This window comes from Acidobacteriota bacterium, from assembly GCA_019347945.1.
GTDB lineage: Bacteria > Acidobacteriota > Thermoanaerobaculia > Gp7-AA8 > JAHWKK01 > JAHWKK01.
This window is the reverse complement of sequence record JAHWKK010000009.1, coordinates 57,226-114,896: the sequence shown is the minus strand read 5'-3', so window position 1 is coordinate 114,896 and position 57,671 is coordinate 57,226. Positions and strand designations below refer to the sequence as shown.

52 protein-coding genes (2 of these 52 only partly in view) are annotated in these 57,671 nt (G+C 61.3%); 31 read left to right on the top strand and 21 right to left on the bottom strand.

Features of this window, described 5'->3' with window-relative positions; all coding sequences use genetic code 11:
• From asd to KY459_08025, 4 genes are all read left to right on the top strand, one after another.
• Positions 1-179, top strand: partial view of an aspartate-semialdehyde dehydrogenase gene (gene asd, locus KY459_08040; protein ID MBW3564661.1) — the end only. 958 nt of this gene lie to the left of the window's left edge; 179 of the gene's 1,137 nt are visible here — the last part of the coding sequence; the start codon falls outside the window, past its left edge; it ends in the stop codon at positions 177-179.
• The gene (locus KY459_08035; GenBank protein ID MBW3564660.1) at positions 176-1,534 is read left to right on the top strand and encodes an aspartate kinase; all 1,359 of its coding nucleotides are present in this window, start codon (positions 176-178) and stop codon (positions 1,532-1,534) included. Before asd ends, KY459_08035 begins: the two co-directional genes overlap by 4 nt.
• A gap of 171 nt (positions 1,535-1,705) precedes the next feature.
• Entirely contained in the window at positions 1,706-2,377 is a 672-nt protein-coding gene (locus tag KY459_08030; protein MBW3564659.1) for a 4-hydroxy-tetrahydrodipicolinate reductase, read from the top strand.
• 54 nt (positions 2,378-2,431) lie between these two features.
• Positions 2,432-3,238, top strand: coding sequence for a methyltransferase domain-containing protein (locus tag KY459_08025; GenBank protein ID MBW3564658.1), 807 nt, complete (start codon positions 2,432-2,434; stop codon positions 3,236-3,238).
• Between the two features lie 31 nt (positions 3,239-3,269).
• Here the strand turns inward: KY459_08025 and KY459_08020 are convergent, their stop codons facing one another.
• On the bottom strand, positions 3,270-3,872 hold the full coding sequence (locus KY459_08020; protein MBW3564657.1) for a GNAT family N-acetyltransferase: 603 nt from the start codon (positions 3,870-3,872) through the stop codon (positions 3,270-3,272).
• A gap of 279 nt (positions 3,873-4,151) precedes the next feature.
• On the opposite strand from KY459_08020, the gene dapA reads away from it, so the two are divergent.
• From dapA to KY459_07985, 7 genes are all read left to right on the top strand, one after another.
• The gene (gene dapA / locus KY459_08015; protein ID MBW3564656.1) at positions 4,152-5,075 is read left to right on the top strand and encodes a 4-hydroxy-tetrahydrodipicolinate synthase; all 924 of its coding nucleotides are present in this window, start codon (positions 4,152-4,154) and stop codon (positions 5,073-5,075) included.
• A complete protein-coding gene (locus KY459_08010) occupies positions 5,072-5,923 on the top strand; it encodes a 2,3,4,5-tetrahydropyridine-2,6-dicarboxylate N-succinyltransferase (GenBank protein ID MBW3564655.1) in 852 nt (283 codons plus the stop codon). The genes dapA and KY459_08010 overlap by 4 nt, the downstream gene beginning before the upstream one ends.
• Complete coding sequence (locus tag KY459_08005; protein ID MBW3564654.1) at positions 5,920-7,092, top strand: pyridoxal phosphate-dependent aminotransferase; 1,173 nt, start codon at positions 5,920-5,922, stop codon at positions 7,090-7,092. Before KY459_08010 ends, KY459_08005 begins: the two co-directional genes overlap by 4 nt.
• Before the next feature lie 24 nt (positions 7,093-7,116).
• Positions 7,117-7,383, top strand: a complete 267-nt coding sequence (locus KY459_08000; protein ID MBW3564653.1) for a hypothetical protein — start codon at positions 7,117-7,119, stop codon at positions 7,381-7,383.
• Positions 7,384-7,401: 18 nt separating this feature from the next.
• On the top strand, positions 7,402-8,328 hold the full coding sequence (locus KY459_07995) for a tRNA U-34 5-methylaminomethyl-2-thiouridine biosynthesis protein (GenBank protein ID MBW3564652.1): 927 nt from the start codon (positions 7,402-7,404) through the stop codon (positions 8,326-8,328).
• Positions 8,329-9,029: 701 nt separating this feature from the next.
• Positions 9,030-9,731 carry a hypothetical protein gene (locus tag KY459_07990; protein ID MBW3564651.1) on the top strand — a complete coding sequence of 234 codons (702 nt, stop codon included), beginning with the start codon at positions 9,030-9,032 and terminating at the stop codon, positions 9,729-9,731.
• Complete coding sequence (locus KY459_07985) at positions 9,728-10,357, top strand: cyclase family protein (GenBank protein ID MBW3564650.1); 630 nt, start codon at positions 9,728-9,730, stop codon at positions 10,355-10,357. Before KY459_07990 ends, KY459_07985 begins: the two co-directional genes overlap by 4 nt.
• A gap of 145 nt (positions 10,358-10,502) precedes the next feature.
• Here the strand turns inward: KY459_07985 and KY459_07980 are convergent, their stop codons facing one another.
• Positions 10,503-11,879 (bottom strand): ankyrin repeat domain-containing protein, encoded by a 1,377-nt coding sequence (locus KY459_07980; GenBank protein ID MBW3564649.1) that lies wholly within the window; start codon positions 11,877-11,879, stop codon positions 10,503-10,505.
• Between the two features lie 539 nt (positions 11,880-12,418).
• Here KY459_07980 and KY459_07975 point away from each other — a divergent pair.
• A complete protein-coding gene (locus KY459_07975) occupies positions 12,419-13,495 on the top strand; it encodes a ketoacyl-ACP synthase III (protein MBW3564648.1) in 1,077 nt (358 codons plus the stop codon).
• A 440-nt stretch (positions 13,496-13,935) separates the two neighbouring features.
• Here KY459_07975 and glmS read toward each other — a convergent pair whose 3' ends face one another.
• The gene (glmS, locus tag KY459_07970; protein ID MBW3564647.1) at positions 13,936-15,774 is read right to left on the bottom strand and encodes a glutamine--fructose-6-phosphate transaminase (isomerizing); all 1,839 of its coding nucleotides are present in this window, start codon (positions 15,772-15,774) and stop codon (positions 13,936-13,938) included.
• Positions 15,775-15,831: 57 nt separating this feature from the next.
• On the opposite strand from glmS, the gene KY459_07965 reads away from it, so the two are divergent.
• The 4 genes from KY459_07965 (at position 15,832) to msrA (ending at position 18,992) form a co-directional block, all read left to right on the top strand.
• Positions 15,832-16,971 (top strand): hypothetical protein, encoded by a 1,140-nt coding sequence (locus KY459_07965; protein MBW3564646.1) that lies wholly within the window; start codon positions 15,832-15,834, stop codon positions 16,969-16,971.
• 60 nt (positions 16,972-17,031) lie between these two features.
• On the top strand, positions 17,032-17,667 hold the full coding sequence (locus KY459_07960; GenBank protein ID MBW3564645.1) for a hypothetical protein: 636 nt from the start codon (positions 17,032-17,034) through the stop codon (positions 17,665-17,667).
• Between the two features lie 42 nt (positions 17,668-17,709).
• Complete coding sequence (gene msrB / locus KY459_07955; GenBank protein ID MBW3564644.1) at positions 17,710-18,282, top strand: peptide-methionine (R)-S-oxide reductase MsrB; 573 nt, start codon at positions 17,710-17,712, stop codon at positions 18,280-18,282.
• 221 nt (positions 18,283-18,503) lie between these two features.
• Entirely contained in the window at positions 18,504-18,992 is a 489-nt protein-coding gene (msrA, locus tag KY459_07950) for a peptide-methionine (S)-S-oxide reductase MsrA (protein MBW3564643.1), read from the top strand.
• 227 nt (positions 18,993-19,219) lie between these two features.
• On the opposite strand, the gene KY459_07945 is transcribed toward msrA, so the two are convergent.
• From KY459_07945 to KY459_07915, 7 genes are all read right to left on the bottom strand, one after another.
• Complete coding sequence (locus KY459_07945; protein ID MBW3564642.1) at positions 19,220-20,518, bottom strand: GGDEF domain-containing protein; 1,299 nt, start codon at positions 20,516-20,518, stop codon at positions 19,220-19,222.
• A 61-nt stretch (positions 20,519-20,579) separates the two neighbouring features.
• Positions 20,580-21,002: a DUF420 domain-containing protein gene (locus KY459_07940; GenBank protein MBW3564641.1), complete on the bottom strand. Its 423-nt coding sequence runs from the start codon at positions 21,000-21,002 to the stop codon at positions 20,580-20,582.
• A gap of 71 nt (positions 21,003-21,073) precedes the next feature.
• Positions 21,074-21,826 carry a DUF4097 family beta strand repeat protein gene (locus KY459_07935; GenBank protein MBW3564640.1) on the bottom strand — a complete coding sequence of 251 codons (753 nt, stop codon included), beginning with the start codon at positions 21,824-21,826 and terminating at the stop codon, positions 21,074-21,076.
• An 841-nt stretch (positions 21,827-22,667) separates the two neighbouring features.
• Positions 22,668-23,828, bottom strand: coding sequence for a serine hydrolase (locus KY459_07930; protein MBW3564639.1), 1,161 nt, complete (start codon positions 23,826-23,828; stop codon positions 22,668-22,670).
• A gap of 82 nt (positions 23,829-23,910) precedes the next feature.
• Positions 23,911-24,510 (bottom strand): D-alanyl-D-alanine dipeptidase, encoded by a 600-nt coding sequence (gene ddpX, locus KY459_07925; GenBank protein MBW3564638.1) that lies wholly within the window; start codon positions 24,508-24,510, stop codon positions 23,911-23,913.
• 116 nt (positions 24,511-24,626) lie between these two features.
• On the bottom strand, positions 24,627-25,172 hold the full coding sequence (locus KY459_07920) for a hypothetical protein (GenBank protein ID MBW3564637.1): 546 nt from the start codon (positions 25,170-25,172) through the stop codon (positions 24,627-24,629).
• Entirely contained in the window at positions 25,169-27,703 is a 2,535-nt protein-coding gene (locus tag KY459_07915) for a protein kinase (GenBank protein ID MBW3564636.1), read from the bottom strand. The genes KY459_07920 and KY459_07915 overlap by 4 nt, the downstream gene beginning before the upstream one ends.
• A 129-nt stretch (positions 27,704-27,832) precedes the next feature.
• On the opposite strand from KY459_07915, the gene KY459_07910 reads away from it, so the two are divergent.
• Positions 27,833-28,111 (top strand): hypothetical protein, encoded by a 279-nt coding sequence (locus KY459_07910; protein ID MBW3564635.1) that lies wholly within the window; start codon positions 27,833-27,835, stop codon positions 28,109-28,111.
• Here KY459_07910 and KY459_07905 read toward each other — a convergent pair.
• Entirely contained in the window at positions 28,102-28,470 is a 369-nt protein-coding gene (locus KY459_07905; GenBank protein MBW3564634.1) for a response regulator, read from the bottom strand. The genes KY459_07910 and KY459_07905 overlap by 10 nt on opposite strands.
• Before the next feature lie 110 nt (positions 28,471-28,580).
• On the opposite strand from KY459_07905, the gene KY459_07900 reads away from it, so the two are divergent.
• The 5 genes from KY459_07900 (at position 28,581) to rho (ending at position 34,982) form a co-directional block, all read left to right on the top strand.
• Positions 28,581-29,012 (top strand): dCMP deaminase family protein, encoded by a 432-nt coding sequence (locus KY459_07900; GenBank protein ID MBW3564633.1) that lies wholly within the window; start codon positions 28,581-28,583, stop codon positions 29,010-29,012.
• 99 nt (positions 29,013-29,111) lie between these two features.
• Positions 29,112-30,359, top strand: coding sequence for an ATP-dependent Clp protease ATP-binding subunit ClpX (gene clpX / locus KY459_07895; GenBank protein ID MBW3564632.1), 1,248 nt, complete (start codon positions 29,112-29,114; stop codon positions 30,357-30,359).
• Between the two features lie 50 nt (positions 30,360-30,409).
• A complete protein-coding gene (gene lon, locus KY459_07890) occupies positions 30,410-32,812 on the top strand; it encodes an endopeptidase La (protein ID MBW3564631.1) in 2,403 nt (800 codons plus the stop codon).
• Positions 32,813-32,849: 37 nt separating this feature from the next.
• A complete protein-coding gene (gene yihA, locus KY459_07885; protein MBW3564630.1) occupies positions 32,850-33,536 on the top strand; it encodes a ribosome biogenesis GTP-binding protein YihA/YsxC in 687 nt (228 codons plus the stop codon).
• 216 nt (positions 33,537-33,752) lie between these two features.
• On the top strand, positions 33,753-34,982 hold the full coding sequence (gene rho / locus KY459_07880) for a transcription termination factor Rho (protein ID MBW3564629.1): 1,230 nt from the start codon (positions 33,753-33,755) through the stop codon (positions 34,980-34,982).
• Positions 34,983-35,546: 564 nt separating this feature from the next.
• Here rho and KY459_07875 read toward each other — a convergent pair.
• From KY459_07875 to surE, 4 genes are all read right to left on the bottom strand, one after another.
• Positions 35,547-35,990, bottom strand: coding sequence for a CBS domain-containing protein (locus tag KY459_07875; protein ID MBW3564628.1), 444 nt, complete (start codon positions 35,988-35,990; stop codon positions 35,547-35,549).
• 27 nt (positions 35,991-36,017) lie between these two features.
• Positions 36,018-36,677, bottom strand: coding sequence for an adenine phosphoribosyltransferase (locus tag KY459_07870; GenBank protein ID MBW3564627.1), 660 nt, complete (start codon positions 36,675-36,677; stop codon positions 36,018-36,020).
• A 172-nt stretch (positions 36,678-36,849) separates the two neighbouring features.
• Positions 36,850-37,464 (bottom strand): protein-L-isoaspartate(D-aspartate) O-methyltransferase, encoded by a 615-nt coding sequence (locus KY459_07865; protein ID MBW3564626.1) that lies wholly within the window; start codon positions 37,462-37,464, stop codon positions 36,850-36,852.
• 40 nt (positions 37,465-37,504) lie between these two features.
• Positions 37,505-38,272, bottom strand: a complete 768-nt coding sequence (surE, locus tag KY459_07860; protein MBW3564625.1) for a 5'/3'-nucleotidase SurE — start codon at positions 38,270-38,272, stop codon at positions 37,505-37,507.
• Positions 38,273-38,405: 133 nt separating this feature from the next.
• Between surE and KY459_07855 the strand changes: the two genes are divergently transcribed.
• Entirely contained in the window at positions 38,406-39,368 is a 963-nt protein-coding gene (locus KY459_07855) for a hypothetical protein (GenBank protein MBW3564624.1), read from the top strand.
• A gap of 47 nt (positions 39,369-39,415) precedes the next feature.
• Positions 39,416-41,392 (top strand): CocE/NonD family hydrolase, encoded by a 1,977-nt coding sequence (locus tag KY459_07850; GenBank protein ID MBW3564623.1) that lies wholly within the window; start codon positions 39,416-39,418, stop codon positions 41,390-41,392.
• Positions 41,393-41,468: 76 nt separating this feature from the next.
• Here KY459_07850 and KY459_07845 read toward each other — a convergent pair whose 3' ends face one another.
• Both KY459_07845 and KY459_07840 read right to left on the bottom strand, forming a co-directional pair.
• Positions 41,469-41,657 (bottom strand): hypothetical protein, encoded by a 189-nt coding sequence (locus KY459_07845; GenBank protein ID MBW3564622.1) that lies wholly within the window; start codon positions 41,655-41,657, stop codon positions 41,469-41,471.
• Between the two features lie 9 nt (positions 41,658-41,666).
• Positions 41,667-42,668, bottom strand: coding sequence for a D-alanine--D-alanine ligase (locus KY459_07840; GenBank protein MBW3564621.1), 1,002 nt, complete (start codon positions 42,666-42,668; stop codon positions 41,667-41,669).
• Positions 42,669-42,847: 179 nt separating this feature from the next.
• On the opposite strand from KY459_07840, the gene KY459_07835 reads away from it, so the two are divergent.
• On the top strand, positions 42,848-44,455 hold the full coding sequence (locus KY459_07835; GenBank protein MBW3564620.1) for an amidase: 1,608 nt from the start codon (positions 42,848-42,850) through the stop codon (positions 44,453-44,455).
• 249 nt (positions 44,456-44,704) lie between these two features.
• On the top strand, positions 44,705-47,119 hold the full coding sequence (locus tag KY459_07830; GenBank protein ID MBW3564619.1) for a DUF3536 domain-containing protein: 2,415 nt from the start codon (positions 44,705-44,707) through the stop codon (positions 47,117-47,119).
• A gap of 414 nt (positions 47,120-47,533) precedes the next feature.
• On the opposite strand, the gene KY459_07825 is transcribed toward KY459_07830, so the two are convergent.
• A complete protein-coding gene (locus tag KY459_07825) occupies positions 47,534-48,106 on the bottom strand; it encodes a dihydrofolate reductase (GenBank protein ID MBW3564618.1) in 573 nt (190 codons plus the stop codon).
• Positions 48,106-48,900 carry a thymidylate synthase gene (locus KY459_07820; GenBank protein MBW3564617.1) on the bottom strand — a complete coding sequence of 265 codons (795 nt, stop codon included), beginning with the start codon at positions 48,898-48,900 and terminating at the stop codon, positions 48,106-48,108. Before KY459_07820 ends, KY459_07825 begins: the two co-directional genes overlap by 1 nt.
• 78 nt (positions 48,901-48,978) lie before the next feature.
• On the opposite strand from KY459_07820, the gene KY459_07815 reads away from it, so the two are divergent.
• Positions 48,979-49,404, top strand: a complete 426-nt coding sequence (locus tag KY459_07815; protein MBW3564616.1) for a zf-TFIIB domain-containing protein — start codon at positions 48,979-48,981, stop codon at positions 49,402-49,404.
• 16 nt (positions 49,405-49,420) lie between these two features.
• Here the strand turns inward: KY459_07815 and KY459_07810 are convergent, their stop codons facing one another.
• Positions 49,421-50,416 (bottom strand): hypothetical protein, encoded by a 996-nt coding sequence (locus KY459_07810; GenBank protein MBW3564615.1) that lies wholly within the window; start codon positions 50,414-50,416, stop codon positions 49,421-49,423.
• Between the two features lie 110 nt (positions 50,417-50,526).
• On the opposite strand from KY459_07810, the gene KY459_07805 reads away from it, so the two are divergent.
• The 4 genes from KY459_07805 to KY459_07790 all read left to right on the top strand — a co-directional run bounded on the left by KY459_07805 (position 50,527) and on the right by KY459_07790 (position 56,854).
• The gene (locus KY459_07805; protein ID MBW3564614.1) at positions 50,527-51,681 is read left to right on the top strand and encodes a hypothetical protein; all 1,155 of its coding nucleotides are present in this window, start codon (positions 50,527-50,529) and stop codon (positions 51,679-51,681) included.
• A gap of 9 nt (positions 51,682-51,690) precedes the next feature.
• Positions 51,691-53,436: a dynamin family protein gene (locus KY459_07800; GenBank protein ID MBW3564613.1), complete on the top strand. Its 1,746-nt coding sequence runs from the start codon at positions 51,691-51,693 to the stop codon at positions 53,434-53,436.
• 48 nt (positions 53,437-53,484) lie between these two features.
• Positions 53,485-55,629, top strand: coding sequence for a hypothetical protein (locus tag KY459_07795; protein MBW3564612.1), 2,145 nt, complete (start codon positions 53,485-53,487; stop codon positions 55,627-55,629).
• A gap of 73 nt (positions 55,630-55,702) precedes the next feature.
• A complete protein-coding gene (locus tag KY459_07790; GenBank protein MBW3564611.1) occupies positions 55,703-56,854 on the top strand; it encodes an aminotransferase class I/II-fold pyridoxal phosphate-dependent enzyme in 1,152 nt (383 codons plus the stop codon).
• Between the two features lie 336 nt (positions 56,855-57,190).
• Here the strand turns inward: KY459_07790 and corA are convergent, their stop codons facing one another.
• Positions 57,191-57,671, bottom strand: partial view of a magnesium/cobalt transporter CorA gene (gene corA / locus KY459_07785; protein ID MBW3564610.1) — the 3' portion only. 623 nt of this gene lie beyond the right edge of the window; 481 of the gene's 1,104 nt are visible here — the last part of the coding sequence; its start codon lies beyond the right edge, outside the window; the stop codon is at positions 57,191-57,193.

The window sequence follows — 57,671 nt, the reverse complement described above, 5'->3', positions numbered from 1 at the left end:
CGCGCCTGGATCGCGACAGTGGAAGAGGGATGGTCGTCACGGTCGGACGTCTTCGCTCCTGTCCGGTTCTCGACGTCCGGATGGTTGCGCTCGTTCACAACACGATCCGTGGAGCCGCCGGGGCGGCGCTCCTGAACGCCGAATTGATTCACGCGAAGGGGCTCGTACCAGCAGGATGATCGTTCTCAAGTTCGGAGGAACCTCCGTCGGAAGCGTCGAGGCCCTTTCCCGAGCGATCGGAATCGTCTCGGAGGTCGCCGACCGGGGGGCGGTCGTCGTCGTATCCGCGCTCTCGGGCGTCACAAACGATCTCGTCCAGGCCGCAGCCGATGCAGCCGCCGGTGACTGGGAAGCGGCGCAGAGAACCGTCGCGAAGGTGAGGACGCGCCATGAGGAAGTCGCCAACGAGCTCGTCATCCAGAAATCCGATTTTTTCGAATCGTTCAACTCGCAGCTCGGAAGGCAGCTCGACGAGATCCTCGCCGTGCTCCGCGGCCTCAGCCTGGTCGGTGAGGTCAGTCCGCGCGCCCGCGACAAGATCGTCTCGCTCGGCGAGACCCTGTCGTCGGTGCTCTTCGCGTATACGGTCCGCACCCGAAGACTTCGCGCCGTTCACGTCGACTCCGGTGAGGTGATCCGGACCAACGAAGCGTTCGGCAACGCCGAGCCCATCATGGAGGCGACAGCGCGCGCCGCGGCCGAGAAGATCATCCCCGAGGTCGAGAAGGGGCGGATCCCTGTGATGGGGGGGTACTACGGCCGGGCGATGTCCGGGGCGATCACGACCCTCGGTCGAGGCGGATCGGATTACAGCGCCGCGATCGTCGGGGCGGCGATCGGCGCCGAGGAGATCCAGATCTGGACCGACGTCGACGGGATGATGACCTCCGATCCGCGAATGATCCCGGGAGCGAGGCTCATCGAGCAGCTCACGTATGCCGAAGCGGCCGAGCTCGCTTATTTCGGGGCGAAGGTGCTCCATCCGCGAACGATCGAACCGGCCGTCGAGCGCGACATCCCGGTGCGCATCAGGAACACAGGCAACCCATCGAGCCCGGGAACGCTGATCTCTCGGGACGGAGACGGGACGCGATGCCGCCCGCGGGCGGTCGCAATCAGTTCGGGGATGGCGATCGTGACGGTGAGCTCGCCCAGGATGCTCGGGACGCACGGCATTCTCGCCAGCGTCCTGGACGTTTTCGCACGGGTGGAAGCTTCAGTGGACGTCATCGCGACCTCGGAGGTCTCGATCTCGCTGACCGTCGACGCTCACGCACGGCTCGACGAGATCGAGAAGGGGCTGGCGGAGTTCGGGCGAGTCGATGTCGAGTCCGGCTACGCGGCGATCGCGATCGTCGGTCGCGAGATCCTCGGAGATCCGCCGACCGCCTCGAGGATCTTCGCATCGCTGAAGGACGTTCCGATCGCGATGATGTCGCTCGCGAGGTCCGGGCTCAACCTCACCGTCGTCGTGAGCGAAGAGGACGCGGAGGACGCGGTGCGCAAGATTCACCACGCCGCCTTCGAAAGCTAGGCGCGTTCCAAAGGCCAATGTAGCGCCGCTTTTCAAGCGGCCGTATCGCCGGTTTCCAACCGGCGCGTATCATTCCACGAGCGTCTGCCCTGGCCGCGGGTATGATTCATCCATGAACGAGCTCTTCGTCGAGATCAAATACGAGCCGGCGTACTCGGAAAGCCGGATTCCATGAAACTCGCCATTCACGGAACCGGACGGATGGGCCGGGCGGTCGAGCGCGTCTGCGAATCGCGCGGCCACGAGATCGCCGGTCGATTCGATTCCTCCAATCCGATCTCCCCGGCCGCGATCGGCGATGCAAATGTCATCATCGACTTTTCGCACGCCGACGCGATCGACCGGGTCGTCCAAGCGGCCTGCGAGGCCGGAAAAGCGCTCGTCACGGGAACGACGGGCTGGAACGACCGCGAGGATGAAATCCGGAAACGAGTTGAGAAGGCCGAAATCGGGATGGTCCATGCGGCCAACTTCTCGCCCGGCGCGAACATCCTCTTCCGGCTCGGGGTAGTCGCGGGTGAGCTCGCGAGTAAGTTCGGCGGATTCGAGGCGGGGATCGAGGAGCGGCACCATTCGCAGAAGAAGGATGCGCCGAGCGGCACGGCGATCCGGTTGGGAAAGGTCTTCGCCGAAGGCTTCGGAGAGCAGCCGCCGATCGTCTCCTCGCGCGTCGGCGCGGAGTTCGGCCTTCACACGCTCTTTCTCGATTCGCCCGAGGATCTGGTCGAGCTCTCCCACCGTGCGCGAAGCCGCGACGGGTTCGCCACCGGGGCGGTCCTGGCGGCGGAGCGGATCGGAGGCAGTACGGGATTCATGAGCTTTGCGGAACTGATGGAGTTATAGAGGATCCTGTTCTGAACTTGCATCATCGGCGGTGATCCTCTACGGTTTTGAGCCATGGCACCAGCGGATTTCGAAAAATCTCACGGGATCATCGCGGCGGAGAATTACGAGCGTTTCTTCGTCCCGGCGATCGGCAGACCGGTTGCCGAGCATCTGACCGAGGCCGCGCGTCTGGAGCCGGGTGAACGGGCGCTCGACGTCGGATGCGGCACGGGAATCGTCGCGCGGATGGCCATCGAGAAGGTAGGCCCCGAAGGTTCGGTCGTGGGCATCGACGTGAACCCGGCAATGCTCGCGGTCGCATCCACGGTCGTGCCGGAGGAGGCCCCGGTGGAATGGCATCAGGCGCCGGCCGAGTCGATTCCTCTCGGCGACGACGCGTTCGACGTCGTTCTCTGCCAGATGTCCCTGCAGTTCTTCCAGGACCGCGTTCAGGCAATCCGCGAGATGCGGCGGGTACTGACGCCGGAAGGCCGAGTGCTGCTGAGCCTGCCGGGCCCGATGACACCGTTGTTCGGCGTGCTCGAGCAGGCCCTGGGTCGGCACCTCGAGCCTCCCGCGGCGGGTTTCGTGCGCCAGGTTTTCTCGCTCCACGAGAGGAACGAGATCGAGAAGCTGCTTCGCGACGGAGGGTTCGACACGATGGACATCCGGGAGGAGAAAATCCCCCTGACCATGCCTCCACCCGCTGAGTTCCTCGACCAGTACCTGGCGAGCACCCCGCTCTCGGCAGTGTGGGCGAGCGCTGAAGAGCCGGCTCGCGCCGCGGTCCGCCGGGAGGTGGTCGAGGGCTGGCAGCCCTTCGGAGGGGAAAACGGCATGGGCGGACAGCAGCCGATGACCCTCGCCGTCGCGAGTTGAGGCTGGAGGTTTCGAGCCTCGAAAACTCTCGTCACCCTGACGCAGCATTCCGGTCGAGACGGAGCTGGAGATGGCGCTTCACATCGGGCCATTCAGAGGCGAGGATGCTGTACATGTAGCTGTCTCGAGCCGTACCGTCACGTCGCTCCTGGTGATGGCGCAGAATCCCGTCCCGTTTGGCACCGAGAGCTTCGATCGCGCGTTGCGAAGCGCGATTGAAGTTGTCCGTACGAAAGCCGACGACCGCGCACCCCAGCCGCTCGAATGCGTGCCCGAGCAGCAGGAGCTTGCAGTTCGTGTTCACGTGTCTTCTCTGCCATTGCTTCGAGTACCAGGTGTACCCGATCTCGACCCGATCGATCGCGGCGACGATGTCGTGATACCGCGACGACCCGATGATCGCGCCGGAGTTCTTCTCGCGAACAGCCCATGGAAGCATGGAACCTTCGTTCTGGCCAGCGAGCGCGCGTTCGATGTATCCGTACACATCGGATGGCTCGGGCACGGCCGTGTACCAGAGCTTCCACAACTCGTCATCCTGAACCGCCCGGACGAGATCCGGCGCATGCTCCGGGATCAGCGGTTCGAGACGGATCGCATCGTTTTCGAGGACGATGGGACTGGGATGGATCATCGGTCGCCGGAAATCTATCGCTAACCGGGCGGGGGTTGGAAGTTGGAGGTTCGGGGTTCGATCCACTTTCGCCATATCCAAAGCCACGTCATTCTGAGCCGCCGAAGGACGGCGAAGAATCTGGGCGGGGGCTCGTGAGTCGCCTCTGCAGGCGCTGGTCACATCGAGTCACGACCGTCCGCCAGATCCTTCGCACGCGCTTCGCCGGGCTCAGGATGACGTGGGTTCCGAACTTCCAACCTTCAACCATGGCCTCCCTTTTGCCACCGGTCATCGGACATGAATTCCGAACGTTTCAGAGGAACCGGAGTCGCGCTCGTCACTCCCTTCACGAAAAGCGGAGCGCTCGACGAGCCGACTTTCCGAAAACTGGTGGAGCGCCAGATCGACGGGGGCGTCGACTACCTCGTCCCGTGTGGCACGACCGGCGAGAATCCGACGCTCAGCTTCGAAGAGCACCTCCGCGTCATCGAACTGACGATCGAGGTCAGCAACGGACGGGTGCCGGTGCTTGCGGGCGCGGGCTCGAACGCGACCGGCAAGGCGATCGAGTTCTCGCTCGAGGCGATCGACCTCGGCGCCGACGGATTGCTGACGATCACTCCCTACTACAACAAGCCCTCGCAGGACGGGTTGCGCCGCCACTTCGGCGCCCAAGCCGAGGCCGTCGAGAAGAAGAAGAGCGGCGTCCCGCTGATCGTCTACAACGTTCCGGGAAGGACAGGTTGCAACCTCGCTGCTGCGACGGTGCTCGGGCTGAGCCGCGATCTCCCCAATGTCATCGGTGTGAAGGAAGCGTCGGCGAACCTCGATCAGATCCAGGAGATTCTACGGTTGCGGGACGATGGATTTCTCGTCATCAGCGGCGACGACGCGTGGACGCTCCCCATCATCGCGCTCGGAGCCGATGGCGTGATCTCCGTGGCCGCCAATGAGATTCCTCGGCTGATGTCATCCATGGTACGTTCCGCACTCGAGGGCGACTGGAAAAGAGCCCGAGAAATTCACTTCAGAATCCTTCCTCTGATGACCGGCAATTTCATTGAATCGAATCCCGCTCCCGCCAAGGCCGTCCTTTCGATGCTGGGAGAGCTGCCGAGCGAAGCGGTCCGCAGTCCGCTCGCGCCGATCTCCGACGAGTCTCGCCGGCGCCTTCGCGAGATCATCGAGGAATGCGGACTTCCCGGGGAGGAGAAGCCATGACCTATGGAGGACTCGATGTCGAAGCCATCCGAAGCCGGATCGAGGAGCTGAAGGACAACCCGAAGACGCCCCGAGCCGAAGCGCTTCGTGTGATCGGACTCTTTCTTACGGCGCTCGAAAAGGGGGAGATTCGCTCGGCAGAACGAGACGACATGGGAACGTGGACCGCGAATACCTGGGTCAAGGAGGGAATCCTTCTCGCGTTCAGACACGGAGTTCTGGCCGACTTTGCTTCCGGAGCGCTGTCGTTCGTCGACAAGGACACCATTCCCTCGCGCAAATTCACGAAAAACGACGAGGTTCGAATCGTTCCGGGCGGGTCTTCGATCAGAAGAGGGGCGTACGTCGCGAAAGGCGTCGTGATGATGCCGCCTGCCTACGTGAACATCGGCGCCTGGGTCGGCGAGAACACGATGATCGACTCTCATGCACTCGTCGGCTCGTGCGCGCAGATCGGCCAGCGGTGTCATCTCAGCGCCGCTGCACAGATCGGAGGCGTGCTCGAGCCGATCGGCAACGTTCCCGTCGTGGTCGAGGACGACGTCATCGTCGGGGGAAATGCCGGTCTCTACGAAGGAACGATCGTCCGGTCGAAGGCCGTCATCGGTGCCGGGGTCGTGATCACGGCGTCGACGCCGGTTTACGACGCCGTGCGGGATCAGATCTATCGAAAGACGAAAGAGCGCGCTCTCGAGATTCCGTTTGGCGCGGTCGTCATCCCCGGTGCCCGTCCGATGAGAGGGGAGTTCGCGAAGGAGCATGGCCTGTCGGTGACGACACCGGTGATCGTGAAGTACCGGGATGAGAAGACCGACGCTGCGACGGCGCTCGAGGAAGCGCTCCGTTGAGCTCGATTCGACCGGCAGCCCGATTCGATTCGATCGGTCTGTCGCTGATCCGGCAGATCAACGATCTCGGTACACCGGATTGTGTGAATCTGGGGCTCGGCGAGCCGAATCTCGAACCGGACGCCATGTTGCGCTCGCTGATGGAGCGTGCGGCGCGGGAGTGCGAGACCGGCTACTCCGCAGTTCCGGGCTCCGTCGAGCTTCGGGAGCTCATCGGCAGGAGTTACGGGCTGACTCCGGACGAGATCTGCGTGACCACCGGCTCGGAAGAGGCGCTGTACGCGTTCATGCAGGCGTTTGTCGGACCGGGTGACGAAGTGCTGACTCCTGATCCTGGCTTCGCGGTCTATGCATCGATGATCAGTCTCGCGGGCGGAGAGCCCGTTCCGTATCAACTCGTTCCCGGAAAATGGGGAATCGATGTCGAGCAGCTCGAGGCGCTGGTGACCCCGGCGACCAAAGCAATATTGATCAACTCTCCCTCGAATCCGACGGGCGGCGTGCTCCCGGAAGACCAGGTCGACGCGGTCGTCCGGCTGGCGGAAAAACACGGCTTCATCGTCGTCAGCGACGAGGTCTACCGGGAGATCTTCCATACCGGCTCGCGGCCGGCGACTGCAGCGGAGCGGAGCTCGCATGTCGTCGTCATGTCGAGTCTGTCGAAAAGCCACGGGTTGACGGGGCTGAGGCTCGGGTGGATGGGCGCCTCTCTGGATCTGATGGCGACGCTTCGAAAGGCCCACCACTACATGACGATCTGCGCATCGACGTATTCACAGAAACTGGCCGAGCTGGTCCTGCGCGAAAAGGCGTGGAACGAGGACTGGCTGCGGCGGGCGCGAGAGCAGTTCGCCATGCAGCGAAGCGTCGCGATCGAAGGACTCGAAGAGCACGTCGGCCCGGTGGAGAGTGCGAGCGAGGGAGCCTTCTACATCTTTCAGCCGGTACCGACGTGCCGGACGCTCGAATTCGCGAGGAGTCTCGCCACCGAGGCGAAGGTGCTGATGATTCCGGGCGTCGCATTCGGCGATTCCGGAGAAGGCTTTCTTCGGATCTCCTACGCGAGCTCGCCGGAGAAGATCAGGGAAGGCGTTCGCCGTCTCGGAAAGGCGCTGGAGAAGAGTGAAAAGGTGAAGAGTGAAGAGAGAAGAGAGAAGAGAGAAGAGTGAAGAGTGAAGAGTGAAGAGAGAAGAGTGAAAGAATACGCGGAGTCGCCACGTCTCAGCAGAGCGGGAAAGCTCAGCAGAGCGGCGAGGGCGAGGCTCCTGCCGAGCCGCACCTTAACGAGATGCCAGAAAGTTCCCGGTGATACGCCTTTTTTCACTCTTCACTCTTCACTCTTCACTCTTCACTCTTCACTCTTCACTCTTCACTCTTCACTCCTCACTCTTCACTCTTCACTCTTCACTCTTCACTCCTCACTCTTCTCTCTTTCCTACTCCGCAACCGTTATAGAGTAGTAGCCGGAAGAGGAACTGATGGCTGACCGGACCGGAACGATCATCGCGGGCATGCTGGCCCCACACCCCCCTCACATCGTTTACGGAGAAAACCATCCGCGCAACGAGCCGAAGTCGGAGTGTGGATGGGAAGTGCTCCGGTGGGGCTATGAACGAGCGCGAAAGGACTTTCTCCCTCGCAAACCGGACGTCTTCATCGTTCACAGCCCGCACTGGCAAACCATCGTCGGGCATCATTTCCTTGGAATCGAGGAGTTTCACGGCCTCTCGGTCGATCCGATCTTTCCGAACCTCTTCCGCTTCAACTACGACATCAGAGTCGACGTCGAGCTCGCCGAGATGATCGCCGAGGAGGGACGGGAGATGGGGATGACGACGAAGATGATGCGGAATCCGAGCTTCCGCGTCGATTACGGAACGATCGTCTCCTGCCACATGATGAATCCCGATTGGGACATCCCGATCGTCGGGATCTCGTCGAACAACTCCCCCTACTATTTTTCGAACGAGATCGGTCAGCAGGAGATGATCCGGCTCGGTGAGGCGACCAGGAAAGCGGTCGAGAAGAGCGGCCGGCGAGCGATTCTTCTCGCGTCGAATACGCTTTCCCACCGGCATTTCACGACCGAGCCGGAAATCCCGGAAGACATGTCGCGCGAGCACATCTATCAGCATGCGGGCTATCTGTGGGACATGGAGGTTCTCGACATGATGAAAACCGGGAGGACCCGCGAGCTGGTGGCGGTGCTTCCCGAGTTCATCGATCATGCGGTGAGCGAGGTCAAGGCGGGCTCGCTCGCCTGGATGCTCTCGGCCCTCGGGTTCCCGGACTACCCGGCTGAAGTCTACGGCTACTGGACTGTGATCGGCACAGGCAACGCGGTCGTCGGATGGGATCACGAGACGCGGGGTGGGGAGCTCACGGGCGAGTCGAAGGCCGGCTGAACGGCATGGATCTGATCACGAACGTCTACATTGCGGCAGGACAGCCGCATTTCTATCTCGCTCCCGAAAAGAATCCTCGATGGGCCGAGCTGCGCGAAGCGTATGTCCGGGCGGGAGAAGAGATCGCGAAGTCCGATGCCGAGCTCATCCTGGTCTACTCGACGCAGTGGTTTTCAGTGATCGGCCATCTTTTCCAGGTCGATCCGAAGCCGGCGTGGACGCTGGTCGATCAGAACTGGTACGAGTACGGCGAGATCCCTTACGAGCTGAGGGTCGATCCGGCGTTCGGCGAGCTTTACTGTGAGCTGGCCAGGGAGAAGGGGATGCAGGCCTCCACGGTCAACTATCGGGGATTTCCGGTGGATACCGGTACGGTCGTCGCGATGAAGCTTCTCAACCCGGGCAACGCGAAGCCGATCTCGATCGTTTCGTGCAACATCTACGCGGAGCGTGAGGAGACGCGTCGCCTCGGTGCGCTCGGGCGGGAAGCGATCCGGAAGCATGGCCGGAAGATCGCGGTCGTTCTCGTTTCGAACCTTTCGAACCGCTATCACGTCACCGAGATCGATCCCGCCGAAGACCGGATCTCGTCCCAGAAGGATCATGAATGGAACGAGAAGATGCTCGAGATCCTCGGAGACGGGCGATTACAGGAAGCGACCGAAGTCGTCCGGCAATTCGCGGACGAAGCGAATGCGGACATGGGGTTCAAGGGGCTGTGGTGGCTCGGCGCGGTGGCGGGCGAGACGAATCGATTCCGGGGGAAGGTGCATGGATATGCCCCGGTGTGGGGGACGGGAGCGGCGCTGATCGAGCTGACGCCGACCGACGAGCCGCGGGAGTTCGAGAAGGAGTACGACGAGCTGAGCCTCGATGAGCTCGCTGCTGCTGAGACGGAAGCTCCCCAGTCGACGGGACTTTCGACTCACAACGTCACGGCATTCCGCCCCGGGCCGGCCGCGGTGCCGGATCCCCCCGCGGCGCGGCAATCGTCGAACAGAGTGCTCTCGACCCGGGCACCGAAGCCGGTTGGCGCTTATCCTCATGCCCGGCGGATCGGGTCGATGCTTTTTCTGTCCGGCATCGGTCCACGCGATCCAGTCACGAACGAAGTACCGGGCAACGTCCTGGACGACAACGGAAAGCTCGTCTCGTACGATCTCGAGCAGCAGGCGCGCGCGGTCATCGCGAATCTCGAGCGCGTTCTCGAGGAAGCCGGAAGCTCGGTGGAAAAGCTGGTTGATGTCACTGTCTTTCTGACCGACATGGAGAGGGACTTTCAAACGTTCAACGATGTGTGGGCGGAGAGATTCGGTTCGGACCCGCCGGCACGGACGACCGTCGGTGTCGATTCGCTCCCGACGCCGATCGCGATCGAATTCAAGGCGATTGCCGAAGCGTGAGCGAAAGACTCGTCGACATTTCGCCTCTCGTCTCGTCGCGATACGCGGTTTTTCCGGGAGACATTCCGTTCAGCCGCAGCGTCAGCCTGGATCTCGATTCGGGCGATCACCTCACGCTCTCCTCGATCCATGCGACGTGTCACATCGGGGCTCACGCGGATGCTCCCAACCACTATCTGCGCGGTGGAGAGGACATCGCATCCCGGCCGCTCGAGCTCTACATCGGACCGTGCGAGGTCGTTGCGATCGAAGGAGTCGGCCCGCGCCCGGCGATCGTATCCGATCTTCCCTCGCGGACGGGGCCATGGCCGGAGCGGGTCCTTTTCCGGACGGGATCGTTTCCGGACCCGGAGCAGTGGACTGACGATTTTACGAGCCTCTCTCCTGAACTGATCGCCTGGCTGGGAGGTCGCGGGGTCCGGCTGGTGGGGATCGACACGCCATCGATCGATCCTGCCACGTCGAAAACGCTCGCCGCGCATGCGATGGTTGCGCGCAACGACATGGCGATTCTCGAAGGCCTCGTGCTCGCGGGGGTGGAGCCCGGGGCGTGGGAGCTGATCGCACCCCCTCTCAAAATCGAAGGCGCCGACGCCGGCCCCGTCAGGGCGGTGTTGCGTCGGTAGCTCCATAGCGCAACCCGGGTACTCGGACTCCGGAAATGGCGCGACGGGTGCCCGGCGCTGACCTGGCGAGCACGCGCGATGGCAATTTGCAACCGGGTGACGGCCGCGCGCCTGACGCTGAACCTCCCGCCGCCGAACCTCGGGGTCAGTACGATGGTGCGAGCTCGATGGTGAGCAGCTCGGGCTCGTCACCGCGCGTCGCCACGAGCATGATCGACATATCGCAGTCACCAAGACTGGCGACGGCCACGAGAACGCTCTTGCCCACATGATTCCTCAGCGCCGGAAACCCGAGCGTCGCATCCGAGTCGACCAGGAGCGGTTCCACCTCGATCTCCTCGGCGAGACACTCCTCGAGGCTCCCACAGAACGTGATGCAACGCACTTCCGGATCGAACGGAAACTCGAGAAGGCTTCGCAGGCCCCCTCCCGCCTCGCCCGAGATGTTCCGCGCGGTCGTCGAGAAGAAATCCTTCGATAATCGAGAATCGACGTGGTCGAACTGACGCCTCACCAGCCATGCCTCCATCAGGGAATCGAGCCATACCGCTTCGCTCTCTCTCACTCCGACCGGCACGATCTCGGCTGGGTCGAGCGCCTCGCTCAAACGGGTTTTGTCTCCCGTGAGAAGCGAAACGATATTGGAGAACTGCCGTTCCCTGGCGAGTTCAATCGCGGTGCTGCCGGAAAGATCCTCGAGCGCCGGATCGGCACCTGCATCCAGAAGGAGCGCGACGCACCGGTCACAGCCCATTTCCGCGGCGTGCATCAGAGGGGTCCTCCCTTCGCCGTCCCGAATGTCGATCTCGATGCCGTCGACCGCGAGAAGGCGGCCGACCATCCCGGGCCCCCCGAACCGCGCTGCGAGCCCGAGAGGCGTATCTCCTTCACTGCTGATGGCGTTGAGGTCCGCTTCCGCTTCGAGGAGGACATCCAGAACCTCCGGGAAGCCTTCGAGGAGCGCAATCATGATCGCGTTCCCGCCGGCCACGCCCTCTTTCGAAATGTCGGCTCCATGCTCAATCAGTAGCCTCGCGGCATCCGCCTGTCCCGATCGCGCAGCGGCGATGAGCGGAGACTCGAATCCAGCGTCCACGGGGACTCCTCGCTCCAGCAGCGCTCGGATCGCGAGCAGGTTCCCATCGGCCGCCTCACCCGCCAGAATCGCCGAAGCAGCTTCCTGTTCGGTCTCCCGACTCGAGATCTCGTCGAGCCGTTCCCAGAAGATCCCAACGATCTCGCTCTCCGGATCATGATTCTCGAGCAGATACTGAAGGAGCCCATCGGCAAAGATCGTCGAATCGGACCGTTTCATCAGGAGCTTTCCGACCTCTTCGTGTCCTCGTTCCAAGACTTCGAGCACCGTGTGGCCCCCACTGCTGAATCGAAGGTCGACTCCCTCATCGAGGAGGCGGGAGACTGTTGCGAGGTCGCCGCGCAGGGCGGCCTCGTGCAACGCGTCCGAGTTGTTCGCGAATAGTGGAATCGTAACGAGCATACTCAGGGCCATGCGCATGATCATCGTCAGATCTCCTTGAGTCAGTTTTTTCGAATTGAGGGAGTCAATATAGCAGGAAGCGATGCCTCCCGACTCGGGCCGGGGAGGAACTGAGTGAGGGTCCCTCGCTCCCCGCCCGACCGCACGCTCGGGATGACCGGGACGGGCTGCTGGCCATCAAGCAGGAGATCGTGGCCGCAGTCTGGACCGCCCCCGCGTCCGCGATCTTCGCGACTCCCTGCTGCGCGAGCGTGCGTCCCAGCCGACGGTTAGTACCATAAAAAGTACATTGTATTCCATCTAACGACACTTTGACACCCAAACGGTACGGACGGTAGGTGTGGCGGAGGCGGGCGAGAGAGAGCCAGGCTGTCCTGGGCGTTCGGATGGGTTGAGTGGCCGGTTGAAAACCGGCGAAACGGCCGCTTACAAAGCGGCGCTACCTGGGGCGGCGGTTTCGATGACTGAGTGTCCCGTTTTTTTGCTTGCATCCTCGAACGGCCAACCTCGAACCTCCAACCTCGAGCCTCAAACCTCGAACCCTGTTGTAGCATGTCCATGTGATGAGCCGAGCTCGATCGGTGATCACCGCGACCGGAAGCTTCGTTCCGCCGATTCGGGTCAGGAACGAACAGTTCGTCGAGAACGACTTCCGACTGGGTGACGGTACGCGGTTCGACAAGACGAACCAGCAGATCCTCGAACAGTTCGAGTCGATCACGGGGATTCGTGAGCGCCGGTACGCCTCGGATGATCTGGTGACCTCGGATCTCGCAACCGAGGCGGCGAGAAATGCGTTGAGCTCGTCGGGTATCGATGGCGAGACACTCGACGCTATCATCGTCGCGCACAACTTTGGCGACGTTCGGGCCGGATCCCGCCGGTCCGATCTCGTTCCTGCGCTCGCCTCACGGGTCAAGCATCACCTTGGAATCGAGAATCCGGGCGCCGCGGCGTGGGATCTCGTCTTCGGATGTCCGGGTTGGCTTCAGGGGATGATCGTCGGAGACACGATGATCCGCGCGGGAGATGCGAAGCGCGTGATGGTGATCGGAGCGGAGGCGCTCTCTCGCGTGTCCGATCCACATGACCGGGACAGTCTGATCTACTCGGACGGCGCGGGCGCGACGATTCTGGAAGCGCGGGAAGCCGACGAGCGCGTCGGAATCCTCGCGCACGGTGTGCGCTCCGATACCGGTGAGGAGCTCGAAATGCTCTTCATGGCGCAGTCCTTCAATCCGGAGCTCCTCGGTGACGAGATTTACCTGAAGATGGAGGGGCGAAAGCTCTATCGCTACGCGCTGCGAACCGTCGCGGGGTCGATCCGCGAGTGTCTGGATCGCGCCGATGTCCCGCTCGCCGATGTTTCGAAGATTCTCCTCCATCAGGCGAATCACAAAATGGACGAGGCGATCGTGACGGCGTTGTACGACCTCTACGAGATGCCCGTACCGGAGGACGTCATGCCGATGACGATCGGCTGGCTGGGGAACAGCTCGGTCGCGACGCTGCCGACGATGCTCGACCTGATCCTGCGCGGAGAGCTCGATGGTCACACGATCTCGAGTGGCGACAACGTCGTTTTCGCGTCCGTTGGCGCAGGGATGAACATCAATGCCTTCGTCTATCGGGTACCGTGAGGGGAAGACAGGAGTCAGGAGACAGGATTCAGGTTGAAGAGCGAAGCACTCGTCATTCTGAGCCCGGCGGAGCGCGGGCGAAGAATCTGGCCGGGGGATCGTGAGTCGCCCTTGCATCAACTCGCTCCGTCGACTCACGAGCCGCCCCCAGATCCTTCGCCGTCCTTCGGCGGCTCCTAATGAAACGACCACGAAATTGTTGGACTTCGACCCTCCTGCAGCGCTTCGCTTGGGCTGATGTCCCAACCTGCGAGGTCCTTCGCCTGCCCGCCCAACCGCCCGCTCAGGATGACGTTGGTTTGAGTACGCGAGTGCGGTTGTTTCTGCACTCACGGGTGTCATTTCCGATTCACCGTCGCAAGGCGCCGGTCACTTGCTCAGGATGACGAGGCGGTGGCCTCTTCAACCCTGGATCCTGTCTCCTGTCTCCTGTCTCCTGTCTACTCGACCGTGACGCTCTTCGCGAGATTGCGTGGCTGGTCGACGTCCTTTCCGAGGCGAAGCGCGATGTAATAGGCGAGAAGCTGCATTGGAATGACGGTCAGGATCGGCTGGAGAGGTTCGATCGTCCAGGGGATCTCGATCGTGTCGTCGGCCATCGCTTTCACTTCGTCGTCCCCTTCGTCGCAGATCAGAATCAGCCTGCCGTCGCGTGATTTTGCCTCCTGAAGGTTGGAGATCGCCTTGTCGTAGACAGGGGTGTGGGTCGCGATCCCGACGATCGGAAGGTTTTCGTCGATCAGCGCGATCGGGCCATGCTTCATCTCACCGGCCGGGTACCCCTCGGCGTGAATGTAGGAGATTTCCTTCAGCTTGAGAGCCCCTTCGAGCGCGATCGGATAATGCACCCCTCGTCCGAGAAAGAGAAAGTCGCGGGCCTTCGAATACTTATTTGCGATCTCCTCGATGTGCGATTCCTTCCGGAGAATCTCCTCGATCTTGTGCGGGATGACCGCCAGTTCGTGCATCGCGTACTGGAGATCCTTCCGATCCTCTCCGCGAAGGTCTCGGAAGAAGAGCGTCATGAGATAGAGGGCGGTGAGCTGGGTGGTGAATGCCTTGGTCGACGCGACGCCGATCTCGGGGCCGGCATGTGTGTAGATGATCCCGTCGGAGATCCGGGTTGCCGCGGATCCGACGACGTTGCAGATCGAGACGAGCGTTGCGCCTTTCTCCTTCGCCGACTGCATACCGGCAATGGTGTCGGCGGTCTCGCCCGACTGGGTGACGCCGATGACGAGAGTCGTCTCGTCGACAATCGGGTCTCTGTAGCGGTACTCGGAGCCGTAATCGACCTCGACGGGAAGACGTGTTGCGGTTTCCAGAAGAAATTTGCCGACGAGTCCCGAATGCCACGAGGTGCCGCAGGCGATGATGTGGATTTTTTGGAACTTGTTGAACAGCTTCTCGTCGATCTCGAGGTCGTGCAGGTTGATCTCACCGCTGGCTTCGAACATTCGTCCCGTGAACGTGTCTTTTACGGCGCGGGGCTGCTCGTGAATCTCTTTGAGCATGTAATGTTTGTAGCCTTCCTTTTCGGCAGCCACGGCATCCCAGGTGATTCGCTTAGGCTCGCGCTCGACGGGGTTGAGCTCGGAGTCGAAGATCTCGACGCCGTCTTCCCGGACGACGACGTGCTCGCCATCCTCGAGGTAGAGGATCTTTCGCGTGTATGCGAGAAGCGGGGTGACGTCCGAGGCGACGATGTTCTCCCCCTCGCCGATTCCGACGACGAGCGGGGGACCCTGGCGCGCAGCGATGATCGTTCCGGGCTCATCGACGGTGACGATGACCAGAGCGTAGTGTCCCTCGAGCTCTGCCAGCGCAGCGCGGACCGCGTCGAGGAACGACTTCCCCCCTTTTCGGTGATCTTCGATCAGGTGGGCGACGATCTCGGTGTCGGTCTGTGTCCGGATCTCGTGGCCTTTCTTTTCGAGACGTGCGCGAAGAGGGAGAAAGTTCTCGATGATGCCGTTGTGGATGACGACGACCTTCCCCTCGCAGTCGCGATGCGGATGGGCGTTGTTCTCGGTCGGTTTTCCATGTGTGGCCCAGCGGGTGTGCCCCAGGCCGAAGTGGCCGCTGAGCGGCTCGTCACGTTCCGCGAGTTTCGCTTCCAGGTTCGCAAGCTTTCCTTCGGCCCTGACGATCTCGACACCGTCGTCGCCGAGAATGGCGATTCCCGCACTGTCGTAACCGCGATATTCGAGCTTGCGGAGGCCTTCGACGAGAATGGGGACGACTTCCTGCTGACCGACGTATCCGACAATTCCGCACATCTTCGAACCTTCCCGGCGAAATCCTGCGCGCTGCTAGAATGCGCGCGGATCGCCTGAATGAAACGGATATTTTTGATGTCGCTGCTGGTGGTCGTGGCCTGCGGGAAGCAGGGACCGCCGCGACCCCCCGTACCGCTGATAGCAAAGGCGACGACGGATCTGAAAGTAGCACAGAGGGGGCCAATCATCATCCTGTCGTGGGAGTATCCCGCGCTGACGACGGCCGGAGAATCTCTCACGAGCGTCGATCGGATCGTCGTTTACCGCTACAACGAGACGGTCCCGGAAGCACTCGGTGCGCGGTTTCTGAGGGGAGAGATCGAATCGAGCTCCGAGGAGCCGGGTGAGATCGCGCTCTTCGGAGCGGTGCCGGTGATTCCCGCGGCCCAGTTCGAAAAACTGGGGCGGAAGATCGGTGAGCTCGACGGCGACGAGATCCCGTCGTACACGACCGGCGCGAGAGTCGTGGTTCAGGACAGACCGCCCCTAAGGACCGAAGATGGTCTTCCCATTCGGTACACCTATGGGGTGACGACAATTACCGGTGACCGGGAGAGCGAGCTTTCCAATCTGATGTCGATCGTTCCCATCGACGTCCCCGCTGCGCCGAAGGACCTCGTGGTCGAAGCCGTCGCAGAGGGCGCGATGCTTTCGTGGTCGGCTCCGGAGCGGACGGTGCTCGGATCGTCCGAACCGGATCCTGCCGGCTATCGAATCTATCGATTCCGAAGCGCGGGGGCGGCGTTCGCGACGGCCGAGCCGACCGTCACGGTTGGCAGCGGAGAGCTGAGTGCCGTCGATCCTGCTCCACCCGGAGAGTGGCGATACGCGGTGACGGCTCTCGGGTGGGAGGGGGATTCCGTGCAGGAGAGTGATCTGTCGCTGGTGCGGGTTGCCGAGTTACGCGACCTGGCACCCCCTCCGGCGCCCGCGAATGTCACTCCGCTCGTGGAGCCGACGATCGTGCGTCTCCTCTGGGCTGGCGTGGAAGCACCGGATCTCGCCGGCTACCGCGTCTACCGCCGGCCAGCGGGGGGCGACTCGATCCTTCTCGGAGAGGTGGATGCGGGCGTCCGAGAGTATCGCGACGAATCGCCATCTCCAGGCGTTGAGTATGTCTATTCGGTGACAGCCGTCGATGCGTCCGGCAACGAGAGCTCTGCAACTCCGTCAGAGACGGTGCTGGTCAGGCGCTAGCGTCGAAGCTGCAACAAACCGATCCCCTCTCCGTACCTTCAATTCAACGGAGGTAAATTGATGAGAGCAGTCTTTTGTGTCCTGGTTGCGAGCCTCGCCGCGGTGCCGCTGCTGGCGCGTGAGCCTCGCGAAGAAGCCGTGGAGATCGCCGATACGGCCGGTCTGAGTCGCGTTGACGTGGAGCTCCCGGTGGGAGCACTGACGGTTCGGGCCACGAATGGTCCGCAGGCGAGGATCGAAATGAGAGTCAACTGCGGGTGGCGACGCAACTGCGAACGCGCGGATCGGATCGCGCTGCGAGTCGATCGGATCGGTGAGACGTTGATGATTCGTGTCGAGAACTTTCCCGAATCCGTACGATCGCTTTCTGTTGACCTCAATCTCGAAATGCCGAGGATGTTCGCGCTCACTCTGGAACATGGTGTCGGCGATTCGGAGATCATCGGCCTTCTCGGTGACATCGAGGTGGAGCTGGGCGTAGGTGACGTTCTGGTCGAGTCTCCCGCCGGAGCCTTTCGGAGCGTGAGCGCCGAGGTTGGAGTGGGAGACGCCGACTTCCGCCTGGGTCGTTCGCATGCGGGGGAGAGGGATGGGTTTCTGTTTCTGGCGAATCAGGTCGAATGGAATGAAGGTACCGGCGATTCGCGGATCGAGATCGAGGTGGGGGTCGGCGACGCCGATGTCAACCTGAAGTAGAGCGGGAACGATCGGAACCGTCGATCTGTTACTCGGAAGGTGATGGCGAGAAACGGATGGCTGTTGACGATCGTGGTGGCAATTCTGGGTTGTGCTCAGCCCGTAGCCACGCAGGCCGAGGCGGAGGGTACGACCAGGATGACCGAAACAACCGGCACGAACCGCGGTGTGGACGAGTCGGATGCAGAGCTTCGCGCGCGACTCACCCCGATCCAGTACCAGGTGACCCAGAAGGACGACACCGAACCGCCGTTCCGCAACGAGTACTGGGACAACAAGGAGCCTGGTATCTACGTCGACGTCGTTTCGGGAGAGCCTCTGTTCAGCTCACTCGACAAGTACGATTCCGGTACGGGATGGCCGAGTTTCACGCGTCCGCTCGAACCGTCGAACGTCGTCGAGAAGAAGGATTACAAGCTCTTTCTCCCTCGTACGGAGGTGAGATCCGCGAAAGCCGACTCTCATCTCGGCCACGTTTTCAAGGACGGCCCGTTGCCGACCGGACTCCGCTATTGCATGAACTCCGCAGCTCTCCGATTCGTCCCTGTCGATCGACTCGAAGCGGAGGGCTATGGGGAGTACCTCGAGCTCTTCGAGGGAAGCTCCGAAGAGTGACGGATGCAAAGCGAGGTTGGAGGTTCGGGGCTCGGCGCAATGATCTCGCGCGATTCCAGCCCACGTCATCCTGAGCCCGGCAAAGCGCGGGCGAAGGATCTGGGCGGGGGCTCACGAGTGAGCACTTCAGATTCTCGTTACGTTGACTCACGACCGTCCTCCAGATCCTTCGCCGTCCTTCGGCGGCTCAGGATGACGAGTGAAGGAATGTGGCGAGAGTCATGACGACCCGGACCGCGACGCTGGCGGGGGGATGTTTCTGGGGAGTCGAAGAGCTCTTCCGTGACCTGGAAGGTGTCGTCGACACCGATGTCGGCTATACGGGTGGGGACATACCGGATGCCACCTACGAACTGGTGAAAACGGGTCGCACCGGACATGCTGAGTCGATTCGGATCGAGTTCGATCCTTCCAGAATCTCGTATGAGGAGATTCTCGACTACTTCTTCCGGCTCCATGACCCCACTCAGGTCAACCGTCAGATGAACGACGTCGGAAGCCAGTACCGGTCGACGATCTTCGTTCACGACGACGAGCAGCGAAAGGCGGCCGAAAAGGCGATTGAGGATCTGGAGGCTTCGGGTCGGTGGTCCGCCCCGATTGCAACGACGATCGAAGAGGCCGGTCCCTTTTGGATCGCGGAGTCCTACCACCAGGACTACCTCCAGAAGAACCCCGGCGGCTACACGTGCCACTGGCTCAGGGATTAGGGGTTAGGGATCAGGGATTAGCGCAGTTACTCGATTTAACCCACGTCATTCTGAGCCCGGCGGAGCGCGGGCGAAGAATCTGGGCGGGGGTTCGTGAATGAACGTTTGAGGTTCTGGTCGGGTTGCCTCACGACCGTCCCCCAGATCCTTCGCCGTCCTTCGGCGGCTCAGGATGACGAGTGTTTGGATGTGGCGAGAGCGAACTTCGATCCTCCAACCATCTTTCTTCAGGCGCGGCGTCGGGAGATGCCCTTTCGCCTGTGAGGAACGAGCGGGGCGTGTTCGGGGAGCGCCGAGCGATTTCGACCGGCTTTCTTGGCCTCGTAGAGTCGTTCGTCAGCCTTTTCGAATAAGGCTTCCGGCTGTTCCCCGTCATCAGGGTAGAGTGCTCCTCCGACGCTGACCGTGATCGGACGGCGTCGGAGGATTCCCGGACTCTGTTCGATGGCGCGTCGGATGCGCTCCGCGGTTCTTGCCAGTCCCTCGGAGTCGGCTCGCGGCACGATCACGGCAAACTCCTCGCCGCCATACCGCGCCGGAACGTCGATCGAGCGAATCGTATCGAGAAGGACCCGGCTCACGAGTCGGAGCGCGTCATTGCCTGCCTGATGACCGAAGTCGTCGTTGTACTGTTTGAAATGGTCGACGTCGAGGACGAGCAGACCGAATCCGTATTCGAAGCGCTGGGCCCGATCGATCTCGGCGGCGAGGGCCTGATTGAAGGTACGGAAATTCGGAAGGCCGGTGAGCTCGTCGGTGTGGGCGCGTTCGCTCAAAGCGTTGTGAGAGGCCTCGAGTGCTCGGGCCATATGGTTGAAGCTGGCTCCGAGGTGTGCGATCTCCGCGTCGCCGCGCACGGGTGCGCGAGCGTCGAGTCGCCCGGACGCGAGAGCATGTGCCGCCGCGGCGAGGTCCTCCACGGGACGGACGACTTTCTCAACGAGCTGGCGGGCGATTGCAAATGCGGCGATCGCGACGATCCAGCTGAGCCCGAGAGCGACCCAGATCGTGTTCGAAGCGCTCCGGGAGAGCTCATCGAGCTGCGCGCGAGCGGAATCCGAGCGGGCCTCCGCTTGGGCTGTAGCGCGGTCGGCGAGTCGGGTCAATTCGATCCGGAGCGTTTCGAGGACGTTCTGCCGGGCACCTCGGTCGAGACCGTTCCAGCTCTGGTTGACCTTCTGCATCGAAGAGTCGAGTGCATCGACGCGTGCGCGAATCGCAAACTCTTCGTTGTCGCCGAGCGCTTCCCGGACCTCCTCAGTGAGAAGTTTCCAATCGGCAAGGATCGTCCCAAACGAGCTCTCTGGTCCGGCAACTCGCACCCGGGTTTCGATGATTCGGGTCCGACGAGCCAGGTCCGACAGGGCGCGCTCCGTCTCGAGATCGATCATCACCATGGTCGAGAACCGACGCTCGACAGCGCGAGTGCGCCACGTCAGCGTTGCGGTGATCCCGATCAGAAGGAGAACTCCGGCGGCCGTGATCGTGAATACACGGGTTCTCAGATGTCGAGGGGTGTGTTGCACGCCTGATTTTAGCAGGTTTGGATCATCGAGCCCGGAATTGGTGCGGGGCTTCGAGACCTGCTCATCCCCTGCCGTGGAGCATGTAATAGATGATCCAGCCGCTCGCCGCAACGAAGACCCATACCGGAAACACCCATCGGGCTAGCCGCTTGTGTTTTACGTAATCCTTGCGTCTGAGGGCGAGATGAATGAGCCAGGCGGCCGACGGAACGACGAGGCTCGCGAGAATCACATGGGGCACGAGGATCGAAAAATAAACCACCCGGAGGGCATTCGAACCCTCGAAGGGTGTGACGCCATAGAGGGTCCATCGCGTCACGTATGTGATGAGGAACAGGATCGCCAGCACGCTCGCGGAGATCATGAAGTTCCGGTGAAGAATCATGTCTTTTCGGAACCTGATGAAGTAGTAGCCGGCGATGAGGCTGACGCCGCTGGCGATGATGAATGAGGATGAGAACAGCATGAAGTGAGACTGGGCCATGGGACCCAGTCTCTAACGCCGGATGAGGCCCGGGAAATGTCAGGGGGGTTCACGAACCCCCCTCCGGTTCGTCAGTCCCGTACCGAGACCTTTCCGGTGATTCGGTCGAATGAGAGGCCGCCGCTCCCGTGATCACCGACGATCAGATCGCCTTCGACCTCCGTTACATAGATTCCTCCGGAGCCGTCGTCGTCGATGATGACACTCCCGGTGACGCGCTCGATGTCGATACCGCCGGAGCCGTCATCGAGTATGCGAACGGTGTTTCGGACGTCGCGGATGTCGATGTCGCCGGACCCGTCCTCGATCTCGACCAGACCGGCGACGTTCTCGATGTCGATGTCGCCGGAGCCGTCGTCGATCCAGAGCGACCGTGCACCCTGCACGTTGATCGAGCCGGAGCCGTCGTCGATGCGCGTGTCACCCGTGTTGCGAATCGCGATCGATCCGCTGCCGTCTTCGATCTCGAGCTCGATCGAGTCAGGCAGTGAGATCCGGACATCCATCCTGGCACTACGTCCCCAGGACCTGTTCTGATCGGGAATTTCGGCCTCGATCTCGAGAGTCTGGCCGCGTTTTCGCGCGACGAGCCGGATGTCCTCGAGATCATCCTGGTTCGAGGCGCAGGCCGTTCCCGTTGCTTCGATCGGACCTCCGGAACGGCCCGTCACCTCGAGCGAACCAGCTCCGGTGATCACTCGGACTGCGCTGATTCCCGAAGTGTCGACCGCACTGATTGCCCGCGGCGCTTCGTACCGACAGTCGGCGTGTGCGACACTGGCGGATGCGGCGAGCACCGCCGCGGCGATGATCATGCTTTTCATTTCAGAGCCCTCCTGTATGCACGTACGCAGAACTGGCCGGGAAGTTACCTCATCGTAGGGATCGGCGCTGAAGCGAGGATGTCGAGGGGGGAAAGGCGGGAGAGCAGCGGGGGCGCCGTATTCGGCGCCCCCGGTTCTGTATCGGCTTACTTCTTTTTGGGCTTGGCGGCGGGTTTCGTTGCTTTGGCCGGCTTAGCCGCTTTCTTCTTGGCTGGCATTTTTATGCCCTCCTCTGCGAAGCCCGGGTCCGGTCCATTCCGGACGCGGTCGCGATAACGAAAAGATGGAGCATTAATCGTGAATTTGCAAGAGGTATTTCGAAAAAATTTCGACTATTTTCAGGATGCCGCGTTTTGGAGGTTTCCGGACGATCCGGGCGGGGGTCGGGAATCAGGCTTTGCAGGGGCTCGTCACTTCGCCTCATGACCTGCCCCAGATCCTTCGCCGTCCGTTGGCGGCTCCTAATGAAACGACCACGAAATTGCGTGGACTTCGACCTTCTGCAGCGCTCCGCTTGGCCTGATGTCCCACCCTGCAAGGTCCCTCGCTTGCCCGCCCGACCGCCCGCTCGGGACGACGTCGGTTTGAGTATGGGATGCGGAGTTTTGCAGGCTCCGGTTTTCATTCCCGCTTCACCGGCGCAACGCGCCGGTCAATTGCTCAGGATGACGAGTGTTTGGATGTGGCGAGCGAAACAATCTAACCCACGTCATTCTGAGCCCGGCGGAGCGCGGGCGAAGAATCTGGGTGGGGGATCGTGAGTGAGCGTTTCAGGGGCGGGTCACGTGGCTTCACGACCGACCCCGGCCGCCGGCAACTGGCCATCGGCCACCGGCAACCGTCAGTCCCAGGCGTTGATGATGAACCCGTGAAACTTTTGCCGGATGTAATTCGTGTTGATGGGCTTGCAGGACGGATGAAGCCTGTTGGTGAGCAGCACCATGATGAGCTCGCGATCGGGATCGACGTAAATCGAGGTCCCGGTAAAGCCGGTGTGACCAAACGAGCGAGGTGAGAGTCTTACGGTGGGGTGGTCGGGTTTCGGTGTGTGAAGCTGCCATGCGAGACCGCGATTCTCTTCCAGTCCGATGGTGTAGTTGCGAAGGGCGCGGTCGGTGATGTCGGAGGGGAGGAGTCTCTCGGAGCCGTCGATCCAGGCGCGTCCGAACTCGAAGACTTCCCGAGCGGTGGAGAAGAGGCCGGCGTTGCCACCGATTCCACCCATGTAAAAGGCGTTGCCGTCGTTGACCTCTCCCCAGATCATCGTCTCGCGCCAGTCATCGAAACTGAGCTGGCGACGCTTCACCATGTGGCGCTCGTTAGCGTTGCCCCACTCGGTCGCGGCGATCCGGTGAAGGAGCGAGGGGGAGGGGTTGAACATCGAATTTCTCAAACCCAGCGGCTGAAAGATCAGACGTTCGGTGAGATCCTCGATCGATTCCTCGAAGACCCGTTCCGCGATCTGGATCAGCAGGATGAAACCGAGGCAGGTGTAGATCTGCCTGGTGCCGGGGCGATATCGAAGCGGACGACGTTTGATGGCGTCGAGGTAGGCCGTCTTACCGAGACCCTGAGTGTAGAGGGGGTACCACGCCTGGAAACCGCCCCGATGCGTGAGAAGGTCGAGCACGGTGATCGTCTCCTTCTCGGTGTTCCTGAGCTCGGGGAGAAACTTCGACGCACGATCGCCGGGATCGAGCAACCCGTCTGCCCAGGCTCTCAGGATCAGGGTACCCGTGATGAGCGGCTTGGTCAGCGAAGCGACGTCGAAAATCGTGTCGATCCCGATGCGCATCCTGGCGGGCTTGAGCACACTGTGCCCGACCATTCCTTCGGCCTCGATTCCGCTGGCATGCCCCGCGGCCCAGACAGCTCCGGGAAAACTGCCGACTTCCCTCTCCCGCTCGAGGAAGTTGAGAACGTTCTCCTCGAGATCTGAATGCGCGCCCCCCGATTCGGCGGGGTTAGTCCCGTAGTCGGGAACCGCAGCAGTCTGTGACACCCATGTCTCCCGATGGGCTCGCCAAAGCCCACCCTGTCGATCCGAACAATAGCAGAGTTTGAATTGTTCGCGCGACGCGCCGTCAGTTCCTCAGCTCGTCAAAGGAAAGATCGAGCAGCGCGAAATCCTCCCAGCCGGAAAAGTCGTAGTGCCACCATTCCGAAGCGAGGGGAAGAAAGCCGTGACGCTCCATCACCGAACGGAGCAGAATCCGATTTCGAAGGACCTGATCCTCGAGATCGCGATACGAGTGAGACGCCGCGGGAGTGAAGTCATCGTAATCGGTGCCCATGTCGAGAGGCTCGCCGGTCGCCATCTGAACCAGAGTGAGGTCGACGGCGGCGCCGCGGTTGTGCCGGGAGCCGCGGGCGGGGTCGGCCACGTAATCGGGATCCTTGTACGGCTCCCACATCTGACGGGTCACTTCGTACGGCCGATAGGCATCGTAGATCTTCAGGGCAAGACCCTGTCGCGCGAGCTCGGCCTCCACTCGTTGAAGCGCCTCGGCGGCGGGCCTTCTGAGCCACGCCTCGGCTGAAGGATAGAGGCGGCGCTTCATGAAGTTGTTGTCCGTCGCATAGCGAATCTCGAAACGGGCGGATGAAAGAACGTTTCGAAGATCGACGAGCTCGTGGTCGGGCTTCTGTTCGACGATCCTGTCGTGAAGCTCGATCGACTCCACGACGGCAAGTCCGTACTCGTTGCGCGGGATCTCGAGTGAAGCGCAGGCGAAAGCGAGCGCGAAGAGGAGAGCGGCGCCCCGGAAGGCGCCGGCTCCAATTCGTCCGGAAGAAATCTTCACGGGTCGACGATCACCTTCGGATCGAGCGGTATGGCGTCGGTGACTTCAATCGTGTACTTGTATTCATTGGGCTCCTTGTCCCTAAAACAGAAAGGCTCGACCTTGCACTCGCTGTTGCCACCCGGAAGGTCCTGGCAATCGACGATGACGGCGGTGTCGTCGAATACCACCTCCAGACCCCTGTCCGAGTACTTCCACACCAATCCCTCGGTCTTCTGCTTCAGATGCTTCCGGCTGCTGCCACTATGGATGGCGACGGCTCCCGAAATGACGAAGACGTTGATCTTCTTGTATTTCCGAGCTGCAGGCTCAGGGAGCGTGCAGTCGCCGATCGCGGGAGTGTCGGCGATTGGGAGCTCGCCGTCGTATTCGTACGCGGTGTCGTCGTCCGCTTCGGGCGAAGGTTCGGAGGGCGGTCTGGAGTCGTCATCGGTGTGGGATGTGTCGGTGACGTCCGGCGTCGGTTCCGGAGCCGGATCAGGTCCGCAGACCAGAAGCAGCAGCAGCGATGGGACGATGAGGAGGGAACGGGTGAGGGTCATGAATTTTCCTTTCTTCGGTTGGGTGAACTGGCGTCCTTAGACGCGAAAATCTTCAGATTTGCGAGCTCGGGGTCGGTTTTGATCTGGTCCAGACCCCACCCTTCGTCGATGAGAGAGCGCAGCAGGCTGGTCGCCTGGGAGTAGTCGCCGCCGAGGTTGGCGACCACAGCCTGATCGTAGCGGACATCGGGGTCCTCGGGATCGAGGCTGACCGCTTTTGCGGAGTGCGCGCGGGCCTCGGAGATTCGTCCGCGCTTCGCAAGCGCGACACCGAGCTGTGCGTGCGTGCGTGCTGATCGGGGGTCGAGAGCCAGCTCCCTTTCGGCGAGCTCGATGGCTCGATCGTAGGCCTCTTCCGCGCCAGCATTTCCGGCACCCCATCGGATCGCATCGCCGAGGTGGATCCAGAAGCGGTAGTCGTCGGGGGTGAGGGAGATGGCGCGGCGGTACGCATCCGCGGCTTCCTCATATCTGCGAAGACGAAAGAACGCGGTTCCGAGGTTTGACAGCGCTGAGCTGGTCGGCTGAATGTCGATCGATTTGCGGAATGCGGCGACGGCGTCATCGTGCCGCCCCAGCTCGAGCCGTACCGCACCGAGGTTGGAGTAGCCGCGTGAGTTGTCCGGACTGAGCTCGACGACCCGGGTGAATTCACTCTCCGCCAATTCCAGATTGCCGATGCCAAAGTTGAAAGCTCCGAAATGGTTGTGCACCACCCAGGAACCAGGCTCGAGTGCGAGAGCCCGACGGTAATGGCGTTCGGCCTCCTCGAGGTTGCCGAGCCTGCGGACCGCAGCCGCCAGTCCCAGGTGGGCGGAGGTCAGGTTCGGCTGCTGTGCGACCGCTCGTCTGAACTGATCCGCTGCCTCTTCGAGCCGTCCGTTCAGCAGCCTCACCTCTCCCAGCGTGACGCGAACCTCGGGGTTCTGAGGATCGATCGTCGCCGCCCGCTCGCAGGCCCTGACCGCAAGGTCCGCCCAGGCGGGATCCCGGGTCAGCTGAAACTTGTGCAGATATGCCCGTCCGAGCGCAGCCTGCACGATCGCGGAGTCTTCGGAGAGTGTCTCGAGGATCCGAATGGCTCCGTCAATCGATGCTTCGTTGTCGTAACGCTGAAGGTATCCGACCGCCTTGAGATATTCGAGCTGATGATCCGGGCTCTCGATCTCGACCGGGTCAGGGGCAGAGGGCCGGCCCTGGACGTCGAGAAAGCGTGTGATGCGGTTCGATATCTGATCTTCGATCGCGAAGAGGTCCTTGGAGGATCCGGTCACGGTATCGCCCGAAACGACCCGGCCGTCTGGCACCGACAGAATCGACCAGCTGACTCGAATCTGGTCGTCGAGCTGCTGCAGGGTTCCGTCGAGAGCGAGCGTCGCACCCACGGTGCGCGCTCTGGAGAGTGCAGTAGCGCCGGAGGGTGTGGAATCGATACTCACGACCTGGAGGCCGGAAACCCGCGAGAGGTCGGCTCGCAGCATGGCCGACAGCCCCTGTGCAATGAGCGCCGTCTCGCTCTGATCGGAAGTGTCGGCGAAGGGAAGCACCGATAGATAACGGGTATTGGAATCCGCGCTCATGGGTGCAGGAGTGAGAATCGGTGGCTCCGTCTCCCCGGTGAGGAACCAACCCATGGCAATTACGAGCACGAGGACGATCGCTGTTGCGGCGAGGACTTTCGACCGTGGCAGTGCTCCCTTGTTCGATGCCGGAAGCGAAACGTCGGGGTTCGATGCGTCAGAAAGATGAGTTCGGAGATTTTGAAGATCGCGCTCGAGATCGCGAGTGCTCGCGTACCGTCCCCGGGGGTCCTTCTGCAGGCAGCGGTCGACGACCCAGCGCAATGGCGCCGGAGAGTCCGGAGCGAGAGATGCCAGAGGTTCCGGATCCTCGCGGATGATCGCCGTGAGGGTCTCGGCGGCGGATGCGCGGTGGAAGGGGCGGCGTCCCGTCAACATCTCGTAGAGGATGATTCCGAGGGCGAACTGGTCGGATCGGAAGTCGGCGACTCCACCTCGTGCCTGTTCCGGCGACATGTAAGCGACCGTGCCGACAATTGTCCCTGGGTGCGTGGAGTGGCCCGGGGAGACGGTTGAATCGTCCGAATCGGGCAGTGGAAGCGGCTTCGCCAGACCGAAGTCGAGGACTTTCACGAAGCCGTCCTTCGAGATCATGATGTTCTCGGGCTTCAGATCGCGATGGACGATTCCCTTCTCGTGAGCGGCAGCGAGTCCGTCCGCGATCTGGGAAACGATCTGTAGGGTTCGGCGGAGGGAGAGCGGAGCCTCGGCCGCGATCACCTGGCGCAGACTGTCACCATCGACCAGCTCCATCGCGATCCATACGGGGTCTCCGGAGAGCGAGAGCTCATAAATGGTGATCACGTTGGGGTGGTTGAGGGCCGAGGCGGATCGGGCTTCCCGCTCGAAGCGTTGAAGGGCGGCCTGGCTCGACTGGAGGGCGTCGGTCAGCGTCTTGATGGCGATCTTCCGGCCGAGTGTCGCATCCTCGGCCAGCCAGACGCGGCCCATGCCTCCGCCACCCAGTGGGGAGACGATTTTGTAGGGCCCCAATCTGCTTCCCGGCTTTAACTCCATCGGTTGATCTCAGGCGTATACTCATCAATTCTAAACCCAACGCTGCGAGATTGACGGTAAGAGATGGAAAGCGAGCTCGAGAAAAGAATCGACGACATTCTGCGCGAGGAGCTGCTCGGCCTCGGATGGGAGTACGGCGAGGTCGTAGATGCGGTGACTGATGAAGGGGATCGTTGCGTGGTGACACTGCAGGGAGAGAGAGAGCAGGTGGAGATCGCAGCTCCGGAACCGGATCTCCCGGCCGATATCTTCAGGGCACGCGTTCGCAGGCGGCTCCGGGTGGCGCTGGAAGGTCCGAATCCCTTCGCGGAGCCGCTCCCGGATGAGCCGGATCAGTTCTGAGCGCGGAGGTGACGATTCAGGCTGGCTTCGAGCTCGTCGAGTGAAACCGGCTTTTCGAGCCAGTCGACCAGGGGTTTGCGTAGAGCGAGATTCTCGGGCGGCGATTGTCCGCTGATTGCGATCACGGGAATCCGGAGCGGGTTTTCGGGCATATCGAGGGCATCCATGACCTCCCAGCCGTCCATGATCGGCAGGATCATGTCGAGAAGTATGATGTCGGGAGTATGTGCCCGAGCTCTTTCGATTGCCTCAGCGCCATTCGAAGCGAGGCGAACTTCGAATCCTCTCTGGCTGAGCCCGACGGCGTAAAGACGTCGAAGGTCGTGATTGTCTTCGACGATGAGGACGCACCTTCCCACGGGCCGGGCGCGTGCAGGAAGCATGCACGGCGAGCTCGCTCGAATCCAGCGAACCCGGTAGTTGTTTTGAAAGAGGAGATGCAGTGAGAGCTGACTGGAACGAGTACTTCATGGGAATTGCCCATCAGGCTGCGACACGGTCGACGTGTACGCGAAAACACGTCGGAGCAGTCATCGTCCGGGACCGGACGGTCCTTTCGACCGGTTACAACGGATCGCTGCGAGGGATGCCTCATTGCGAGGATGATGGGTGTGAGATGGAGAATGGTCATTGCATCTCGACGGTGCACGCCGAGGCGAACGCCATCCTGCAGGCGGCGCGGAACGGCGCGCGGATCGATGGGGCCGAGCTGTACACGACGGCTTCTCCGTGTTGGAACTGTTTCAAACTGATTGCAAATGCTGGAATCTCGAAAATCTTCTACGGCGAGTTTTACCGGGATGACCGGTCCAGAGAGGTTGCCGGGAAGGTGGGAATCGAGCTGGTGGATCTCCAGATGCCGGAGGGAAGAACGTTCACGGTCCGGGCGAGCTCGGAATGATCCTCCGGAAATGACGCGTTCAACGGGACGAGTGCCATCCTTGACATCCAACAGACGGGATTCGAGAATGGAACCGACGCAAAGGAGGCGAGGTACTCCATGTCGAAGAAGGTGAGTTCAGGCGATGTACTCCGCTGCAGCTTCTGCAACAAGTCACAGCGTGACGTCAAGAAGCTGATTGCGGGTCCCACCGTCTACATCTGCGACGAATGCGTCGATATCTGTCTCGATATCATCGCCGAAGACCGGAAGGAAGAGACCGGTGCGGGAGAGTCCCGTCCAACGCTTCCGAAGCCGAAGGAGATCAAGGAATTCCTCGACGAGTACGTCGTCGGACAGGACCCGGCCAAGAAGAAGCTTGCCGTTGCCGTGTACAACCACTACAAGCGGATCGAGCACCAGGAAAGAGGCGCCGCGGAGGTCGAGCTCCAGAAGTCGAACATCGTGCTCATCGGTCCGACCGGCACCGGCAAGACGCTGCTGGCGCAGACGCTCGCGCGAATGCTGGCCGTTCCGTTCACGATCGTCGACGCGACCACTCTGACCGAGGCCGGCTATGTCGGTGAGGATGTCGAGAACATCATCCTGAAGCTGTACCAGTCGGCAGGCAACGACAAGGACAAGGCCGAACGGGGCATCGTCTACATCGACGAGATCGACAAGATCTGTCGCAAGGGCGAAAACCCCTCGATCACACGGGACGTCTCGGGCGAAGGGGTCCAGCAGGCGCTTCTGAAGATTCTGGAGGGTACGATCGCGAATGTGCCCCCCCAGGGCGGGCGGAAGCATCCCCATCAGGAGTTCATCCAGATCGACACGACCAACATTCTGTTCATCTGTGGAGGCGCGTTCGTCGGGCTCGAAGGGCTGATCGAGCGGCGGATGTCTCAATCCTCGATGGGTTTCGGCGGGTCGATCCGCCTGAAGAAGCAGCAGCGCTCGGGTGAGCTTCTTTCGAAGACCCACCCGGAGGACCTGATCAAATATGGACTCATTCCCGAGTTCGTGGGACGGTTGCCCGTGATGGCGACCCTGAGCGAGCTCGACGTCGCATCGCTGGTCGAGATTCTGAGGGAGCCGAAGAACTCGCTGGTCAAGCAGTATCAGACGATGTTCGGTTTCGAGGACGTGCAGCTGTCGTTTCAGGAGGAAGCTCTCGAGGCGATTGCTGAGGAAGCATTGAGCCGTAACGTCGGAGCTCGCGGCCTGAAGATCATTCTCGAGGAGCTGATGCTCGATCTGATGTACTCGCTCCCTTCGCAGAATGCGATCTCGGAGTGTGTGGTGACCAGAGACACGGTGGTGAATCGAACCGCCCCGGAGATGGTCCATCGCAAAGCGGGGTAATCCGGGCGGTATCGAGCAGGCGTCGTCGTACGAGGTTCTTCTAAAAAAGAATGACTGACAAGGCAAAAAGTACCGTTCGCTTACCGCTCGTTCCGTTGAGGGACATGGTGGTATTCCCCTCTTCGATGGCGCCGTTCGTTGTTGGACGCAAGGGCTCGGTCGAAGCGCTCGAGAAGACCCTGGCGAGCGACGAGAAGAGGATCTTTCTCGCGACCCAGCGAGATCCGAAGTCCGATGATCCCGCGATGGACGAGATCTACTCGGTGGGCGTCATTGCCACGGTCGTCCAGAACCTGAAGCTGCCCAATCAGAACATTCGTGTGATGGTCGAAGGCCTGGCCCGCGGCGAGATCGTCTCGTACGGCGAGGTTGACGGTTACACCGAGGTCGAGGTCCGGGAAGTCGAAGAGAAACACCGCTCCACCGAGGAGATCGAGTCGTACATGAAGAAGATCGTCGATCTCTTCGAGCGCTACGCGAAGATGTCGCATCATCTCGCTTTCGAGGGGGTCGTTCCGAGCCTGCAGATGGAGGACCCGTCCGCGTTCGCAGACGTTCTCGCCTCCCACATGCTGATCTCGACCGCGCAGAAGCAGGAGCTTCTCGAAGAGATCAACGTATTCGACCGTCTCCGTCGAGTTCAGGATTTTCTCGAGGTCGAGATCGAGAAAATCGAGATTGAAAAGCGGATCAACTCCAAGGTCAAGAAGCAGATGGAGCGCGCCCAGAAGGAGTACTACCTCAACGAGAAGATCAAGGCGATCCACAACGAGCTCGGAAGGAAGGACGACCGGGGCGACGAGATCGAAGAGTTGCGGCAGCGGATCGAGGAATCGGGCATGCCCGAGGAGACCCGCGAGAAGGCAACCCAGGAGCTCAAGCGGCTCGAGTCGATGCCGGGCGTGTCGGCGGAGGCCACCGTTTCACGCAATTACATCGAATGGCTCGTCTCGGTTCCCTGGAAGAAAGCGTCGCGTGAGGTCCGGGACATCGGGAAGGCCGAATCGGTCCTCGATGAAGATCATTATGGTCTCGAGAAGGTCAAGGAGAGGATTCTCGAGTTCCTGGCGGTGCGCCAGCTCGCAAAAGGACACAAGGGAACGATCCTCTGTTTCGTCGGACCTCCCGGGGTGGGGAAGACTTCACTTGCCCGATCGATCGCGAGAGCGACCGGCAGAAAGTTCGTCCATCTTTCTCTCGGGGGTGTCAGGGACGAAGCCGAGATCCGCGGACATCGGAGGACCTACATCGGCGCGTTCCCCGGCCAGATCATCCAGCGCATGAAAGCGGCCGGAACAGTCAACCCGGTCTTCCTGCTCGACGAAGTCGACAAGATGTCGATGGATTTCCGTGGAGATCCATCCTCGGCGCTTCTGGAGGTCCTCGACCCTGCCCAGAACCACGAGTTCACCGATCATTACCTCGACGTCGAATACGATCTTTCGAAGGTGATGTTCATCGCGACCGCGAACGTGACCCACACGATTCCTCCGCCGCTCAAGGACCGGATGGAGATCATTCATCTGGCTGGTTACACCCACCTGGAAAAGCTGGCGATCGCAGAGCAGTTTCTGGTCGAGCGTCAGGTGGCCGAGCACGGGCTGGACGGCAAGAAGGTCGAATTCACCGAAGAGGCGATCAACGAGATCATCACGCATTTCACTCGCGAAGCCGGAGTCCGCAACCTCGAGCGCGAGATCGGATCGATCTGCCGGAAACTCGCCAGGCGGGTTCTCGCGGAAGGGAAGGACATCACGGTCACGGTGGACGCTGAGGAAGTGCGTCAGATGCTCGGCAAACCTCGTTTCCGCCTGAAGAAGCTCGAGGATGAGAGCGAGATCGGGGTGGCGACCGGTCTGGCGTGGACAGAGGTTGGTGGCGAGATCCTCTACACCGAGGTTGCGCTCTCTTCAGGAAAAGGGAACGTTACGCTCACCGGCAAGCTCGGCGACGTGATGCAGGAATCCGCGAGGGCCGCGATGTCGTGGGTTCGCTCGCGCGCGGAGATGTTCGGAGTGGACCCGGAGCTGTTCGAGAAGCACGACATTCACGTCCACGTGCCGGAAGGTGCGATTCCGAAGGACGGACCTTCTGCCGGGATCACGATCGGAATGGCGATCCTGAGCGCCGTCACCCGGATTCCGGTACGGTGCGACATCGCGATGACCGGAGAGATCACGCTTCGAGGAAAGGTCTTTCCGATCGGCGGACTCAAGGACAAGATTCTGGCGGCCTCCCGAGCGGGCATCACATCCGTGATTTTCCCGAAGGATAACGAGCGAGATCTGGAGGACGTTCGCGAGGACGTGCGAGAGAGCATGACCTTCCATCTGGTGGAAACGATGGACGAGGTCGTGGCGATCGCTCTGGATGGGGCGCTGGTGCCGACCGAGGCCAAGGAGAAGCTGCCCGAGGCAAAAACCGTCGCCGGGGAAGACCTGACGACGCACTGAGGTCGTTTCAATAGTTGCGTGATCCCCCGGATCACGTATGATTGTCGTACCGTTCAAATCCGGCGTGGGCCGCCGGGTCTTCTTTTTCTTCCAGCAACATCATCCGGTAACGCAAGTGAACTTCCAATCCGTTCAATTCAAGACGGCTGTTTATCGCCCCGAGGATCTTCCGGACGATCGTTTTCCACAGATCGCGATGGCGGGTCGTTCGAACGTCGGAAAGTCGACGCTCATCAACAGGATCGTCAATCGCAAGGGTGTCGCCAGGGTGAGCCAGACTCCCGGCAAGACGAGGGCGATTCAGTTCTATCTGGTCGATGACTGCTTCTATCTGGTCGACCTGCCGGGTTATGGATATGCAAAGGTGTCGAAAACGGAACGTGAGAGCTGGGGCGGTCTGGTCCGGGCCTATCTCGAGGGGGATTCGCCGATCGAGCTGTTCATGTTTCTCATCGACGTCCGGCGTGATCCCACGGAAGAAGATCTGGAGATGAGGGACTGGCTCGTAGCCCGGTCGCAGGAGTGGCGGATCATTGCGACGAAGACCGATAAGCTTTCGAACAATCAGAGGATCTCGCGACTCAGCAGGCTGTCGAAGAGTCTGGGAGTCCCGAAGGATCATGTGATTGCATTTTCATCGGTCGACAAACGAGGGACCGACGAGGTTCGCGGAGCGATCGCACGAGCTGTCAAAGAGAGTCGAGTACAGGCCGTTTCGAGCTGAGACGGGGAGGACGGAAAGATGGAGCAGGAAAACAGCGTCGAAGTCGAGGAAACCGCCGCGGTCGAGGACGTTGCCGAGGAAAGCCCGGCCGAGAAGACCGAGGAAAAGAAGCCGGCGAAGAAGGGGAAGCGCGCGAAGAAGCCGGATTCCGAGGGCGATGCGCCGAGCCCAGCGCCGGAGACTTCGGAGGAGGTCGCCACCCTCGATCTTCGTGCAATGAAGGAGATGAAGTTGCCCGAGCTGGCAAAGCTGGCGAAGGAGTACGGTGTCGAGAACGCTTCCGGGCTTCGAAAGCAGGAGCTGATTTTCTCGATCCTCCAGCGTCAGACCGAACAGAGCGGGCTGATCTTCTCCGAGGGGGTACTGGAGGCTTTGCCGGACGGCTTCGGGTTCCTTCGGGCTCCGGAATACAACTATCTTCCGGGCCCTGACGACATCTACGTGTCCCCCTCGCAGATCCGGCGATTCGATCTGCGGACGGGTGATACGGTTTCGGGCCAGGTGCGGCCGCCGAAGGACGGCGAGCGCTACTTCGCGCTGATCAAGGTGGAGGCGGTCAATTTCGAGCAGCCTGAGGCCGCTCGGGAAAAGACGCTGTTCGACAACCTCACCCCTCTGTATCCGGAGGGAAGGGTCCGGCTCGAGGTCGAAGGCAACATCTCTTCGCGGGTACTGGATCTCGTCGCACCGATCGGAAAAGGGCAGCGCGGTCTGATCGTTGCGCCCCCGAGAACCGGCAAAACGATGCTGCTGCAGTCGATCGCCAACTCGATCACGACGAATCATCCCGAGATCTCGCTGATCGTTCTGCTGATCGACGAGCGTCCCGAGGAAGTCACCGACATGCAGCGATCGGTCAAAGGGGAAGTGATCTCATCGACGTTCGACGAGCCGGCAGCCAGACACGTCCAGGTTGCCGAGATGGTCATCGAAAAGGCAAAACGCCTGGTCGAGCACAAGCGCGATGTCGTCATTCTGCTCGACTCGATCACCCGTCTCGCACGGGCTTACAACACCGTCGTCCCACCTTCCGGGAAGGTGCTCTCGGGCGGTGTCGATTCGAATGCGCTTCAAAGGCCGAAACGCTTCTTCGGTGCGGCCAGGAATGTCGAAGAAGGGGGCTCGCTCACGATCATCGCGACCGCTCTGATCGACACGGGTTCGAGAATGGACGACGTCATCTTCGAGGAGTTCAAGGGAACCGGCAACATGGAAGTTCATCTCGACCGGAAGCTGGTCGAGAAGCGTGTTTTTCCTGCCATCGACATCAACAAGTCGGGAACGCGAAAGGAAGAGCTGCTTCTCGAAAAGGGAGAGCTCAACCGTATCTGGGTATTGCGCAAAGTCTTCAGTCCGCTGTCGACCGTCGAGTCGATGGAGCTGCTCGTCGACAAGCTCGACAAGACGGCGAGCAACGCGGAGTTCCTGAACTCGATGAGCAGCTGAAAAAACGGTTGTCGGTTGCCAGTTGCCGGCCCGTTGCCGGTTGGATGGTGCTCGAAGTCGGGATCGATTCTGTCGCCCGCTGAAGCGGGCTCGACGTTGAGAGGGGTCGCCTCTAGCCCCCGGCTGAAGCCGGAGGCTAAGATCTGCCGCCGCCTTTCGGCGGCTTGGCTGGCTTCGTCTATTCAGCGAGTTGGAGACGATCTGCCCCTCGCGTATCGTTCTGTCGCCCGCTCCGCGGGCTCGAAAACGTGCATTTCCGATCAGCCCGCTTCAGCGGGCGAAAGAACGCTGACCGTCCTGGAGTGTTGATGTCGACGAGAACATCGTCATCGGTCAGCCCGCGCAAGCGGGCGAAAGGTTTTAGCCCCCGGCTTCCAGCCGGGGGATAGAAGCTCTCCCCAAAATCGTGTGGAGCCCGCTTCAGCGGGCGGCAGAATGCCGAAGGCTCGGATCCTCCGCGAAGATCCTTCGCCGTCCTTCGGCGGCTCAGGATGACGAGTGTTTGGATGGTGGCGAGATCAATCCGGCAACCGGCAACTGGCAACCGGCCACCGACAACTGCCTCTAAGCGTCGTAGATCGGATCGAGCCGGACCAGGCGGGCGAGAACATCGGCGCGATCCCGGATCCGTTCGAGATCGGCCTGGAGAAGATCCCGGAACGAGAGCATGCCGATCAACCGATCTCCGTCGAGCACGGGCATGTGACGAAACCCCTTGAGCTTCATCGTGATGACGCAGTCTTCGAAGTTGTCATCAGGCCCGATGGCGACGATGTTGGTCGTCATCACCTTGCCGACGGGGGTGGTTTCAGGATCGAGCTCGGCATCGATCACGCGAACCATGAGATCCCGTTCGGTGAAGATTCCAGCGAGGCTGTCTCCGGAGCTCACGGCCACCGCGCCGATATCGTTTTCCGTCATCAGGCGCACAGCCTCCCGAACCGAGGCGTCGGGCTCGACCGTGATGACTGTCTGTTTCTCGATGAGGGTGCGGACTTTTCCGCTCATGACTGGACTCCTGCGAGAGTCTGTGCGTCAACTGTAGCGGATCACGGAGCGAAGTTCCAGACCCTCGAGCCGTCTTCGGGCGCCGAGACTCTCGAGCTCGATCAGAACCGAGAGTCCGACGACATCAGCGCCGACCTCTTTCAACAGGTTCATTGCCGCGTGGGCGGTACCCCCCGTGGCCACGAGGTCATCGACGATCAGAGCCCGCGCCCCTGCACTCACCGCGTCGGCGTGGATCTGAAGCGTGTCGGTGCCGTACTCCAGGTCGTACTCGTAGGAGATCGTCGAAAACGGGAGCTTGCCCGGTTTGCGCACCGGTACGAACGCGCACCCCATCCGTTCGGCGATCCCGGCGCCGAAAATGAATCCGCGGGACTCGATGGCTGCGACGAGATCGATCGAGTGAGACTTCCAGGGCAGGGTCATCGCGTCGAGCGCCGAGGCGAACGCTTCTGGAGACGCGAGAAGAGGGGTGATGTCCCTGAAAAGGATTCCGGGCGAGGGGAAATCGGGGACATCCCGGATCAGCCGTCGAAGATGGTCAGAATTTGACGTCGAACTCACCGAAGGTTCCCCGGTACTTCTCTTTTTTCTGCTCGATCCTGGTGACCTCGGCAAAGCGGGGGCCTTCGCGAATCTCCTCGAGCCATTCGTCGATTCGCGCGCTCTCTCCCTCGACGACGGCATCGACGGTTCCGTCCCGCTGGTTCTTGATCCAGCCTTTCAACTCGAGCCTTCGGGCGACGCGTGTCGCAAAGAACCGGAAACCGACTCCCTGGACTTTACCGTGCACTCTGATCAATCTGAGCTCTTTCATTAAGGTCGCCTTTCGTACCGCCTCAAGCAAACCACAGACCGCTCAACCTTTCCAGCCGAATCGACCGACCAGCGGTACGAACTCGGCGGTTTCCACGTCCTCGATCTGGATCGTCGTTCCGGTCCGGGTGACGCGAGCGAGCCGTTGTGATCCGTGAGGTCCGATCGGGATGAGGAGACAGCCGGCTCGCGAGAGCTGACCCACCAGTGGTTTTGGCACTTCCGGCGCCGCCGCCGCCACGATGATTCGATCGAACGGAGCCTGATCCGACCAGCCGTAAGTACCGTCGAATGTCTTGATGCTGACGTTCTGAATCCCGAGATTGCCGATGACCTCGACGGCAGTGAGCGCGAGCGCGTTGATCTTCTCGATGGAGAAGACGCGGGCGGCTACCTGGGACAGCACCGCCGCCTGGTAGCCGGTTCCCGTCCCGATCTCCAGTACTTTTTCGCTTCCATCGAGATTGAGGAGCTCGATCATCCGCCCGACGATGTAAGGCTGGGAGATCGTCTGACCGTGGCCGATCGGAAGCGCCGAGCCGCCGTAGGCCTTCTGAACCATCGATTCCGGCACGAACTCGTGCCTCGGTATCTTCAGCATCGCCTCGAGCACACGTCGATCGCGAACTCCACGATCCTCGACATGACGCCGGACCATCGTTTCTCTCAGCCTGCGATAGTTACGCGTCAGGGTTGGATCAGGCACGAAGCGCCTCGCCGGCAAGCTCCTCCGGAAGATACTGAAGGTCCCGGATGGCCTGATGGTGCGTGAGATCGAGGTGGAGGGGAGTGATCGAGACGTAACCGGCGGCGACTGCGGCGTAGTCGCTTTCAGGGTCGTCCTCCCAGGTGGGCTGGTCGCCGCCAATCCAGTAGTACTTCCGACCGCGGGGATCGAGCCGCTCGATCACACCTTCCGCGTAGCTCCGTTTTCCGAGTCTCGTGAGCCGTACTCCGTGTGCCCGCTCGACCGGAAAGTTCACGTTCAGAATGATCGACCGATCGATCTTTCGCTCGAGAACGACGCGGCTGAGCCGGGCTGCGAAGCCGGCGTGATTTTCGAACGAGAAATGCTCGCCAACGAGCGCGGAGAATGCGATCGAGGGAATCCCCAGCAGGGAGGCCTCGAATGCCGCGGAGATGGTTCCGGAGTACGTGACGTCGTCTCCGAGGTTCGGGCCGAAATTGATTCCGGAGACGACGAGATCGGGGGGTGCGCTCCGAAGAATCTGCAGCACCGCGAGGTTCACGCAGTCGGTCGGGGTGCCGTCCACGATCCACTGATTGTCATCGATTTCGAGGATCCGCAGGGGCCGGTTGAGTGTGAGCGCATGCGAGGCCGCGCTCTGTTCGCGGTCCGGCGCGACCACGACGACGTCTCCGACCTCGCGGTGGGCTTCGGCGAGCCGGCGGAGACCGTCGCTGTAGATTCCGTCGTCGTTGGTGACGAGGATGCGAGGCTTCATGTCTGACGAATGATACATGGGAGTAAGCGGGCAGGAGCAGGGTCGGGGATGGGGGAACGCGGGATCAGCGACGGAGGCCTCCCCGCGGTCTGGTACATTCGGCGCAGGGGATGAAGCGAGGAGGATTTGTCGAATGCCTGTATGCGAAGCTGATCCATGGAGAATGCAGTACTTCGAGGGCGTACCCTGTCCCGAGGACGTCAATGTGCCCACCGAGGACGGTGATGCGTACATCTGGTACCCCGAGTTCAAGTGGGTGTACAACAAGCTCTCGATCGCCGAGTCGCAGGGTTTGCGCTGCGCTCCTCATGGTATCGATCCGGATCATTATCCTGTGTTTTCCAAGCCGATCTACAACATGCGGGGGATGGGAGCTGGCTCAAGGGTCCTCCGCTCGGAGGCGGAGTACAGACGAGCCCTGAGGCCGGGACACATGTGGTCGGAACTGCTCGAAGGAGATCACGTCTCGACCGACGTGGCCGTCGTCGATGGCGAGCCGAAATGGTGGCGGCATACGACCGGGATCCCGATCGGCGGCGGCATGTTCGATTACTGGGTCGTCGAGAAGGGTGACCGCGAATCTCTGGTCGCCTACTTCACGGAGTGGATCAGAAACAACCTCGCCGGCTACACGGGGATGATCAATCTCGAGACGATCGGGGACGGAATCATCGAATGCCATCTCCGCTTCGCGGATCAATGGCCGGATCTCTACGGGCCGGGCTGGGTCGAGGCCGTCATCGGGCTTTACACCGACGGAACCTGGAACTACCGAACCGACCGCAGGACCGGCTACAGCGTGGTGCTCTTCGGAGCGCATGGCATTCAGTACCGGCATCCCGATCCCAAGATCGTTTCGGAAGTGAAGGGAATGAGCGAAGTGACGAGTGTCCAGGTCACCTTTCACGAAGATAAGGATCCGGTGCTCCACTCGATGCCGCCCGGCGGCTTCCGGCTCGCGATCGTGAACGGCTGGGATCTCGATGTGCTGAAGGAGGCTCGAGACAAGCTGGCCCTCAGCTTTTGGTCGACCCAGCAGCTGACGCCGGGCCGGCGAAGGAAGAAAAAGAATCTGCAGGCGGGTGAGCCTGCTTGAGCTACGATCTCGACACGATCGAAGAGATCGAGAACGTCTTCATTCCCATGCGCGATGGCGTCAAGCTCGCCGCGCGAATCTTTCTCCCCAGGACGGCGCGAAAGGAGCCGGCTCCGTGCATCCTCGAGTACATCCCGTATCGAAAACGCGATCTCATGCGATTCCGCGACGAGCCGATTCATCGTTACTTCGCGCTCAACGGCTACGGGAGTGTGCGGGTCGACGTTCGAGGGTCGGGCGATTCCGGCGGGATTCTTCGTGACGAGTACTCGCAGGCGGAGCTGGACGACGGCGTCGAGGTCATTCACTGGATTGCGAAGCAGCCGTGGTGCGATGGAAACGTCGGCATGATGGGGATCTCCTGGGGTGGGTTCAACTCGCTTCAGGTGGCGGCGCTCGACCCGGAACCACTCAAAGCGATCATCACGCTCTGTTCGACCGACGACCGCTATGCGGACGACGCTCACTACATGGGAGGATGCCTTCTCAACGAGAACATGCAGTGGGGCTCGATCCTGACGATGTACGGCGCCTACCCTCCGGACCCGGAGATCGTCGGCGAGGATCAGTGGCGCGCGATGTGGCACGAGAGGCTCGAGCACCTGGAGTTCTTCGCAGCCCGCTGGATGCGACATCCGCTTCGCGACGAGTTCTGGCGGCACGGCTCGGTGTGCGAAGTTTTCGACGCGATCCGGGTTCCGGTCTACGCGGTCGGTGGCTGGGCCGATGGATACAGCAATGCGATTCCCCGCTTGCTCGAGGGTTTGAAAGTCCCGCGGAAAGGATTGATCGGTCCGTGGGCACATGCTTTTCCGCACGATGGAGTACCCGGTCCTGCGATCGGCTTCCTCCAGGAAGCGCTTCGATGGTGGGACCGCTGGCTTCGTGGAGTCAGCAACGGAATCATGGACGAACCGATGTTCCGCGTGTGGATGCAGGAGAGCGTCGTACCGATGCCGCAATACGCCATCTGGCCGGGAAGATGGGTCGCGGAGAAGGAGTGGCCGAGCCCGCGCATCGAACCGCTCGTCTACCACCTCGGAGTCGGATTTCTCGATCGCGAGGAGCAGCAGTCCTGCGAGCTTTCATTTTCATCCCCGGCGACGACCGGACTCCGATCCGGGGAATGGTGTGCGTTCGGCGCCGACGGCGAGATGGCGAGAGATCAGCGTCCGGACGACGGCGGGTCTCTGCTGTTCGACTCCGATGTGCTCGAGAATGAGATCGAGATTCTCGGGGCTCCCGAGGTCGTGCTCGAGGTTTCCGTCGATCAACCGGTCGCGTTTCTCGTTGCCCGCCTGTGTGACGTCGCTCCGGACGGAAGCTCGCTCCGGGTCAGCTATGGCATTCTCAATCTCACTCACCGCGAGGGGCACGACCAGCCGGAGCTGCTGGAGCCTGGCAAATGGGAGAGGGTGCGGCTCAAGCTCAACGACACGGCGCATTCGTTTCCCGAAGGTCATCGAATCCGACTCGCACTGTCGACCTCGTACTGGCCGATCATCTGGCCGCCCCCGAGCCCGGTCATCCTCACCGTCCGTACCGCCGGGAGCTCCCTCAGCCTTCCGTCGCGCCCGCCGGATCCGGACGACGAGAAGCTTCCGCACTTCGAACCGCCGGCCTCGGCTCCGGGAAACGCGGCACGAAAGCTCGTTCACCTTCCGATGAGACGGACGATCGAGGTCGATCTCTCGACCAACGAGGTGATCTACACGCTCAAGAGCGACGGGGGCGAGCTCGACGGCGCCGCGCTCGCGCGAATCGACGACATAGACATGACCGTCGGGCACCAGATGATGAAACGTTACCGGATCATCGAGAACGATCCTTTGTCGGCGCAGACCGAGATCTTTCAGCGCACGCAGTTCGAACGGGACGGATGGAAGATTCGGATCGTGAGCCGGTCGCGACTCTCGGTGACGGCGGAGAATTTTCAGTTCTCGTGTGACCTCGAGGCGTTCGAGAACGACATGCTCGTGAAGGAGAGATCGCACGTCGTCGCGATTCCACGGCATTTTCTGTAGCTTGCGAACCTCATGTGAAGAACCTCGAGGCGCTCGTCGCAGCTCTCGAAGACGTGCATCAGCGACGCGAACTCGTTCACTTTTTGTCCCGCGCCGCTTCGCCGGCTCTCCGAAGCTCCTCGGCGAAACGCTGAAGCTCCTGGAGGGCGAGGAGCCTTTCCGTAGGGGTCTTCTTCAGGTACTCCCTGAGGAGAGAAAGGTCGACGTCCCTCTTGTAGAGCGCGATGATCCGGTCGATGCTGTTCTCTTCGGGTTCTTCTGCCACGACTCAATTCTACGACGTGGACCTTTTCACCGCCGCGTCGATGATCATTCGAAGCATGTCGCGGTACTCGATGTTCGCCATTCCCGCCATGTAGGCGAGCTTGCCGTCGTTCGCCCAAGCGGGATTCGGATTGACCTCCATGAGGCGGATCCGGCCATCGGCCGACCGTCGCCAGTCGAACCGGGCGTAGTCCCGCAGGCTGAGCCGCCCGAAAAGTTTGCGGGCTGACTCGACGATCTCCCGCGTTTCATCCTCCGGCAAGGACGCCGGTTTGAATCCGATGTCGGTCCAGTAGGGCGAATCGGGATGAGCTTTCGATTCGTACGAGAGAATCGGGTTCAGCCCTTCCGGGAGCCGGGAGAAGTCGACCTCGAGTACCGGCAGGAAGCGGATGTCGGTGGCGTTTCCGATCACACCGAGGCCGTATTCGGGGCCCGGAAGATACTCCTGAATCAGAATGTCGCGGTCCGGCAGAGCCGCGGTCAGCCACTCGAGATACTGGCGCGCTTCCGTGGCGGATCTCACGACGGCATCTTTCGTGATCCCGAGACTTCCATCGGCTTTGTTGGGCTTGATCAGCGACGGATAGATGATCGAGTCGACGTCGATTTCTTCACCCGCGCGATGGAAGCTTTCGCGCGGGACGGCAATCCCGAGCGAATCGGCCATCATTCGGACGACTGCCTTGTCGTAGCAGGTGACGATCGCCGCAGGGGGCGATCCGGTGTACGGAACACCGAGAAGCTCGGCGTAGGCGGGAACGTGAAGCTCGAGCCGGATGTCGTTCTTGTAGCCGGTATCGCAGAAATTGACCATCAGGTCGGGCGGGTGCTCGCGAAGGCGATCGAGGAAGCCACTGTGATCGTTGAGGACTTCCACCTCGAGGTCGGAAAAGCTTTTCAGGGCATCGACCATCGCCTGGTGGGTCACCATGTCTTCTTCGTTGAACTGGTTTCCCCTCTTTTCGGGATCGGGCGCGAAGTGGTCTCCGGTGACGACGAGAATTTTCATCTGCCCGATTATCGGAGGAATCGCGCGAGGAAGCGAGCGACTCGGTTCCGTGAGAGGTTGAACTACATTGTCGAGCGCGTGCCGTGGAGCCTCACCTGTTCGACTGTATGCTTTCCCGCAGGAAGCGGGCGCGGTGGCGTCGTTACAGTCCCATTCTGGAGGTTGAAATGCAGCGAACGATGAACATAGCCGTAACCGTGGTGCTCGGAGCTCTTCTCGTTGCGCCGGTGATCGCGCAGGACCAAGGGTCTTTTCCGATCGAGGAGGCGACGATCGCGAGTCTCCAGGAGGCGATGGAATCGGGACGACTGACCTCCGAGGAGCTGGTCAAGATCTACCTGGTCAGGATCGAGTCGATCGATGGACCCGGCAACCCCTCCTTCCGGGAACAGCTGGCACGGCGGGGTCCGAGTCTCAACTCGATCATCGAGCTCAACCCCGACGCGCTGAAGATCGCTCGTGAGCGGGACGCCGAGCGGAAGGCGGGGAGGGTTCGCGGCCCTCTGCATGGCATTCCGATCGTCATCAAGGACAACATCGATACGGCGGACCGGATGATGACGACGGCAGGATCGCTGGCGCTGGAAGGCAACTACGCGAAACAGGACGCGTTCATCGTCGGAAAGCTGCGCGAGGCGGGAGCCGTCCTCCTGGGCAAGGCCAACCTTTCGGAATGGGCGAACTTCCGTTCGACGCGCTCGACGTCGGGGTGGTCGAGTCGCGGAGGGCAGACACGCAATCCGTACGTGCTTTCTCGCAATCCGTGCGGCTCGAGCTCCGGAAGCGCCGCGGCGGTGTCGGCGAATCTCGTCACGATCGCGATCGGCACCGAGACCGATGGCTCGGTCGTCTGCCCCTCGAGCGCGAATGGGATCGTCGGCGTCAAGCCGACCCTCGGGCTCTGGTCGCGTTCCGGCATCATCCCGATCGCTCACAGCCAGGATACGGCAGGTCCGATGGCGCGGACCGTCGAGGACGCTGCGATTCTTCTGGGAGCGCTCACGGGACGCGATGCGCGTGACGAAGAGACGACCGAGGGTGCTGGGCATTCGAAGAGCGATTACACGTCGTTTCTCGATCCGGATTCGATGAAAGGAAAGAGGATCGGTGTGGTTCGGGAGGAATTCGGTTTCGATCCTGATGTGGATGCACTCATGGACGAAGCCATCGAAGTGATGAAGAAGCTCGGGGCCGAGATCGTCGATCCGGTCGAGCTCGATACGAGCGGCGAGTACGGAGAGTCGGAGTACACGGTCCTCCTCTACGAGTTCAAGGCGGGTCTGGAGACTTATCTCGCGGAGATGCCGGAGCGAGTGAAATCGAGAACGCTCGCCGACCTGATCGAGTTCAACGAGGCGAACGAGGATCGGATGATGCCGTACTTCGGACAAGAGATCTTCGAGCTCGCGAATGCGAAAGGGCCTCTGACCGATGCGGCCTACACGTCGGCTTTGAAAAAGAATCACGATCTTTCCCGTCGCGAGGGAATCGACGAGACGATTGCGACCGACAATCTGGACGCGATCATCGCGCCGACGCTCGCACCTGCCTGGCCGACCGACCTCGTCAACGGGGATCATTACATCGGAGGCTATTCGCAGCCTTCGGCCGTTTCCGGTTATCCGCATATCACGGTTCCGCTCGGGTTTGTTCACGGGCTTCCGGTGGGCGTTTCTTTTTTCGGAGAGGCGTGGAGCGAGCCGAAGCTGCTGGGGATCGCGTACGCGTTCGAGCAGGCGACCAGAGCGAGGCAGGCGCCGAAGTTTCTCACCGAGGTCGAGATGTGACCCTGATCAGGGATCAGAAGCAGGGATCAGGGATCAGGGATCAGGGATCAGGGAAAAAAGCAGGGCTTAGGGAACAGGGGCCAGGGATCAGGGGAAAAGCAGGGATCAGGAAAGCGGGACGTCGGGGCCAGCGCTTCACTGGGTATGTTTACGTTTCTCCGTTCCATCCTGCCCGCGCTTTTCCTGATCCCTGATCCCTGCTTTTTCCACCCCTCGCCTCTCGCGCCGGTCTCAGGTATCGTCTCCCGCGTGAAGCGCTACGTCACGATACACGGCCATTTCTACCAGCCCCCGCGGGAGAACCCCTGGCTCGAAGCCGTCGAAACCGAAGAATCCGCCTGGCCATACCACGACTGGAACGAGCGGATTACGTCGGAATGCTACCGGCCGAACGGCGCGGCGCGGCTCCTCGACGAAGATGGAACCATCCGCCGGATCGTCAACAACTACGAGCGGATCAGCTTCAACTTCGGTCCGACGCTTTTCAGCTGGCTCGAAGAGCACGCCCCGGATACCTACGCGCGGATCGTCGAGGCCGACTCGACGTCGCGTGAGCGCTTCGGAGGCGAAGGGCCGGCGATCGCGCAGTGCTACAACCACATGATCATGCCGCTCGCGAGCCGGCGCGATCGCATCACACAGATTCGCTGGGGCATTGCCGACTTCCGGCATCGCTTCGGGCGGGAGCCCGAGGGCATCTGGCTGCCGGAGACGGCCGTGGATACGGAGACGCTCGAACTTCTTCTCGATCACGGCATTCGTTTCACGATTCTGGCTCCGTCCCAGGCTGAAGCCGTTCGCGCGGACGGGACGTCGGAGTGGAAGGAGCTCGGCACCGCACCAGTCGACACGACGCGGGGCTATGCGGTTCCGCTTCCGTCGGGCCGGTCGATCGGCGTTTTCTTTTATGACGGTCCTCTCTCCCGCTCCGTTGCTTTCGACCGTCTTCTCGACAGAGGCGAAAATTTCATCACGAGCCTTTCCGCTCGGTGCCTCGCCTCTTCCGAGGAGTTCTGCCTGAGCCACATCGCAACGGATGGTGAATCCTACGGTCATCATCACCGCCACGGTGACATGGCTCTGGCCTGGACGCTCGAGAAGTTCGACGAGATCCCCGAGGCCGACATCACCGTGTACGGTCAGTTTCTTCGAGAGCACCCACCGGAGCACGAGGCTCGCATTCGGGAGAACAGTTCGTGGAGCTGTGCCCACGGTGTCGAGCGCTGGAGATCCGACTGCGGCTGCCACACCGGTGGAGAGGCGGGCTGGCACCAACTCTGGCGGACGGGTCTTCGGAACGCGCTCGACTGGCTCCGGGACAAGCTTGCCGAAGTTTTCGAATCGGGGAGCGGACCACTCTTCGAGAACCCGTGGGAATCGCGCGATCGCTACATCGAGGTCATCCTCGACAGGAACGAAGAGAACGTACTGGGCTGGCTCGAACGGGAAATGAATCGCACGCCTGAACGGGGCGAAGCCGTTCGCGCGCTGCAACTGCTCGAGATGCAGCGCCACTCCCTGCTGATGTACACGAGCTGCGGCTGGTTCTTCAACGACCTCTCGGGGATCGAGACCCTGCAGATCCTCCGGTATGCGGCGAGGGCCATTCAGCTCGCGCAGAGCCTGACCGGATCGGATCTCGAGAGCGAGTTTCTCGGGCTTCTGTCGAAAGCCGGCAGCAACCTTCCGGCGCGCGGAGATGGATCCGAGATCTGGAAAGCCGACGTCGAGCCCGGTGTCATCGGGCTGCGCGACGTCGCGGCCCATTGTGCCGTGAGCGCGGTTTTCGATGCCGTGGAGCAGGAGTCGGAGGTTTATTGCTACCGCATTCAGAGTCGCAATTTCACGCGGCGTACGGCAGGACGCGCGGAGCTCATGCATGGCGAGATCACGGTGACATCGCTGATCACGCTCGAAACCGAAGCATTCGAGATGATCGTCCTCTATCTCGGGGATCTGAGCCTTTCCGGGGCTCTTGCTCCCGCAGGTAACGGTTTCGAGAAGACGCTCTCCCGGCTGATTCCGAGCTTCGACGAGCTCGATTTCATGTCGGTTCTGAGGGGAATCGATGAGCTCGAAAGCACGAAACCCCTCTCGATTCGTTCCCTCTTCAGTGACGACCAGAGACGCATCCTGGCGGAGATTCAGGAGAACGAGCTCGCGGAAATCTCGTCGACCTGGAGCGATCTCTATGATCGCTACGTCCCGCTGATTCAGCATCACGCCCGGCTCGGCATCGCGTTTCCCCGAAGTATGCGGATCGCGGCCGAGCTCGGTCTCACGATGCAGGTGCGAGACGAAATTCTTTCCGAGCAGCCCGACCCCGATCGTCTCGCCAGTCTGGTGAGAGAAGCCTCGAGCGGTTCGATGCACCTCGACCGCGACGTCCTCATCTTCCCTCTTCAGCGGCGGATCGTCCACGCCTGTCACGCCCTCTCCCGGGATCGCTCGCTCGAGTCGCTGCGCGAGCTTTCCCGCCTGGTGGAGTGCGCGCGGGCTCTTCCGTTCGAAGTCGACCTCTGGACGGCGCAGACCACCTGGGATCACATCGACAAGGAAGAGTTCGCGGAACGCTCAGCGTCCGCGAACGAGGGCGATGCCGAATCGAAACGCTGGACCGATGCCTTCGCCGCCCTCGGGGAGATTCTCGCCATCCGGTCGTGAGCCAGGAGACAGGATTCAGGATCCAGGATCCAGAAGAGTGAAGAGTGAAGAGTGAAAGAAGAGTGAAGAGTCGTTTGCTCTCGCCACATCCAAGCGCTCGTCATCCTGAGCGATTGACCGACGCAACGCGCCGGTGAGTCGCAAATGACACCCGTGAGTACAACCGCACTCGCGTACTCAAACAGACGTCATCCCGAGCGGGCGGTCGGGCGGGCAAGCGAGGGACCTTGCAGGGTGGGACATCAGCCCAAGCGGAGTGCCCACCGGACTGCCGGTTCATCCTGAGGAGCGCAGCGACGGAGGACCTGGGGGCAGGCTCATGAAAGAAAGTGACGAGTGAGCGGCAGCGGTGAATCACGAGCCGCCGCCCAGATTCTTCGCCCGCGCTCCGCCGGGCTCAGAATGACGAGTGCTTCACTCCTGGCTCCTGGCTCCTGGTTCCTGGTTCCTGAATCCTGAATCCTGAATCCTGGCTCCTGACTCCTGCCCTCTCTCCCATACCTCGATCGTGAACGCGTGGTCGTTCCGATCGTCCTGTTCGTGGCGTTCGCTCGATACGAGCGTCCACTGGCTGAAATCGACCTCCGGAAACCGCGTGTCCCCATCCACGTTCGCGTGGACGCGGGTGAGAACGAGACGATCGGCGACGGGAAGAGACTCGGTGAAGATGCCTTCCCCTCCACCGATGAAGATTTCCTCGCATTCGCGGCACTTCTCGGTTGCTTCCTCGAGCGATCCGGCGAGAACGATCTCACCTTCGGCGTCGAGCGAATCGCGGCTCGTGACGATCACGTTCCTGCGACCCTTCAGAGCCTTCATTCCGATCGACTCGAACGTCTTGCGGCCCATGATCAGACAATGCCCCAGAGTCGTCCGCTTGAAGTGTCTGAAATCATCGGAAAGGCGCCATGGAAGCTGGTTGTCGCGTCCGATCACTCCGTTCTCGGAGACCGCAGCGATCAGCGATATCCGCCGCTTCGATGTCATCAGACTGCAATCGCGGCGCGGATCGCCGGGTGCGGGTCGTAATCGTGGATGGTGATGTCGTCGAAGGTGAAGTCGGAGATCGAGCGAACGTCCGGGTTCAGCTCGAGACGAGGAAGCGGACGTGGTTCCCGAGTGAGCTGGAGGCGCGCCTGCTCGAGGTGATTCGTGTAGAGATGAGCATCTCCGAGGGAATGAATGAATTCGCCGGGCTCGAGGTCGCAGACCTGCGCGATCATGTGCGTCAGCAGGGCGTATGAGGCGATGTTGAACGGGACTCCGAGGAAAACGTCGGCGCTACGCTGATAGAGCTGGCAGGAGAGCTTTCCGCCGGCCACATAGAACTGGAAGAGCGTATGGCAGGGGGGGAGCGCCATCCGGTCGATTTCCGCGACATTCCAGGCGCTGACGATGAGCCGCCGCGAGTCCGGATTTTTGCGAATCCCTTCGATGACTTGCTCGATCTGATCGATCGGCTCCCCATCGTGACCCCGCCAGTTCCGCCACTGCGCCCCGTACACCGGCCCGAGCTCTCCCTTTTCGTCTGCCCATTCATCCCAGATGGTCACGCCGTGTTCCCGGAGGTAGGCGATGTTGGTCTCGCCCCTGAGGAACCAGAGCAGCTCGTGGATGATCGAGCGGGTGTGCATCTTCTTCGTGGTCAGAAGCGGGTAACCCCGGGCGAGGTCGAATCGCATCTGATGGCCGAAGATGCTTCGCGTTCCGATGCCCGTTCGGTCGGACTTCTCGATTCCCCGGGCCAGAATCGTTGCGATCAGATCGAGGTAGGTCTGCACGCCCCGATTCTAGCCCACGGGTCCATTCAATGTTCACAGTTCCGGCAGTCAGGCATGTAATATTCATTGGTGAGCGACATGAGATGCCCGATTGACTCGTCCGTGCTGGTGATTCGCGAAATCGATGGAGTGAACGTCCACGTCTGTCCGGCCGACGACGGGATGTACCTCGAGCGAGGCGAGCTCAACAGGCTCGCTGAGCCGTCCAGCGGTGATCTGGAGTTCTCGACGGTCGATCTCGACTCGCTGGAGCATCAGGACACGCAGGGAAAACGGGAGTGTCCCGCCGATCCCGGGACCGAGATGGTGAAAGTCGAGTTCAACATTCTTTCGAACATCATTCTCGACTACTGCGAAAAGTGCAGGGGATTCTGGATCGATCAGGGAGAGCTCGCACGGATCAGGCAAAGCGTCGACAGCCTCGAGGAAGCCGAGGACGAAGTTCCCGATCCTCCGATGTTGTGGCTCGAGAAGTTCCTCTGGAATCTCCCGTTTCCGAAGTGACAGGGATCCCTGATCCCTACTTGTCTGAGCTGATCGCCGCAGTGAGCTCGCGGGTGGTCACGACGGCCGTACCCCTCTTCATGACCACGATGCCGCCCGCGTAGTTGGCGATCTGCGCAGCTTCAGCGAAGGAGGCGCCGGAGGCGAGAGCGAGAGTGAATGCCGCGATGACCGTGTCACCCGCTCCGGTGACATCGACGATTTCCTCGGTGCCCCAGACGGGAAACAACTGCGGATCGTCGCCGGCGCCGGTGAAGAGCGCCATTCCCGCGCTTCCTCGCGTGATCAGAAGCGCCTCCGCCTCGAGCGTCGCGCGGAGCTCGCTGCCGGCGGTTCGCAGCACTTCGGGGTCGGTTGCGAGCTCTGGCCGTCCGGAAGCTGCGATCGCTTCCTCCTCGTTGGGCGTCGCGGCGGTCACGCCCCGGTATTCGAGGAGGGCGTGGCGCGAGTCGAGCGTCGACGGTCTCCCCCCGGAAGTCAGCAGAGAAACGTCCTGACTCGCAATGACGCCGTATCCGTAATCGGAGATCAGGCAGGCGTCGGCTCGTTCGATCTCCGATTCGAGCGATCTCCGGAGCGTACGTCGTTCGGTGTCATCGGGATGGAGGCGCTCCTCGCGATCGATCCGGACGATCTGCTGTCTCGCCGAGTGTGGCATGCCTGCGAGGATCCGCGTTTTGGTCGGAGTCGGAGAACTTTTCGACCGGGCGATATGGCGGCAGTCCGCTCCGGCGGCCTCGAGGCTCGCGACGATGGCTCCTCCCGCTTCGTCCGCGCCGACGATCGAGACGGGAACCGGCACGCCCCCGAGCGAAGCGATGTTCGCGACCGCGTTCGCACCTCCGCCGGGGACCGTCTCGATCCTGTCTTCGCGCAGAATGAGCACCGGAGCCTCTCGAGAAATCCGTTTCGGAGTGCCATAGACGAAACGATCGGCGACGAGATCCCCATAGACGAGGATTCGTTTGCCCGGGAACGACGCGATGATCTCGAGAAGCCGTTTCGACTGCATCCGCGAAGGATAGTGAAAAGGAGAGAAAAGAGTGAAGAGTAGAGAATGCCCCGACTGTCGGAGGAGGGGCTTGCCGCGCCTTCGAGACGCAACCGAATAAGATGGCGATGATGAAGGCGAGCTTTTTCGCAGCGATACTGGGCCTCCTCCAGTTTTTGTCTCCGAGTCTCGAGGCAATCGAGCCGAAGCTCGACGTGTCGAAACAGATGGAAACCGTCGAGCGCATTCGCGGACTCGAGTTCACCGAGCCGGTGATCGGCTTCGAGATTGACGAGAACGAGCTGCGTGAGCGTTTGCGGGCGATGGTGGCTGAGCAGTTACCGGTTGATTCCGATCAATATGCTCGCGTTCTCGCGGCGCTGCACCTGATCGGGGAAGGAACGGATGATCCGATCAACGCCCTTCTCGAGCTCTACCAGGGACAGGTGCTCGCCTTCTACGATCCGGCGATTCGCCGGTTCTACTCGGTCGAAGGTGCCGGCGGACCGCTCGTGGAGCTGGCCGGGATGGAAGATGTTGTGATCGTTCACGAGCTCGTCCACGCGCTTCAGGATCAGCGCTACGACGCCGGGACGATTCTGGAATCCCGTGGGGACGACTGGGATTCGAGCCTTGCATATCACGCTCTGCTGGAGGGGGAGGCGATGCTCGTGATGCTCGGATCGGTTGCCGACATCGATCAGATCGTGTCCAACGACGAGCTTTTGAAAATGATGGGGACGCTCGGGCCTGCAGCGGCGGCTCTCGGTCTCGACGACGTTCCCGATTACTTCATTGAAACGATGATTTTTCCTTATGCCCGGGGACTGGAAGTGATGGCGAAGGCCTACGAGGACGGTGGCTGGTCTGCGATCGACAGCCTTTACGCGGCACCGCCGCTATCGACCTCGCAGCTTCTGCATCACGACGAGCCACCGCCGGTCGCCGTCGATCTGCCTGGTGTCGACGGAGCGCTCGTGGAGTCGACGTTCGGCGAGTTTCACTGGGCGCTTCTGGTCGGGGCCGGCGCGGCGGCGGGATGGCGTGGCGACCGTTTCGCGGTCATCGAAGACGGCTTGAAGCTCACGGTGATTGCGGATACGCGGTGGGAGGATCAGGACGAAGCGCGAGAATTCGCAGAAGCGCTCGAAGCGGCGCTGAGCGGCAGCGAGCCCTTTCTGGAAATCGTGATCGATGGTTCGACGGTGAGGACCGGATGGGGTGCGTCCGAAGAAATGATCGATACTTTCGTGGTACGGGGGTTGAACCTGGAGACCGGCGACTGACGCCCAAACATGGCCGAACAACTCGAGAATGTCGTTTCGGGGGAAACACGGAAGCTGCTCGACGAGGAGCGCGAGCTTCTCGTGTCGCTCCGCGAGACTCTCGAGGACGAGCAGGAGCCGGAAAAGCGCCGGATCAACGACCTGCTCGACGGCCTGGGGGAGCTCTTCACAATCGTGATCGTCGGTGAGTTCAACGCCGGAAAATCCTCACTCATCAACGCGCTCTTCGGAAAAAGGCTGAGAAAGGAAGGCCCGGTACCGGTCGACGATCAGATCTCGATCCTCCGATGGGGCGAAAAGGAGGGGCGCCGGGAGGCCTCCGACTGGATCATCGAGCAGACGTATCCGGTCGACCTCCTGAAAACGATCCGCCTCGTCGACACCCCCGGCACGAACTCGATCATCAAGCGTCATCAGGAGATCACCGAGGACTACATTCCTCGTGCGGATCTGATCCTCTTCGTGACGTCGATCGATCGCCCGCTGTCCGAGTCGGAGAGAGCGTTTCTCTCCTACATCGGCGAATGGCGAAAAAAGATCGTCTTCATCGTCAACAAGATCGATTCGAAGACGCCTCAGGAAGTCGATGAAGTGCTCGATTATCTCCGCTCGAACATCAAGTCGCTGTTCGACGTCGATCCGGTGATCTTCCCGGTTGCGGCGAAGCCGGCACTCGCCGCGAAGCTCGGGGAAGAGGGGCCGCGTGCATGGACACAGAGCCGCTTCGAGGCGCTCGAGGACTACATCCTGCGGGTGCTCTCCGAAAAGGAAAAGCTGAGGCTGAAGCTGATGGCGCCGCTGGATACCGTCCTCGCGATTCTCGAGCGTCAGGTGTCGATGATCGAGTCGCGTGGAACGATTCTTCAGCAGGACATGAAGAAGATCGACGAGATCGTCGGACGCCTCGAAGCAGCCCGTGCGGATCTGACAGACAACTTCTCGCGGTTCATTACGAGAATCGACAATCTCATTCACGAGCTCGAAAAGCGTGGCATCGATTTCCTCGATCGATACATCCGGGTCAATCATCTGATGATGCTGAGAGATGCATCGCGCTTCCGCGAAGAGTTCCAGCGGCAGGTCTTCCACGACTGGGAGGGCTCGGTCGACCGGACGATTCAGGAGGCAGTGGACTGGCTCGTCAGACAGAACATGAAGCTGTGGGAGTCGACGGTCGCCACGTTCGATCGGAAGAGCGCGTTCGAGACTGCGCCAGGCGACATCGCCGACGTCGCGGGCCGGCAGTTCGTCTACACGCGTGACCAGATCTACAGCAGAATCAAGGCGGAGGCGGAGCGACGGATGCAGGGCTACGACATCGCGACCGAGAGCCGGCACGTGATCGACGACGCCGTCCGCGGTGTGGTGCAGTCACTGGGGCTCGGTGCCGGGGCGATCGGACTCGGTTATCTCACGACTCTGATCACGAGCGCGGCGGTCGACGTCACCGGCTTCACCGCGGCGACGATGCTGCTCGTCTCGAGCTTCCTCATTCTTCCCTACAAGCGGAGCAAGGCAAAGACCGAGTTCCGCGACAAGATCGAGCGGCTCCGTGAACAGATGCACGAGTCTCTCGAACGGCAGAGCAAGATCGAGATCGATCGGGCGATCGATGCCGTCAGGGAGGCGTTCGAGCCCTACCTCCGCTTCTTCCGGACCGAGAACGAAAAGATCGAGCGCCTCTCGACGAAGCTTCGCGCCATCGACGACCAGGCGCGAACGCTCTCGAGCCGGATCGAACAGCTCGAAATCTGAAGGTTCCAAATTTAGACGATACTTTGCCTGTTCCCGTACGAACAGACGATGAAACGTTGTTTGATCATTCTTTTCGGGATGTTGGCTTTGGCCGGCCCGGCTGGCGGCTGGGTCGCGCACCCGGAGCGCCCCCTGGGCGAGATTGCGCTGCAGATGATTCCCGGCATCGGTGCTCCGGAAATCGCCTGGAACGGGCGGCAGTATCTCGCCGTGGCCAACGGATTCCAGGGGATTGTCCGGCTCGACGGCCTCGGCAGACCGATCGACGAGCCGGCCATTCCGTTTCCTGACGGCCTCCGCTTCGGACAAAGCGAAGTTGCTGCCCGGTCCGACGGAACCTGGGTGCTGGCCCTGACCAGCGGGGGAATCGTCCACCTTGCTACTGTTTCCGAAGCGGCGGTCGTAACGTTCGATCGACAGCTCGAGGGCCTCGGCGGTCCTATCAGCATGGCCGCCTCGGGACGGCTCATTGCCGTTACCGGGTCGAGTGCATCAGGAACGCGACTCCTGATCCTCGAGGGTGACGACATCGTCTCGGACGTGATTCTTCCGCAACCGGTTCTCGAAGTGATCGGCCTGGGAGGTGGGCATTTCGTAGTTCTGTCCGACACCGCGCTCGTATTGATTGATGACTCGGGCAACCTCGAAACGATCGCGTTCCCCGAATCGCGACTCGGGAAGGACGTCACCGCCCGAAATGGAGAGGTCTACGTGGCGCTCGACGCACCAGCGGGGGTCGAGATCTGGAAGCAGAGTGCTGGCGGGCTGATGGAGTTTGCGACGGTTTCCAGGCCGGAGACGAAGCTGCACTGGCCGCAGATCGAATGGGTGAGAGAAGAGATCCTCATGATCTGGCAGGAGTGGCGCTCGGTGCACGTTTACTTGGACGAGGCTGATCTCTGGGCAGCGTCGATTGGTCCTGCCAGCGGCGTGAGTCAGCCCGAAAAAATCAGTGAGGGCATCTATGCGTTCGGGCGCTGGGGAGGACGGCGGAAGATTTCGATCGAGTCTGACGGCGAGACGCCTATCGTCCTCTGGCAGTCGGGTTCGACCGCTCCGACTCTTGCGGCTCACATTCGAACGGCTGTCCTCGATCCGGATCAGTTGCGTCTCGGTAAAGAAAACGTCGTGTTCACGAGCGTTCGTTCGGAGGTACTTGACCACATTGCATCGGTAGAAGGCCGAACCCTGTTGGTGTGGCTGGAAGACAGGTTCTATCGCGAGCCACGTCACGCGGCAATCCTCGACGAGCTCGGGCAGGATGTCGCGCGATTCCGCCTGAACCCTAACGTCTTCGACGTCTTCCCCCTCACCGATTCGTTCGGCGTGCTGGAGCGAGCTGGGGATGTCGGCTACGTCTTCTATCGGATCTCACTCGACGGAGAGCTCCTCGATCCCGCTCCGATCCCGCTGATGATTCCCAATGAGGTCACCAGCTTCGACGCGAGCTGCAGCCAGACCCTTTGCCTTCTGGCCTGGCTCGAGGAAGTGTCCGATCAGAAGCAGAGCTCAATACGTGCACTCCGGATATCGGGCGGAAGCGTGCTGGATGTTGGCGGCGTGCTGGTCACGACTTCCGATCATCCGATTGATCTCGAGGATGTGTCCTCAGATGGCGAAAGATTTCTCGTGGTCTGGTCCGAAGATCCACACCCGGGGGGCACGATTCTCCATTCATCGATCATCTCGGTCGAGCCGGACTGGACGATTCGGTCGTCCCAGTTTGCCGCGGCTCCGAGGATTCTCTCGGGTGCGAGCGCCACATGGACGGGCAGCGAATATCTGATCTTCTGGTCGGACTGGTCGTCGGACGAGACGCGTCTGATCTTCGAGTTTCGAGGTGCACGACTGACCAGAGAAGGACACTCGATCGATGGCGCCGAGTTCGACTGGCAAGGGTGGCCGATCTGGCCCCGGCCGTTTGCACTCGTTCCGTTCGGTTCCGGCCTGAGAGGGCTGGCATGGACGAAACCCGGCGTCCTGTCGATCGTCGATTTCGATCCGGTCACCAGAGGCGTCGAGGTCCTTTACTCGGCTTCACCGGGAGACGTCAAAGCGGCGGTCCTGCTCGCCCCCGATCGACTCCTGCTCGTCAGGGCCCGGCGGCTCGTCGACCGCGCGCACTTCGATGCCACTCGGCTCTTCGTGCAGATCATCGAAGCGGGGCGCGCGAGAACAATCAGGCACCGGTAGCGGCGCCCCGGGTTTTTCGAACGTTTTCCGCGCCAACGCTGGAGCCGGCGCGCGTCCGGCGTATGATTCGGGCATGAACAAAAAGCGCGATCTGGAGACTCGAATCGTCCACGGCAGCTCGTCGCACGCTCGGAACCTCGGTGCCGTCGTCCCTCCGATCTTCACCTCCTCCACGTTCGAGCTGAGCGGGGACAAGGCCTACGAGGAAATCCGCTATGGCCGGATGAGCAACTCACCCACCCACGACCTCCTGCACGACGTGCTGGCGGCCGCCGAGAGTGGGGAAACGGCGCTGGTGACGTCGAGCGGTATGGCTGCGATCACCTCGACGATCCTCGGGCTTCTGAAGCCGGGAGATCATGCGATTTTTCAGAACACGCTTTACGGCGGAACGTGGGACTTCGTGACCAGGGATCTGCCGGAGCTCGGGATCTCCGTCGAGCGGTTCAACGGGAACGAAGCAGAGATGATCACCGATCTGATCCGTCCGGAGACGAAGCTGATCTACTCCGAGACGGCGACGAATCCGCTGCTCGAGGTGACCGATCACGAGGCCGTCGTCAGGATCGCCCGGGAGCGCGGGATCACGACCGCGATCGACAATACGTTTGCCAGCCCGGTCAACTTCCGGCCGCTCGAGCTCGGCTACGACATCTCGCTCCACAGCGCCACGAAGTATCTCAACGGCCACACGGATCTGATCGCCGGTGCGATCATCACGAGCCGGGCACTGATGGTGCCCATCCGGCACAAGCTCGTTCTTCTGGGAGGAAGCCTCAATGGCTTCGACTGCCACATGATGCATCGGGGCCTGAAGACGCTCGCGCTAAGAATCAGAAAGCAGAACGAGAACGCTCTCGCGCTGGCGAAAGCCCTCCAATCGGATGATCGGGTGACTGTCGTTAACTATCCGGGCCTCGGCTCGCACCCGCAGCATGAACGTGCGGCAGCCCTCTTCGATGGATTCGGCGGAATGCTCAGTTTCGATGTGAAGGGGGGAGTGGAAGTTTCGAAACGGCTGATCGACCGGCTCGAGATCGCGATTCCCGCACCGAGCCTCGGTGGCGTCGAGACTCTCGTGTCGCGACCGGCGGTCTCGTCACATGCGGGAGTTTCGCCCGAGGATCGACGGGAAGCCGGGATCACCGACTCGCTGATCCGGGTATCGGTCGGGATCGAGTCGGCGGACGATCTGATCGAGGATTTTCTGCAGGCGATGGGTTGAACTGATGTGGAGGTCGGCTCAGTATCAGAAAAGTCGACCCGTCTCTCAGCCCCGCCCAAACTCCAACCTCCAGCCGCGGTTTGCGCTCGCCACACCCCTTCACTCGTCATCCTGAGCCGCCGAAGGACGGCGAAGGATCTGGGCGGGGGCTCGTGAATGAATGCTTCAGGAGGCTGGTCAGGTCGACTTACGACCGTCCCCCAGATCCTTCGCCGTCCTTCGGCGGCTCAGGATGACGTGGGTTTGAATCGCGCGAGGTCATTTCGCCGAAACCGGAACCTCAACCTCGAAACTCGAACCTCTAACGTCGAACCTCGAACCTCCATCCAGCTCGTTTCAGTCCGACAGGCGCCGGCCGCGACTGACTTCCCTTCGGTTTCCCCCCAGCCAGCCCTTCCTTCGAAACCAGTAAAGCAGGACGACGCTGATGGCGAGCATCAACCCGAGTGCCATCGGATAGCCGAACACCCAGTGGAGCTCCGGCATGTGATCGAAGTTCATCCCGTAGATCCCGGCGATGAACGTCAGGGGGATGAAGATACTCGCCATGATCGTGAGAACTTTCATCACGTCGTTCGTGCGATTGCCGACGACTGAGAGATAAGTCTGAAAAAGAGAGGTCGCCATCTCGCGATACGTCTCGACGACATCGGCGAGCTGGGTGCAGTGGTCGAGCGTATCCCTCAGATATGTCTTCACAGGGCCGGAGAAAAATTTGCTCTCTTCGCGGAGCAGCGACGCGATGGCGTCGCGCTGAGGCCAGATGGCTCGCCTCAGCGAGAGAAGGTCGCGCTTCAGATCATTGATTTTCCCGAGG

Excerpts from the sequence above, each read along its gene's own strand:
- KY459_08035 (MBW3564660.1), top strand. The coding sequence starts at position 176 with ATGATCGTTCTCAAGTTCGGAGGAACCTCCGTCGGAAGCGTCGAGGCC.
- KY459_08030 (MBW3564659.1), top strand. The coding sequence starts at position 1,706 with ATGAAACTCGCCATTCACGGAACCGGACGGATGGGCCGGGCGGTCGAG.
- KY459_08025 (MBW3564658.1), top strand. The coding sequence starts at position 2,432 with ATGGCACCAGCGGATTTCGAAAAATCTCACGGGATCATCGCGGCGGAG.
- KY459_08020 (MBW3564657.1), bottom strand. The coding sequence starts at position 3,872 with ATGATCCATCCCAGTCCCATCGTCCTCGAAAACGATGCGATCCGTCTC.
- dapA (MBW3564656.1), top strand. The coding sequence starts at position 4,152 with ATGAATTCCGAACGTTTCAGAGGAACCGGAGTCGCGCTCGTCACTCCC.
- KY459_08010 (MBW3564655.1), top strand. The coding sequence starts at position 5,072 with ATGACCTATGGAGGACTCGATGTCGAAGCCATCCGAAGCCGGATCGAG.
- KY459_07995 (MBW3564652.1), top strand. The coding sequence starts at position 7,402 with ATGGCTGACCGGACCGGAACGATCATCGCGGGCATGCTGGCCCCACAC.
- KY459_07990 (MBW3564651.1), top strand. The coding sequence starts at position 9,030 with ATGGGGTTCAAGGGGCTGTGGTGGCTCGGCGCGGTGGCGGGCGAGACG.
- KY459_07980 (MBW3564649.1), bottom strand. The coding sequence starts at position 11,879 with ATGATCATGCGCATGGCCCTGAGTATGCTCGTTACGATTCCACTATTC.
- KY459_07975 (MBW3564648.1), top strand. The coding sequence starts at position 12,419 with ATGAGCCGAGCTCGATCGGTGATCACCGCGACCGGAAGCTTCGTTCCG.
- glmS (MBW3564647.1), bottom strand. The coding sequence starts at position 15,774 with ATGTGCGGAATTGTCGGATACGTCGGTCAGCAGGAAGTCGTCCCCATT.
- KY459_07965 (MBW3564646.1), top strand. The coding sequence starts at position 15,832 with ATGAAACGGATATTTTTGATGTCGCTGCTGGTGGTCGTGGCCTGCGGG.
- KY459_07960 (MBW3564645.1), top strand. The coding sequence starts at position 17,032 with ATGAGAGCAGTCTTTTGTGTCCTGGTTGCGAGCCTCGCCGCGGTGCCG.
- msrB (MBW3564644.1), top strand. The coding sequence starts at position 17,710 with ATGGCGAGAAACGGATGGCTGTTGACGATCGTGGTGGCAATTCTGGGT.
- msrA (MBW3564643.1), top strand. The coding sequence starts at position 18,504 with ATGACGACCCGGACCGCGACGCTGGCGGGGGGATGTTTCTGGGGAGTC.
- KY459_07940 (MBW3564641.1), bottom strand. The coding sequence starts at position 21,002 with ATGGCCCAGTCTCACTTCATGCTGTTCTCATCCTCATTCATCATCGCC.
- KY459_07935 (MBW3564640.1), bottom strand. The coding sequence starts at position 21,826 with ATGAAAAGCATGATCATCGCCGCGGCGGTGCTCGCCGCATCCGCCAGT.
- KY459_07920 (MBW3564637.1), bottom strand. The coding sequence starts at position 25,172 with ATGACCCTCACCCGTTCCCTCCTCATCGTCCCATCGCTGCTGCTGCTT.
- KY459_07915 (MBW3564636.1), bottom strand. The coding sequence starts at position 27,703 with ATGGGCCGCGTCTGGCTGGCCGAGGATGCGACACTCGGCCGGAAGATC.
- KY459_07910 (MBW3564635.1), top strand. The coding sequence starts at position 27,833 with ATGGAAAGCGAGCTCGAGAAAAGAATCGACGACATTCTGCGCGAGGAG.
- KY459_07900 (MBW3564633.1), top strand. The coding sequence starts at position 28,581 with ATGGGAATTGCCCATCAGGCTGCGACACGGTCGACGTGTACGCGAAAA.
- clpX (MBW3564632.1), top strand. The coding sequence starts at position 29,112 with ATGTCGAAGAAGGTGAGTTCAGGCGATGTACTCCGCTGCAGCTTCTGC.
- lon (MBW3564631.1), top strand. The coding sequence starts at position 30,410 with ATGACTGACAAGGCAAAAAGTACCGTTCGCTTACCGCTCGTTCCGTTG.
- yihA (MBW3564630.1), top strand. The coding sequence starts at position 32,850 with ATGATTGTCGTACCGTTCAAATCCGGCGTGGGCCGCCGGGTCTTCTTT.
- rho (MBW3564629.1), top strand. The coding sequence starts at position 33,753 with ATGAAGGAGATGAAGTTGCCCGAGCTGGCAAAGCTGGCGAAGGAGTAC.
- KY459_07875 (MBW3564628.1), bottom strand. The coding sequence starts at position 35,990 with ATGAGCGGAAAAGTCCGCACCCTCATCGAGAAACAGACAGTCATCACG.
- KY459_07870 (MBW3564627.1), bottom strand. The coding sequence starts at position 36,677 with ATGCCGTCGTCGAGGGAGAGAGCGCGCGAATCGACGAATGGCTCGAGG.
- KY459_07865 (MBW3564626.1), bottom strand. The coding sequence starts at position 37,464 with ATGGTCCGGCGTCATGTCGAGGATCGTGGAGTTCGCGATCGACGTGTG.
- surE (MBW3564625.1), bottom strand. The coding sequence starts at position 38,272 with ATGAAGCCTCGCATCCTCGTCACCAACGACGACGGAATCTACAGCGAC.
- KY459_07855 (MBW3564624.1), top strand. The coding sequence starts at position 38,406 with ATGCCTGTATGCGAAGCTGATCCATGGAGAATGCAGTACTTCGAGGGC.
- KY459_07850 (MBW3564623.1), top strand. The coding sequence starts at position 39,416 with ATGCGCGATGGCGTCAAGCTCGCCGCGCGAATCTTTCTCCCCAGGACG.
- KY459_07840 (MBW3564621.1), bottom strand. The coding sequence starts at position 42,668 with ATGAAAATTCTCGTCGTCACCGGAGACCACTTCGCGCCCGATCCCGAA.
- KY459_07835 (MBW3564620.1), top strand. The coding sequence starts at position 42,848 with ATGAACATAGCCGTAACCGTGGTGCTCGGAGCTCTTCTCGTTGCGCCG.
- KY459_07825 (MBW3564618.1), bottom strand. The coding sequence starts at position 48,106 with ATGACATCGAAGCGGCGGATATCGCTGATCGCTGCGGTCTCCGAGAAC.
- KY459_07815 (MBW3564616.1), top strand. The coding sequence starts at position 48,979 with ATGAGATGCCCGATTGACTCGTCCGTGCTGGTGATTCGCGAAATCGAT.
- KY459_07810 (MBW3564615.1), bottom strand. The coding sequence starts at position 50,416 with ATGCAGTCGAAACGGCTTCTCGAGATCATCGCGTCGTTCCCGGGCAAA.
- KY459_07805 (MBW3564614.1), top strand. The coding sequence starts at position 50,527 with ATGAAGGCGAGCTTTTTCGCAGCGATACTGGGCCTCCTCCAGTTTTTG.
- KY459_07800 (MBW3564613.1), top strand. The coding sequence starts at position 51,691 with ATGGCCGAACAACTCGAGAATGTCGTTTCGGGGGAAACACGGAAGCTG.
- KY459_07795 (MBW3564612.1), top strand. The coding sequence starts at position 53,485 with ATGAAACGTTGTTTGATCATTCTTTTCGGGATGTTGGCTTTGGCCGGC.
- KY459_07790 (MBW3564611.1), top strand. The coding sequence starts at position 55,703 with ATGAACAAAAAGCGCGATCTGGAGACTCGAATCGTCCACGGCAGCTCG.